The organism is Bradyrhizobium sp. th-b2 (assembly GCF_000426785.1).
In the GTDB taxonomy this organism is placed as follows: domain Bacteria; phylum Pseudomonadota; class Alphaproteobacteria; order Rhizobiales; family Xanthobacteraceae; genus Bradyrhizobium; species Bradyrhizobium septentrionale.
In genome coordinates this window covers 113,087-170,094 of sequence record NZ_AUGA01000019.1, presented here as the reverse complement: position 1 = coordinate 170,094, position 57,008 = coordinate 113,087, and the positions used below count along the sequence as shown (strand labels likewise).

At 63.6% G+C, this 57,008-nt stretch carries 52 protein-coding genes and 1 pseudogene (1 of these 53 cut by a window edge); 30 read left to right on the top strand and 23 right to left on the bottom strand.

Annotated elements, in window-relative coordinates:
- Positions 1–797: 797 nt before the first annotated feature.
- The 11 genes from K359_RS0123340 (at position 798) to ccoS (ending at position 10,689) form a co-directional block, all read left to right on the top strand.
- Positions 798–1,547 carry a CBS domain-containing protein gene (locus tag K359_RS0123340; protein ID WP_029081504.1) on the top strand — a complete coding sequence of 250 codons (750 nt, stop codon included), beginning with the start codon at positions 798–800 and terminating at the stop codon, positions 1,545–1,547.
- Positions 1,548–1,674: 127 nt separating this feature from the next.
- Positions 1,675–2,196, top strand: a complete 522-nt coding sequence (locus K359_RS64545) for a hypothetical protein (RefSeq protein ID WP_245284700.1) — start codon at positions 1,675–1,677, stop codon at positions 2,194–2,196.
- Positions 2,197–2,311: 115 nt separating this feature from the next.
- On the top strand, positions 2,312–2,809 hold the full coding sequence (locus K359_RS61450) for a hypothetical protein (protein ID WP_156928632.1): 498 nt from the start codon (positions 2,312–2,314) through the stop codon (positions 2,807–2,809).
- 26 nt (positions 2,810–2,835) lie between these two features.
- A complete protein-coding gene (gene ccoN / locus K359_RS0123320) occupies positions 2,836–4,458 on the top strand; it encodes a cytochrome-c oxidase, cbb3-type subunit I (RefSeq protein WP_029081501.1) in 1,623 nt (540 codons plus the stop codon).
- An 8-nt stretch (positions 4,459–4,466) separates the two neighbouring features.
- Complete coding sequence (ccoO, locus tag K359_RS0123315) at positions 4,467–5,201, top strand: cytochrome-c oxidase, cbb3-type subunit II (RefSeq protein WP_029081500.1); 735 nt, start codon at positions 4,467–4,469, stop codon at positions 5,199–5,201.
- A gap of 10 nt (positions 5,202–5,211) precedes the next feature.
- Positions 5,212–5,376 (top strand): cbb3-type cytochrome c oxidase subunit 3, encoded by a 165-nt coding sequence (locus K359_RS0123310; RefSeq protein WP_029081499.1) that lies wholly within the window; start codon positions 5,212–5,214, stop codon positions 5,374–5,376.
- A gap of 6 nt (positions 5,377–5,382) precedes the next feature.
- Complete coding sequence (ccoP, locus tag K359_RS0123305) at positions 5,383–6,255, top strand: cytochrome-c oxidase, cbb3-type subunit III (protein WP_029081498.1); 873 nt, start codon at positions 5,383–5,385, stop codon at positions 6,253–6,255.
- Between the two features lie 94 nt (positions 6,256–6,349).
- Positions 6,350–7,807, top strand: a complete 1,458-nt coding sequence (ccoG, locus tag K359_RS0123300) for a cytochrome c oxidase accessory protein CcoG (protein ID WP_029081497.1) — start codon at positions 6,350–6,352, stop codon at positions 7,805–7,807.
- Positions 7,808–7,823: 16 nt separating this feature from the next.
- Positions 7,824–8,324, top strand: a complete 501-nt coding sequence (locus K359_RS0123295; RefSeq protein ID WP_029081496.1) for a FixH family protein — start codon at positions 7,824–7,826, stop codon at positions 8,322–8,324.
- Between the two features lie 11 nt (positions 8,325–8,335).
- On the top strand, positions 8,336–10,522 hold the full coding sequence (locus K359_RS0123290; protein ID WP_029081495.1) for a heavy metal translocating P-type ATPase: 2,187 nt from the start codon (positions 8,336–8,338) through the stop codon (positions 10,520–10,522).
- On the top strand, positions 10,522–10,689 hold the full coding sequence (ccoS, locus tag K359_RS0123285) for a cbb3-type cytochrome oxidase assembly protein CcoS (RefSeq protein WP_029081494.1): 168 nt from the start codon (positions 10,522–10,524) through the stop codon (positions 10,687–10,689). Before K359_RS0123290 ends, ccoS begins: the two co-directional genes overlap by 1 nt.
- A gap of 159 nt (positions 10,690–10,848) precedes the next feature.
- Here ccoS and K359_RS64540 read toward each other — a convergent pair whose 3' ends face one another.
- Together K359_RS64540 and K359_RS64535 are read right to left on the bottom strand one after the other, a co-directional pair.
- Entirely contained in the window at positions 10,849–11,337 is a 489-nt protein-coding gene (locus K359_RS64540; RefSeq protein WP_245284699.1) for a hypothetical protein, read from the bottom strand.
- A gap of 1,169 nt (positions 11,338–12,506) precedes the next feature.
- Positions 12,507–12,692 (bottom strand): helix-turn-helix domain-containing protein, encoded by a 186-nt coding sequence (locus tag K359_RS64535; protein ID WP_165128273.1) that lies wholly within the window; start codon positions 12,690–12,692, stop codon positions 12,507–12,509.
- Between K359_RS64535 and K359_RS65835 the strand changes: the two genes are divergently transcribed.
- Both K359_RS65835 and K359_RS0123270 read left to right on the top strand, forming a co-directional pair.
- A complete protein-coding gene (locus tag K359_RS65835) occupies positions 12,625–12,852 on the top strand; it encodes a BA14K family protein (RefSeq protein ID WP_256375169.1) in 228 nt (75 codons plus the stop codon). The genes K359_RS64535 and K359_RS65835 overlap by 68 nt on opposite strands.
- Before the next feature lie 290 nt (positions 12,853–13,142).
- On the top strand, positions 13,143–15,404 hold the full coding sequence (locus K359_RS0123270; protein WP_029081492.1) for a calcium-binding protein: 2,262 nt from the start codon (positions 13,143–13,145) through the stop codon (positions 15,402–15,404).
- A 26-nt stretch (positions 15,405–15,430) separates the two neighbouring features.
- Here the strand turns inward: K359_RS0123270 and K359_RS0123265 are convergent, their stop codons facing one another.
- Positions 15,431–16,870: a short-chain fatty acyl-CoA regulator family protein gene (locus K359_RS0123265; protein ID WP_029081491.1), complete on the bottom strand. Its 1,440-nt coding sequence runs from the start codon at positions 16,868–16,870 to the stop codon at positions 15,431–15,433.
- 140 nt (positions 16,871–17,010) lie between these two features.
- Between K359_RS0123265 and K359_RS0123260 the strand changes: the two genes are divergently transcribed.
- Together K359_RS0123260 and K359_RS0123255 are read left to right on the top strand one after the other, a co-directional pair.
- Entirely contained in the window at positions 17,011–18,648 is a 1,638-nt protein-coding gene (locus tag K359_RS0123260; protein ID WP_029081490.1) for an isocitrate lyase, read from the top strand.
- A 224-nt stretch (positions 18,649–18,872) separates the two neighbouring features.
- Positions 18,873–19,400 carry a DUF4269 domain-containing protein gene (locus tag K359_RS0123255; protein ID WP_029081489.1) on the top strand — a complete coding sequence of 176 codons (528 nt, stop codon included), beginning with the start codon at positions 18,873–18,875 and terminating at the stop codon, positions 19,398–19,400.
- Positions 19,401–19,407: 7 nt separating this feature from the next.
- On the opposite strand, the gene K359_RS0123250 is transcribed toward K359_RS0123255, so the two are convergent.
- From K359_RS0123250 to K359_RS0123225, 6 genes are all read right to left on the bottom strand, one after another.
- The gene (locus K359_RS0123250) at positions 19,408–20,646 is read right to left on the bottom strand and encodes a PepSY domain-containing protein (RefSeq protein ID WP_029081488.1); all 1,239 of its coding nucleotides are present in this window, start codon (positions 20,644–20,646) and stop codon (positions 19,408–19,410) included.
- Positions 20,646–22,973: a TonB-dependent siderophore receptor gene (locus K359_RS0123245; RefSeq protein ID WP_029081487.1), complete on the bottom strand. Its 2,328-nt coding sequence runs from the start codon at positions 22,971–22,973 to the stop codon at positions 20,646–20,648. Before K359_RS0123245 ends, K359_RS0123250 begins: the two co-directional genes overlap by 1 nt.
- Positions 22,974–23,250: 277 nt before the next feature.
- Entirely contained in the window at positions 23,251–23,484 is a 234-nt protein-coding gene (locus K359_RS61445; RefSeq protein ID WP_029081486.1) for a hypothetical protein, read from the bottom strand.
- A gap of 211 nt (positions 23,485–23,695) precedes the next feature.
- Entirely contained in the window at positions 23,696–24,622 is a 927-nt protein-coding gene (locus K359_RS52740; RefSeq protein WP_051346313.1) for an acyl-CoA thioesterase II, read from the bottom strand.
- 12 nt (positions 24,623–24,634) lie between these two features.
- A complete protein-coding gene (locus K359_RS57375) occupies positions 24,635–25,750 on the bottom strand; it encodes a hypothetical protein (RefSeq protein WP_051346311.1) in 1,116 nt (371 codons plus the stop codon).
- 55 nt (positions 25,751–25,805) lie between these two features.
- Positions 25,806–27,029, bottom strand: coding sequence for an ABC transporter substrate-binding protein (locus K359_RS0123225; protein WP_029081485.1), 1,224 nt, complete (start codon positions 27,027–27,029; stop codon positions 25,806–25,808).
- 200 nt (positions 27,030–27,229) lie between these two features.
- On the opposite strand from K359_RS0123225, the gene K359_RS0123220 reads away from it, so the two are divergent.
- From K359_RS0123220 to K359_RS0123180, 9 genes are all read left to right on the top strand, one after another.
- Positions 27,230–28,783 (top strand): long-chain fatty acid--CoA ligase, encoded by a 1,554-nt coding sequence (locus tag K359_RS0123220; protein ID WP_029081484.1) that lies wholly within the window; start codon positions 27,230–27,232, stop codon positions 28,781–28,783.
- Positions 28,753–29,853, top strand: a complete 1,101-nt coding sequence (locus tag K359_RS0123215) for a phosphotransferase family protein (protein ID WP_165128279.1) — start codon at positions 28,753–28,755, stop codon at positions 29,851–29,853. The genes K359_RS0123220 and K359_RS0123215 overlap by 31 nt, the downstream gene beginning before the upstream one ends.
- Positions 29,850–30,359: a hypothetical protein gene (locus K359_RS0123210; RefSeq protein ID WP_029081482.1), complete on the top strand. Its 510-nt coding sequence runs from the start codon at positions 29,850–29,852 to the stop codon at positions 30,357–30,359. The genes K359_RS0123215 and K359_RS0123210 overlap by 4 nt, the downstream gene beginning before the upstream one ends.
- A gap of 183 nt (positions 30,360–30,542) precedes the next feature.
- Complete coding sequence (locus tag K359_RS0123205; protein WP_029081481.1) at positions 30,543–31,802, top strand: Rieske 2Fe-2S domain-containing protein; 1,260 nt, start codon at positions 30,543–30,545, stop codon at positions 31,800–31,802.
- Positions 31,802–32,299: an aromatic-ring-hydroxylating dioxygenase subunit beta gene (locus K359_RS0123200; RefSeq protein ID WP_035976930.1), complete on the top strand. Its 498-nt coding sequence runs from the start codon at positions 31,802–31,804 to the stop codon at positions 32,297–32,299. Before K359_RS0123205 ends, K359_RS0123200 begins: the two co-directional genes overlap by 1 nt.
- Positions 32,300–32,403: 104 nt before the next feature.
- On the top strand, positions 32,404–33,198 hold the full coding sequence (locus tag K359_RS0123195; RefSeq protein ID WP_029081479.1) for an enoyl-CoA hydratase/isomerase family protein: 795 nt from the start codon (positions 32,404–32,406) through the stop codon (positions 33,196–33,198).
- A gap of 1 nt (position 33,199) precedes the next feature.
- Entirely contained in the window at positions 33,200–33,952 is a 753-nt protein-coding gene (locus tag K359_RS0123190) for an SDR family NAD(P)-dependent oxidoreductase (protein ID WP_051346309.1), read from the top strand.
- A 1-nt stretch (position 33,953) separates the two neighbouring features.
- Entirely contained in the window at positions 33,954–34,889 is a 936-nt protein-coding gene (locus K359_RS0123185; RefSeq protein WP_029081477.1) for an alpha/beta hydrolase, read from the top strand.
- A complete protein-coding gene (locus K359_RS0123180; RefSeq protein WP_084518480.1) occupies positions 34,886–36,079 on the top strand; it encodes an acyl-CoA dehydrogenase family protein in 1,194 nt (397 codons plus the stop codon). The genes K359_RS0123185 and K359_RS0123180 overlap by 4 nt, the downstream gene beginning before the upstream one ends.
- 79 nt (positions 36,080–36,158) lie before the next feature.
- On the opposite strand, the gene K359_RS52730 is transcribed toward K359_RS0123180, so the two are convergent.
- The 10 genes from K359_RS52730 to K359_RS0123130 form a co-directional block, all read right to left on the bottom strand.
- Positions 36,159–36,977, bottom strand: coding sequence for a Crp/Fnr family transcriptional regulator (locus K359_RS52730; RefSeq protein ID WP_035976929.1), 819 nt, complete (start codon positions 36,975–36,977; stop codon positions 36,159–36,161).
- A 35-nt stretch (positions 36,978–37,012) separates the two neighbouring features.
- Positions 37,013–37,447 carry a hypothetical protein gene (locus tag K359_RS0123170; protein WP_029081475.1) on the bottom strand — a complete coding sequence of 145 codons (435 nt, stop codon included), beginning with the start codon at positions 37,445–37,447 and terminating at the stop codon, positions 37,013–37,015.
- Between the two features lie 310 nt (positions 37,448–37,757).
- Positions 37,758–38,501, bottom strand: a complete 744-nt coding sequence (locus K359_RS0123165; protein WP_029081474.1) for an NAD(P)H-dependent oxidoreductase — start codon at positions 38,499–38,501, stop codon at positions 37,758–37,760.
- 6 nt (positions 38,502–38,507) lie between these two features.
- Positions 38,508–39,668, bottom strand: a complete 1,161-nt coding sequence (locus K359_RS0123160) for an ABC transporter substrate-binding protein (protein ID WP_029081473.1) — start codon at positions 39,666–39,668, stop codon at positions 38,508–38,510.
- 33 nt (positions 39,669–39,701) lie between these two features.
- Positions 39,702–40,748, bottom strand: coding sequence for a branched-chain amino acid ABC transporter permease (locus K359_RS0123155; RefSeq protein WP_029081472.1), 1,047 nt, complete (start codon positions 40,746–40,748; stop codon positions 39,702–39,704).
- Positions 40,748–41,620, bottom strand: a complete 873-nt coding sequence (locus K359_RS0123150; protein WP_029081471.1) for a branched-chain amino acid ABC transporter permease — start codon at positions 41,618–41,620, stop codon at positions 40,748–40,750. Before K359_RS0123150 ends, K359_RS0123155 begins: the two co-directional genes overlap by 1 nt.
- Complete coding sequence (locus tag K359_RS0123145) at positions 41,621–43,555, bottom strand: long-chain fatty acid--CoA ligase (protein WP_029081470.1); 1,935 nt, start codon at positions 43,553–43,555, stop codon at positions 41,621–41,623. It lies immediately after the preceding gene.
- Complete coding sequence (locus K359_RS0123140) at positions 43,555–44,346, bottom strand: ABC transporter ATP-binding protein (RefSeq protein WP_029081469.1); 792 nt, start codon at positions 44,344–44,346, stop codon at positions 43,555–43,557. The genes K359_RS0123145 and K359_RS0123140 overlap by 1 nt, the downstream gene beginning before the upstream one ends.
- A complete protein-coding gene (locus tag K359_RS0123135; protein ID WP_029081468.1) occupies positions 44,343–45,197 on the bottom strand; it encodes an ABC transporter ATP-binding protein in 855 nt (284 codons plus the stop codon). The genes K359_RS0123140 and K359_RS0123135 overlap by 4 nt, the downstream gene beginning before the upstream one ends.
- A 5-nt stretch (positions 45,198–45,202) precedes the next feature.
- Positions 45,203–46,513: an NAD(P)/FAD-dependent oxidoreductase gene (locus K359_RS0123130; protein WP_245284698.1), complete on the bottom strand. Its 1,311-nt coding sequence runs from the start codon at positions 46,511–46,513 to the stop codon at positions 45,203–45,205.
- A 250-nt stretch (positions 46,514–46,763) separates the two neighbouring features.
- On the opposite strand from K359_RS0123130, the gene K359_RS0123125 reads away from it, so the two are divergent.
- From K359_RS0123125 to K359_RS64530, 4 genes and pseudogenes are all read left to right on the top strand, one after another.
- Positions 46,764–47,396, top strand: a complete 633-nt coding sequence (locus tag K359_RS0123125; protein WP_029081466.1) for a TetR/AcrR family transcriptional regulator — start codon at positions 46,764–46,766, stop codon at positions 47,394–47,396.
- Between the two features lie 162 nt (positions 47,397–47,558).
- The gene (locus K359_RS0123120) at positions 47,559–48,047 is read left to right on the top strand and encodes a DUF417 family protein (protein ID WP_029081465.1); all 489 of its coding nucleotides are present in this window, start codon (positions 47,559–47,561) and stop codon (positions 48,045–48,047) included.
- Positions 48,048–48,671: 624 nt separating this feature from the next.
- Positions 48,672–49,715 (top strand): annotated as a pseudogene (locus K359_RS52725) (serine hydrolase).
- A 131-nt stretch (positions 49,716–49,846) separates the two neighbouring features.
- Complete coding sequence (locus tag K359_RS64530) at positions 49,847–50,161, top strand: hypothetical protein (RefSeq protein ID WP_029081464.1); 315 nt, start codon at positions 49,847–49,849, stop codon at positions 50,159–50,161.
- An 80-nt stretch (positions 50,162–50,241) separates the two neighbouring features.
- Here the strand turns inward: K359_RS64530 and glgA are convergent, their stop codons facing one another.
- Both glgA and glgC read right to left on the bottom strand, forming a co-directional pair.
- Positions 50,242–51,708, bottom strand: a complete 1,467-nt coding sequence (glgA, locus tag K359_RS0123105; protein WP_029081463.1) for a glycogen synthase GlgA — start codon at positions 51,706–51,708, stop codon at positions 50,242–50,244.
- A complete protein-coding gene (gene glgC, locus K359_RS0123100) occupies positions 51,705–52,967 on the bottom strand; it encodes a glucose-1-phosphate adenylyltransferase (RefSeq protein ID WP_029081462.1) in 1,263 nt (420 codons plus the stop codon). The genes glgA and glgC overlap by 4 nt, the downstream gene beginning before the upstream one ends.
- Before the next feature lie 271 nt (positions 52,968–53,238).
- Between glgC and K359_RS0123095 the strand changes: the two genes are divergently transcribed.
- A complete protein-coding gene (locus K359_RS0123095; protein WP_029081461.1) occupies positions 53,239–54,471 on the top strand; it encodes a rhodanese-like domain-containing protein in 1,233 nt (410 codons plus the stop codon).
- Between the two features lie 157 nt (positions 54,472–54,628).
- Here K359_RS0123095 and K359_RS0123090 read toward each other — a convergent pair whose 3' ends face one another.
- Entirely contained in the window at positions 54,629–55,633 is a 1,005-nt protein-coding gene (locus tag K359_RS0123090) for a hypothetical protein (RefSeq protein ID WP_245284697.1), read from the bottom strand.
- A 193-nt stretch (positions 55,634–55,826) separates the two neighbouring features.
- Here K359_RS0123090 and K359_RS61440 point away from each other — a divergent pair, with 193 nt between their 5' ends.
- Entirely contained in the window at positions 55,827–56,030 is a 204-nt protein-coding gene (locus K359_RS61440) for a hypothetical protein (protein WP_156928630.1), read from the top strand.
- 155 nt (positions 56,031–56,185) lie between these two features.
- Here K359_RS61440 and K359_RS0123080 read toward each other — a convergent pair whose 3' ends face one another.
- On the bottom strand, positions 56,186–57,008 hold the 3' portion of the coding sequence (locus K359_RS0123080; protein ID WP_029081459.1) for a serine hydrolase. The gene runs 410 nt beyond the window's last position; 823 of the gene's 1,233 nt are visible here — the last part of the coding sequence; the start codon falls outside the window, past its right edge; the stop codon is at positions 56,186–56,188.

Sequence of the window (57,008 nt, the reverse complement as noted above, 5' to 3'; positions counted from 1 at the left end):
GCCCAACGAACGCGCGGTCTCGATCGCGTACGTCGCGTCTTCTGCGCTTCGCGCAGCTCTGGATGGCGTCGGCAATGGAACGGGAATCGCTAAGATCTGTCATGTTCAACATCCTTCGTTGAGGGAAGTTGCTATTTCCCCATGTCGGCGCGGGCGTGTTGATATGTGTCAACCGGACCGCTACTGGCCTCCTCCGGAGCACGATCTGCTCAAGCCGGCCTGGGACCGATGACTTTCCCTGTCCTCAGGTTGAAGAAATGGATGCCGTCGCACGCGGCGCAGGAGATTGAGTGCAGATCGTCAGCCGCTGGCTCGGACGTGTCGTCGGGAAGCAGGCCTTGAACCCGATCGCCGGTAGTTGGACACGAAAAGATAATGGGGCGCCAAGCCCTTCTGTCTGCCATTTGCACGATCCTGACGGACGGACAATCTGAAGCGGCGGCACTCGCTCCGCATTGATGAAGGTCAAATTTCGGACAGGCGGGTTAGGATAGGTGAGAGCGCTCTAGAACGGCCGCCGGGACGAAGCGTTTGGAGCGTCTTTGACCTGGCCAGCTGCTCTTGTGGGGGGGCGCCTTGCCTGGAAGGTCATCCGGGCAAAAGTCACGATAATGATCGCGAGTACTCCGATTGAAGCAAGCAGGTTCTGCAGCATGATCTTCTTCTCCTGACAACGTGACATGTATGTCCGATCAAGTCGCTACGCCTTGATCCCCGTCAAACGAGGCCGTTGAGGGAGATCAACACAGACAAGCCGATTTGATGCGAACGTGTCTGGCGAGAAAGGGAAACTGGCAATGCGCGCACATCAGATCATGGCAAGACATGTCATCACCGTCGGAACCGAGACGTCCATTATGGACGCCGCCAAACTGATGATGGATCACCATGTCAGCGGCCTCCCGGTGGTCGATGCGGCCGGACGATTGGTTGGCATCCTGTCGGAAGGTGACTTTCTGCGGCGGAGCGAGATCGGGACGCAACGCCGGCGCGCCCGCTGGCTTCAGTTCCTTCTCGGCTCCGGCCATGCGGCCACGGACTTTGCCCATGAACGCGGGCGTAAGGTCGGAGAGATCATGTCCTATGATCCGGTCACCGTCACGGAAGAAACGCCTCTGCCGGATTTAGTCGAGCTCATGGAGAAGAAGGGAGTCAAGCGGCTGCCGGTGATGCGCGACGGGCGTCTCGTCGGCATCGTCACACGCGCCGATCTGCTACGGGCAGTTGCGTCTATCGCTCACCAGATTCCGGACCCCACGGCGGATGACAAGCATATCCACGACCGCATCGTGCGGGCGCTCGTCGCCGCAAACTGGTGTCCGCTTGGTCTGCAGGTTTCGGTGCGCAATGGCGTGGTGCACCTCCGAGGGATCATCATGGACGAGCAGGCGAGGCAAGCGGCTATCGTTGCCGTGGAAAATACCTCCGGCGTCAGGGAATTGCACGATCATCTGTGCTATGTCGACACCTATTCCGGCTTCTACATCCAATCCGCGGAAGACGAACGAGCGGCTGCCGCCAAAATTGCGCAGGAGACGGCAGGGTGATCGCTCGCCTCGCAATCCTGCTGATCCCGTTGATCGTGACCGCTGTGGTCAGCGCAGATGTCCTGGGATTCGCGGCAACGCTGCTTACGATCTGCGCGATCGTTGGCTTCGCGATCGCCGCCTCCGGATGGACCGTCAGCAGCAAGACGACGTCAATACCGGCAGTCCGGCCGTCATCCTCAGACTGGAAATCTCACCACGAATAGTACCTCGTCCGATCGCAGTTGCGGATCATGCGAGCCGCACGTCGCGAAAAGCGTGCCGCTCGTGGTCCTCGTGGTCGCTCAAAGCTCTGCTCGGTTTCTATATCCTCCGCAATACGACGGCTGCACCTCAGAGCATTCAATTGCGACAGATCAATACGGGCCTCTTGCATCAATGGCAACGTGGACATCAAGGAATCAACCCACGTGAGGGTGCTATGCCATCATTTGACGTTCGTTTCATCAAGACCGTTTGCGACGACACCGGCCATGAACATCGCGCCTGTCAGGCCACATTCAAGGTCGATGCCGCTTCGCTGTCCGTGGCCGCACAGCTCGCGCAAGCCGACTTCTGCAGACAGAAGGGCATTCGCGATTGGACGATCTTTGCCGATTCGATGGAGCTTCGAATGCCGTCGTCTTTGCCGTCCGCATGGGGTAGCTAGTGGCCTTGAGTGGCGATCACATTTGATCGCCGCGACATTGCGCATTTGACGAAGATCAAATCGGCAATCGCGACCGTCCGCTAGAGGTTACGGAAAGCAAAAAGGGGTGTGGGCGATGACCGATCGATCAGCTGGCAATAACTCGCCGCAATTCGAGAACCTTCTCGCCCGCCTCCGAGCATTTCTTGCTCGCCGGCACGAATTCGATCTGATGACTCCTCGGGAGGTCGATGAGATCGCCCACGAGCTCAATCTTTCCACATCGGACCTTCGAACGCTGGCTCGCGGCCGGGGTTCGCCTGAATTGCTGAGTAAGCGTCTCAAACATGCAGGTTTGTCGGCAGAGGCGCTCGCTACGTCTCACAGTGATGTGCTGCGTGATCTGCGGCGGGTGTGTGGCCTGTGCCAAGAGAAGAAGCGCTGCACTACCGACCTCGCGCGGGATAAGCGAGCCAGTCCGGCCCGGTACTGTCCGAACGAATTGACACTCACCGCGCTGAGCCGCGGTGCCAGGGGCGCGCGACCTGGCGCAGGAATTGATGCCGATCAAGCGGCTGTCAGCGAGATCGTGGTTTCCATGACGTCATCGCATCCAGGGAAAGCTTCCACATGACAAGTCCATCCTCCGTTTCAAAGTCGATGACGATGGGCGAAGCCGGCCTGGCGTCCGCGCTCGCGGTATTTGCCTTCGTTTGCTTTCTCGGCGCAGCGATGGGGCACGATCCCGCATTCAGTTTTCACGCGGCGCTTGCTTGCGCGGCCAGCCTGATCTCCGTGGTCGTGATCGGCAATCGCTATCTGGACCGCCCGGCTGCATTGCCTCCGGCGGAGATCGGTGGGCGCCCCAATTACAATCTCGGCCCGATCAAGTTCGCTTCGGCGATGGCAATGTTCTGGGGTATTGCGGGCTTCACCGTGGGTCTGATCATCGCCATGCAGCTGGCCTGGCCCGCGCTCAACTTCGATCTGCCCTGGACGACATTCGGCCGTCTGCGGCCGCTGCATACGTCTGCGGTAATTTTTGCATTCGGCGGCAATGTCCTGATCGCGACCTCGTTCTATGTCGTGCAGAAGACCTGCCGCACGCGCCTTGCGGGCGACCTCGCGCCCTGGTTCGTCGTGGTCGGCTACAACTTCTTCATTCTGATCGCCGGCACCGGCTATCTGTTGGGCGTCACCCAGTCGAAGGAATACGCCGAACCGGAGTGGTATGCCGACTTCTGGCTGACGATTGTCTGGGTGACGTATCTGCTCGTGTTCCTGATGACGCTGGTGAAGCGCAAGGAGCCGCACATCTTCGTCGCCAACTGGTTCTATCTGGCGTTCATCGTCACGATCGCGGTGCTCCATCTCGGCAATAACGCCGCGCTTCCGGTCTCCTTCCTCGGCTCGAAGTCCTACGTTGCCTGGGGCGGTGTGCAGGATGCTATGTTCCAGTGGTGGTATGGCCACAACGCTGTCGGCTTCTTCCTGACTGCCGGCTTCCTAGCGATCATGTACTACTTCATTCCGAAGCGGGCGGAGCGTCCGGTCTATTCTTACCGGCTTTCGATCATCCATTTCTGGGCGCTGATCTTCCTCTACATCTGGGCTGGCCCGCATCACTTGCACTACACGGCGCTGCCGGACTGGGCGCAAACCCTTGGTATGACATTCTCGATCATGCTCTGGATGCCTTCCTGGGGAGGCATGATCAACGGCCTGATGACGCTGTCGGGAGCCTGGGACAAGCTGCGCACCGATCCCGTGCTGCGCATGATGGTGGTGTCGGTCGCCTTCTACGGCATGTCGACCTTCGAAGGCCCGATGATGTCGATCAAGGTGGTCAATTCGCTGAGCCACTACACTGACTGGACCATCGGTCACGTGCATTCCGGAGCGCTGGGATGGGTCGGCTTCGTCTCCTTCGGCGCGCTTTACTGCCTCGTCCCGTGGCTCTGGAATCGCCAGCTCTATAGCCTGAAGCTCGTCAACTGGCACTTCTGGATATCGACTATCGGCATTGTGCTCTACATTTCCGCAATGTGGGTGTCGGGGATCCTGCAAGGCTTGATGTGGCGTGCCTACACTTCGCTCGGCTTCTTCGAATACTCCTTCATCGAGTCGGTCGAGGCCATGCATCCCTTCTACATCATCCGCGCGGCTGGCGGCGCGCTGTTTCTGGTCGGCGCCCTGATCATGGCCTTCAATCTCTGGATGACGGTCAATGCTGGCCGAGCCAGCGAAACCGAGGGCGCCGGTGCTCTCCAGCCTGCCGAATAGGTTGAGATATGTCTCTCTGGAATCGACACAAGATCGTTGAGAAGAACTCGATCATCCTGATCGCCGGCATTCTCGTGGTCATTGCCATCGGCGGACTGGTCGAGATCACGCCGCTGTTCTACCTGAAGAGCACGATCGAGGCGGTCGACGGCGTGCGGCCTTATACGCCGCTCGAGCTCGCCGGCCGCAACATCTATGTCCGCGAGGGCTGTTACCTCTGCCACTCGCAGATGATCCGGCCGCTGCGCGACGAGGTTGAGCGCTACGGCCACTATTCGCTGGCCGCCGAGAGCATGTACGACCACCCGTTCCAGTGGGGTTCCAAGCGCACCGGACCGGACCTAGCGCGCGTCGGCGGCAAGTACTCCGACGACTGGCACGTCACGCACCTGATCAATCCACGCTCAATCGTCCCGCAATCGGTGATGCCCGGATACCCGGCGCTCGCCAGGACGGAGCTCGATCCGTCCGACGCCATGGCTCATCTGCGGACCAACCGCGCGGTCGGCGTGCCCTATACCGACGAGCAGATCGCCAACGCGGCCGCCGATCTGAAAGCACAGGTCGACCCCGACAGCCCCGGCTCCGACGCGCTCCAGAAGCGCTATCCGAAGGCGGTGGTCCGTAACTTCGACAGCAAGGCCGGTAATCCGACCGAGCTCGACGCGCTGATCGCCTACCTGCAGATGCTCGGCACGCTCGTCGACTTCAAGCTCTACAACGAAAAAGCCAATCTGCGCTGAGGGCACGAGCATGAAAGCGATCATTCAAGTCGAGAATTTCGCGTCGAGCCTGGTCGGCTCACTCTGGACGCCCATCTTCGTCGGAATATTCGTTGCCATCGTGGTCTACGCGCTGTGGCCCCGCAACAAATCTCTCTTCGATGCTGCAGCCCGAATGCCGCTGCGGGAGGACTGACCGATCATGAGCGACCACAACGAAATCGACCGCGTTTCCGGCCGCAGCACGACTGGTCACGAGTGGGACGGCATCAAGGAGCTGAATACGCCGCTGCCGCGGTGGTGGGTCCTGACATTCTACGCAACGATTATCTGGGCGATCGGTTACTGGGTCGTCTACCCGGCCTGGCCGCTGGTCTCCGGCTACACCACCGGTCTGTTCCAGTATTCCACCCGCGCCGGTGTCGCGACCGACCTTGCGGATATCGAGAAGCTGCGCGGCGAGAAGATGGCGGTGCTCGGCAACGCGTTGCTTTCCGACATCGAGAAAGATCCGGCCCTGCTGGCGCTAGCTCGTGCTCGTGGCAAGACCGTATTCGCCGACAATTGCGCGCCGTGCCACGGCAGCGGCGGCGCGGGTGCAAAGGGCTATCCGAACCTGAACGACGACGACTGGCTGTGGGGCGGTTCGCTTGACCAGATCATGCAGACAATCCAGTTCGGTGCACGTTCCGGACACGCAAAGACTCACGAAGGGCAGATGCTGGCATTCGGCCGCGACGGCGTCCTCAAGAAGGACGAGATCGTGACCGTCGCCAACTATGTGCGCTCGCTTTCCGGCCTTTCCACCGCGCCGAGGTTCGACGCCGTCGCAGGGAAGAAGCTGTTCACCGAAAACTGCGCCAGCTGCCATGGCGACAACGCCAAGGGCAACCCTGAGCTCGGCGCGCCGAACCTGACCGACCAGATCTGGCTTTATGGCTCCGACGAGGAGACGCTGGTCGAGACCATCACCAATGGCCGCGCCGGCGTCATGCCGGCCTGGGTCGGCCGCCTCGACCCGGTCACAGTCAAGGCGTTGGCGGTCTATGTGCACTCGCTCGGCGGCGGCAAGTAGCCGCCACCGCGAGGGGACCGGGATCATTGACCGAGGTCAAACCCGGACATGTTGCGGGGATGTAGGTTTCAACCGAGCCTCACTTGAGCAACCCATGAACAAGCCCGTGTCGCCTGATGAACTCATAACCGACGAAGACGGGCCGCTCTACGCGCCCCGCAAGAAGGTATATCCGCAGAGCGTCTCAGGCCGATTCCGCTCGATCAAATGGCGGTTGATGGCCGTCTGTCTCGGCGTCTACTATCTGCTGCCGTTCGTGCGCTGGCATCGGGGCCTCGGCGCGCCCGACCAGGCGGTCCTGATCGATTTTCCAAACCGACGCTTCTATTTCTTCTTCATCGAGCTGTGGCCGCAAGAAATCTACTATTTCACTGGCCTTTTGGTGCTGGCGGCGCTCGCCTTGTTCCTGATGAACGCGCTGGGTGGGCGGATCTGGTGCGGCTATCTCTGCCCGCAGACGGTCTGGACGGATCTGTTCTATGCGGTCGAGCGGCTAGTCGAAGGTGATCGCCGCGCGCAAATGAAGGCCGACGCTGGCCCAATGACCGTAAAGCGAGCCGGTCGCCGTGCGTTGAAGCACGCGATCTGGCTCATGATCGCGTGGTGGACTGGTGGCGCCTGGGTGCTCTACTTCGCCGATGCGCCGACGCTGGTGCGCGACCTTGCGACTTTTCAGGCCCCAGTGATCGCCTATGTCTGGATCGCGATGCTGACCGCGTCGACCTATCTGCTGGCCGGCTATATGCGCGAGCAGGTCTGCGTCTATATGTGCCCGTGGCCGCGGATACAGGCCGCGCTGACCGACGAGTGGGCCCTCATCGTCACATACAAATACGATCGCGGCGAACCGCGTTGCTCGGTCAAGAAGGCGTTCGACATTCGGTCGCTCGGCGAGAAGGCCGGCGATTGCATCGATTGCAACCAGTGCGTTGCCGTGTGCCCGACTGGGATCGACATTCGCGATGGCGCGCAGCTTGGCTGCATCCAGTGCGGCCTGTGCATTGATGCCTGTGATGCTGTCATGACCAAGATCAGTCGCAAGACGGGTCTGATCGGATACGACAACGATATCAACGTTCAGCGCCGCGTTGCCGGCAAGCAGGAGATTTTCAAGCCTGTTCGCGCCCGTACCGTTGTCTACGCCAGCCTGATCACCGTCGTCTGTGCTGTGATGCTTTACGCGTTGATGTCGCGAACCCTGCTCGACGTCAACGTGCTGCACGACCGCAATCCGATTGCGGTGCGTCTTAGTGACGGCGCGATCCGCAATGGATACACACTGCGTTTCCTCAACAAGCGCGGCTTTGATCGCGTGATCGCGATCGATGTCGAAGGGCCAGCCAACGCGAAGCTGCACGTCATCGGTGCGGACTCCGTGACGCCAGACCGGCCGATGATCGTCCTTGGCCGCGACACCACCACCGAGCTTCGCGTGCTGGTGACGGCGGCGTTCGATGAAAAGGCGGAAAAGTCGGTGCCGGTCACGTTCCGCGTCACTGATATCGGTCTCGGAGAGGTCGCCTCCGCGACCGACCACTTCGTCCTTCCCTAACCACGGACATCCCGCCATGCCAGCCTCTCGTCCAGCCGCGCGACCCGTCACCGGACGTTTCGTCTTGGTCACGACGATCGCATTCTTCGCCGTCGTCATCAGCGTGAATATGGTCATGATGCGCCTTGCCATTTCGACTCTTCCGGGCACAGAGGTCGACAGCGCCTACAGTGCCAGTCTCGCTTATCAACGCGAGATCGATTCGGCCAGGCAGCAGAACGAGCGCGACTGGCGGGTCCAGGCCCATATCGATCGGCGGCCTGACGGCAGCGCTGCAATTGCACTCGAGGCGCGCGACCACGCCGGCGCGCCGCTCACGGGGATGAGTTTCCTCGCCCGGCTCGAACGGCCGATCGATCGTCGCGCCGACCGGGCAATCGAGATTGGCGAGGCCGGGGGTGGGAGCTATAGCGGCCGCGCCGAAGGCGTCGCGGCAGGGCAGTGGGACCTCGTAATCGAGGCCGACGCCGATGGCCGGCGCATGTTCCTGTCGAAGAACCGAATCCTGCTGAACTGAAGGTGCATCCTATGCAGGCGGATATCGATTTCTCTCACTATCTGAAGAGCGCGGGCACCGGGCTCATCCATCTCGATCTCGCAGTCGAGGGCATCAATTGCGCGGGCTGCATGGCCAAGATCGAGCGCAATCTGTCAGCCATACCGGACGTCACCTCGGCCCGCGTGAACTTGACGGACAGTCGCCTTGCGCTGGAATGGAAGGCGGGTGCTCTTGAACCGGCGCTGTTCGTAAGTCGGCTCGCGGAGCTCGGCTACAAGGCCTATCCCTTCGAGCGCGATGATGCCGAAACCCTGGAGGCTCGACGTGCGCAAGGCCTGTTGCGCCGGCTGGGCGTCGCGGCCTTTGCCGCCATGAACGTCATGATGCTGTCGGTCCCGGTATGGTCCGGCAACGTCTCCGACATGCTGCCGGAGCAGCGTGATTTCTTCCACTGGCTGTCGGCGCTGATCGTGCTGCCGGCCGCAGCCTATTCGGCGCAGCCTTTCTTCTCGTCGGCGTTGTCAGCCCTGCGAGCGCGCGGCGTCAACATGGACGTTCCGATCAGTATCGGCATCATCCTGGCGCTTGCAACCTCGGTTATCGAGACCGTAAACCACGCCGAACATGCCTATTTCGATGCCGCGATCATGCTGATCGCTTTCCTGCTCGCTGGCCGCTACCTCGACCAGAACATGCGGCGGCGTACCCGTGCCTTTGCCGGCAACCTGTACGCCCTCAAGGCGGAGACCGCGACGAAGTTCATCAGTCCGACCGAGATCAGAACGGTCCCGGTAGCTGCGATCCGGCCCGGCGACATCGTGCTGCTGCGGCCCGGCGAGCGCTGTTCGGTCGATGGCGAAGTGATCGAGGGCCGCTCGGAGGTCGACCAGAGCCTGATCACGGGCGAAACCTTGCCGGCGATGGTGACGCCTGGCAGCGCTATATTCGCGGGCACACTGATCCGTTCCGGAACATTGCGCGTCCGTGTGTCGGCCGCCTCGGGTGGTACGCTGCTGGATGAGATATCTCAGCTGCTCGATCGCGCGCTCCAGGCGCGCTCGCGCTATCTTCGACTTGCGGAGCGTGCATCAAGGCTCTATGCCCCGGTGGTGCACGCGACCGCGTTGACCACGATGCTGGGCTGGCTGGCATATGGCGCGAGCTTTCATGATTCGATCGTGACAGCGATTGCAGTCCTGATCATCACCTGTCCCTGCGCATTGGGGCTTGCCATTCCTGCCGTGCAGACGATTGCATCCGGTGCGCTGTTTGGCTCTGGCGTGCTGCTCAACGCTGGCGACGCGATCGAGCGTATCGCCGAGATCGACCGGGTGATCTTCGACAAGACGGGCACGTTGACGCTACCCGAGCTTGATGTCGTCAATCTCGCGGAAATCCCGGACGATGTCGTGAAGCTGGCAGGCCGTTTGGCACTCTCGAGCCGTCATCCGGTCGCTGCCGCGGTCGCGCGCAAGGCGGGTGCGGCCGCACCCCTGCCGGACATCCAGGAAGAACCAGGCCAGGGCGTCCACGGTTTTCACGAAGGTCGTCCGATCCGGCTGGGCCGGCCGTCATTCTGCGGCGCGAACGACCTCGCCAACGAGCTTCTGTGCCGCGATCCCGAGGCGTCCGTCGTCGCATTCAGGTCTGGCGAGTGCAGATATGCCTTCGCGGTTCGGCAGCGGTTGCGGCCGGACGCGGCTGAGGTGGTGGCAGCGCTGGCGCGCCTGGGCATCGTCGTCGAGATCGTGTCTGGGGATCGCGAACCTGCGGTCCGGCTGGCAGCCGAGGTGCTCGGCGTGCACGAATGGCGCGCCGAGGTGTCTCCGGTCGACAAGATCGACCGGATCGACGAACTGGTGCGCCAGGGCTGCAAGGTACTGATGGTCGGCGACGGCCTGAACGATGCGCCAGCGCTGGCTGCCGCGCACGCCTCGATGTCGCCCGTTACGGCGACCCACATGAGCCAGGCTGTCGCCGATGCGGTCTTTCTCGGCGAACGTCTCGCGCCAGTGCTGACAGCTGTCAAGGTGTCCCGCAAGGCGCTGCGGTTGATGCGCCAAAATCTCTGGCTCGCCGTGATCTACAACGTGCTGGCCGTGCCGATCGCGATCGTCGGTCTGGTCACGCCACTGATTGCCGCGGCGGCGATGTCGGGCTCCTCGGTGATCGTGATGCTGAACGCGCTGAGGGCACGAACGACGGAGACGGTCTGATGGAAATTCTGGTCTTTCTGGTGCCGCTGGCTCTCGCACTTGGCTTTACCGGCCTGCTCGGCTTCCTCTGGTCACTCAAAAGCGGCCAGTACGACGATCTCGACGGTGCAGCCTGGCGCGCCATCGCCGACGATGAGCCCGCGAACGGTCAAGGCCGATCCAAATAATGAAAAATATACAAATGAAACCCCCGCGGCGATGGTCATTGCCGTTGAGGCTAGGTAGCGCCAGCACCAATGTCCAGTCCGGCCGCCGCGATTGCGGCACCCGAGACCGCAGGAGCAGGACCGAGACCAGCCGGTTGATAGCACCAAACCGCGCCATCGTCAGCAGCAGCACATCGGTGGCACGTCGGGCCGCAAATAGCGCCAATGTGTCAGCAACGCCGTGACGGGTTGCATCGTGATGGCGTCGAGCCATCCGTGGGCGAGCCTGACGCAGGGGAAGCCTAGCGGATGTTGCTGGTCATCGATCACGGCGAACTCGACCGCGCAGCCGAACGGCGCTGACGCGATGGGTGAACCGGCGAAACCATGAGGTGAATGCTCGGCGCATGCGATGCGGATCGTTCGGTTAGCGATGGCCTGATCGTCCCACATTGTGAAATCGGCACATTGATGTCGCTCAAACTTGCGGCCGCCATCGCATACCATTGGCTGGTAGCCGGGACCGTGGGTTCCACTTGCTGAACTGAACAGCAGCCTGTCCATCAGGTTGACTGACACTCTCTCCGCCATATCAACCTCATGCAACGAGTTTGGAATCTCCCGTCCAATCAATCGCGAAATAGCGGGTTTCGCGATGTAGCGGACCACTGACTCGAACCCCCGATGGCGCGCAGTGCGGTTGTCGCGGGATGGCCCGGTACGCTCTTCGCGAGACACCCATTCTGACGATGCCATCACCTAGCTCGGATGGTTACCCCCAGGTCGAGCTAAAGCGCCCCATGAGGGTAGCGCTCCTTGAGCGTGTGTGCGCCTCCGTCGACGCTGCGGTGGCCGATGCTCTGAAGAGGTCGAAAGCTCCATTCGTCGATTTGCGGCTCTGGCGGCTCGGCTCTTACAGAGTCAGGCTGCCCTTGATCCAAGAGGTTAGATTAGTGGAAAGATGGTCTCGCCATTTGGAAAGGTCAGCTAAGTTATTGAACTTGCTAGAGGTGAATTCGGCCGTTTTTCCAAACGGGCGTTGAAATCGTTGGACAATCAATCTCATTTTGATTCCGCAATTCTGAGTCTAGTCCGTCCCGCCTCGGCGAGTTCGGAAGTGCCGAGTTTGTTGCGAAAACACCAACGTTCGGGCCGAGCTTGGGGCCCGTTTGGAAAGGCGCTGTGGATCTGCTTCTGCCGCCCGGTGGGTGAGGTCACTCCGAACCCAGCAAGGCACTTGCCAGGCTTCCGAAGTCTCAATGTCGACGAGCTCCGTTCACTTTGCGATACGCCGCAACAAAATCGCAATGAATTGGGTGAAACGACCGTGAACAAAACGGGACGGAAGAGGCTGCCACAACAAGAAAAATCAACAACTTAGAAAAATGTTCACTGCGTTCGGGACGCAGGGGTCGCAGGTTCGAATCCTGCCACTCCGACCATTCTTCCAAGCACTTATAGTTTCTGTGTTTTTCGCGTGCAACGAAATGCGCGATGATTTGGGGCGCGGCAGCCATGTCCGCCGATTTCCGAACCCAAGTCCTGGAGGTCGGCCAGTCGCAAGACAGAGCCGCTACGATCTTGCGCCGCTCGGAACCAGACGCGGCGCAATTGGGTAGCGCAAGGGAAACGGCCCCTGGCGCGACGTTGCGCGGGACATCGCCAAGCACCACACGTCCTCCCTTGGACCTTGAGCTGATTTTCGGCCGGCATCAAAGCACGAATACCTCGCGGCGAGTAGTGCTCAACTTCAAGCGTTTGTCCCCGCCCGGCGAGCAAGTCCATTTCTAGCGTCGGCCGCACCGCCACCGGAACTGCCGTGCGCAACCGAAGCGCTTCTAGCCGCAGAACCCGCGCGCCCGCCGGACCGTATCGGACGGATACTGGCCGAACGCGGACCGGTACGACGCTGCAAAGCGGCCCATGTGGGTAAAGCCCCACTTCAGTGCGACCTCGCTGATCGGAAGCAGGTTCTCCGGTCGCGACAGCTCATCATGGATCGCTTCAAGCCGAACTGGCCTCATCGGCGGCGTCATCGCGGCCGGTGCAGCCAACGCCGCCGCGCAGCAGGAAGCCGCTGCGGCCCAGCAGCACGCGCCTTCTTGCGCGCAACGCTATCGCTCGTACGATCCGGCGTCGAACACGTTCGCGGCAAAGGACGGCCGGCGGTATCTCTGCCAGTAAGTGTTTCGGATATAGCCGCGGCTGTATCCGCTGTGGGGCTGCGGTGTGACAACCGCAGCCCTTTTGATTGCCAGGGTGATTGCCAAGGCTCGCGCGCACTTTACGTTGGTCGATCGGCCCTTGCCATGGGCGTCAATCCCCGTCGGACAAGTCACGAAACCAACCAGACACTGACGGTCACGCCGAGTTCGCCTGCGGGGTCGCCCTAGATGTAAAGATCGTAATGAATCGAACCGCTCGCCCACGGAGGCCAACACACCTGCATTGGCAACCGGTCCGAGCATACGATCATGACAAACTACAATTACTACAAGATCGATATTCCCGGCGGGTACGGCAGCAACGGCTTTGTCTATATCAGCATCGATGGTGTCGATGCCTCGGGGCTTGCGGTCGGTAACGTCGGCGATATGGACGGCGATTGGCACGGCATTACCGCCGCCCATAACGGTTCGGTCACCCTCTACGATCCCCCGGCATCGAGCAACCAGACTGATGTTGTCGGTGTCACGTCGTCCGGCGAGCTTTATGGCGATTTCACCGACTGGTCGAACATACAACACGGCTTTATCGAGAGTGGCGGCGTCACGACGACTATCGACCTTCCCTTTGCCGCCACCACCGTTATCTCGGGCATCACCGCAGCTGGCGAGCTATTCGGCAGCTATGTCGGCACGTTCACCGGCGTTCACGGATTCCTCGACGACAACGGCTCGTTCGAGACGATCGACGATCCCCTGGCAACGTCAACGTCGGTATTCGGCGTCAATGCATCAGGCGTCATCGTCGGAACGATCACGGATGCCAGCGGGACGCATGCCTTCTTCAACAACAACGGCACCTTCACCGCGCTCTATCCGCCCGGATCCTATTCGAGCAGCGCAGTCGGCGTCACCGCCTCCGGCGAGGTGGTGGGCACCTATGAGACCAGCTCCAACGCCCAATACGGGTTCGTCTACAATAACGGTGCTTACACAACGATAGCCGGCCCCGGCTCGACCTATACTTCCATTTCTTATGTCGGCGACAACGGCGAGATCGCCGGCTATTACGCCGAAGCCAGCGGCCATCTGGATGGTTTCCTGGATCAGGGCGGGGTCTTCACGACCGTCGATGTCCCGGGCGCCACCGACACCGAAATCCTCGGGGTCAACGCCGCCGGCGAGATCTATGGCGACTACAATGATTCCACCGGTCAGCACGGCTTCGTCGGCATTCCAGGACCGCAAGTCGTTGCCTCCAATGTGACCGCGACCCACGGCGAGACGTTTGCGATGTCGAGCCTGTTGAGCGCCAGCGATCCGACCGGCGCGGGGATCACGGAATATGTGGTGTACGACACCGGCAGCGGCGGCGCGCAGATTCTCGTGAACGGAATTGCGCAGCCGAGCCAGACCGATCTCTATCTGACGCCGGCGCAACTCGCGCAGACCACGTACCGATCCGGCTCCGGCCCCGATGTGATCTGGGTCGAGGCTTCTAATGGCTCGGAGTGGAGCCCTTGGACGATCTTTCAGGTCTCGGCTCCGGTCGATACCGGGCCGGTGGTGACGGTCTCGAACCTGGCCTGGACGTCCGGCGAGACCTTCGCCGCAACATCGCTGTTCTCCTACAGCGACCCGTTCGGCAGCCCGGCCACCGAGTATGAGGTATGGAACGCGGCGACCAATGACGGGGAGTTCGAGCTCAATGGCACACCACTGCCTGCGAACCAGGACAACATCGTCACGCCGGCGCAGCTTTCGCAACTGAGCTATGTCGCGGACTCATCCAGCGACATCGTGTGGGTGCGCGCCAATGACGGCACCGTCTGGGGGCCGTGGACGCAGGCCGGCGGCAACGCCAACGACGTCTTCTACGCAGGATCGGCCAGCGACCTCGTCGAGGCCGGCAACGGCAACGACACCTTCTATGGCGGCTCCGGCAATTCGACGATGTATGGCGGCACGGGCAACGACGTCTATGTCGGCGGCAGCGGCGAGAGCCTCGAGGTCGGCCGCGGGACCGCAACATCGCTGGACTATTTCTATCTTTCCAGCGCCGCGGGTTCGGAGGCCTTCGGCGGGCCTGCCGGCGAAGACGTCTTCGTCGCGGGCCCGAACGGCTCGGTGATGATCGGCGAAGGCGCCACCAACTTCATGTACGGCGCCGCGGGCGGCAACAACTACTTCTACGGCGGTTCCGGCGATAGCGAGTTCTTCGGCGGCAGCGGCGTCGACGTCATGATCGGCGACTCCGGCCGGGACTATTTCGATGGCGGCACCGGCGTGAATTACTACTTCGGCGGCGCCGGCGGTGGTCCGGGCAGCGGCATCGGCGTCGACACGTTCAACATCAGCCAGGGCGGCATCGACGTCGTGCAGGACTGGACCGAAGGCAAGGACACCGTGCAGTTGAACGGCTCGGGCTTTCACTCCTTCTCCGACGTCCTGTCGCATTCGTACCAGAACGGCGCCTATTTCGTGGTTCAGGTCGATGCCGACACGGCGGTGTGGCTGAACGGAGCGACCGCCGCGACCGTGACGGCAAGCGATTTCAGGATCGGGAGCTAAAGCGTTTTCGAGCGATGTGGGTATCGTCAATCCGCCGAGAACCCGAACGGGACGCTCGAGGTCCTGAAATCGTCGGGAAGAATCTCGCGTCCGATCGGCGGCGCCGATCGCGCCGCGCATCTTGGGCGATGGCAGACACGGCAGGCGACGCCGATCGGCGTGGGCTCATCCGCGTTCGGCCCCTGTCCGTCGCGGGTGTAGATCAGCTGGCCCGCATATTCGGCCGCGCAGCCGATCGCGATGGCGCGCTCGACGCGGATCGCGCCGAACGCCCCGCCGCCGGCGGTCACCGTGCGGGCGATCGAGAAGAACCGCTGTCCGTCGGGCAATTCCAGCCATTGCGTGACAATCTGGCGTGGCGTCTTGAAGATGCCGTGGACCGACCACAGCGGACACGCGCCGCCGTGCTTCGCGAACGGGAAGCCCGCGCCATCGAGCAGCTTGGAAATGTTGCCGGCCGGATCGACGCGGATCAGGAAGAACGGAACCTTCTCGAGCCCCGGCCGCTGCAAGGTCGTGGCGCGGTGCGCGGTCTGCTCGAAGCTGGTGCCGAATTGACGCGCCAGCGCCTCCAGATCGTAGCGGCGCGTTTCGACCGCCTTCGCAAACACCGAGTAGGGCATGATGAGGGCGGCGGCAGCGTAGGCTCCAAGCGCGCGGCGGGCCAGCAGCTCGGCACTCTTGGAGGTAAACTTGCCGGCTTCCACCGCGGCGCTGATCTCGTCTTCCAGTTCGAGATAGGCCAATTGCTTGGCCAGCTGAAAATTGAGGCCGGCGGTATCGAGCGAGTCCTCGATCAGCAATTGCCGGCGATGAAGGTCCAGCCGCCTGACCGAGCCGAGCATGACATTGGGCGGCAGATAGCGGACCTGGAGGTTATGGCGCTGGCGAAGCCGTTCGATAAATCCGGCAGGTCCGGCCGGTTCATGGACGAGGCGCTCGGCTGCGTCGTCGAGGCTGGCGAAATTGTTGCGGCGTGCAGCGAGAAAGCGCCTGACCTCCGCGACCGGATCGTTGGCGTCAAAATTCTCCTGACCCGGAAATGACGCGGCGCCTGCCAGGTCTGGCGCGCTGCGTTCCGCGAGCGCCAGCTGCTCTTCGCGATAAGCGGTATAGAGACGCAGGAACGCTTCCGTCATTCCGGGATAACTGACCGCGAGGTCGCTCACTTCGAGCGTGGGGATGTCGATGTCGGCAAACATCGGTTCCTTCAGGACGGACTGCATGCGCGCGGTGTGGTCGGCGCCGCCGTCGCCGGCGAGATCGGCCAGATCGATCTTGTAGGTGCGGGCCAGGCGAAGCAGCATGTCCGCCGTCACCGGCCGCTGATTGCGCTCCAAAAGCGCGACATAGGGGGCGGAGATTTCGAGATCGGCCGCCATGTCGGCCTGGGTCAGCCCCAGGTCGCGCCGGAGCCGACGCAGTCGTGGTCCCATGAAGACGGAACGGGCGCTCGACGTTGCCATCGCCTAATCCATTGTAAGATTCTTACAACAATACATTAGTTTCTTGTAAGTTATGACAAGTTTTCCGCGCCAGGTCTAGCTCCCGGTGAGGCGAGGCTTACAAAGAGACCAGTTATTTCGTCACCGAAGGGATCACGGACATGAACTTCCAACCGCGCGGGATCAGCGATCGGGCCATCCAGGGTCCGGCTTCGTATCAGAGCGAGATTGAGGCGGCCGAAGCGCTGCTCAAGGACAAGGACACCTGGAACGGCGTGACCGCCGAAGCCGTGGCGCGCATGCGCTTGCAGAACCGCTTCAAGACTGGTCTGGACGTCGCCCGCTACACGGCTGCGCTGATGCGCGCCGACATGGCCGCCTATGACGCCGACAGCACCAAGTACACCCAATCGCTCGGCTGCTGGCACGGCTTCATCGCCCAACAGAAGCTGATCTCGGTCAAGAAGCACTTCGGCAATACCGATCGCCGCTATCTGTACCTCTCCGGCTGGATGATCGCGGCGCTGCGCTCCGAGTTCGGCCCGCTGCCCGATCAGTCGATGCACGAGAAGACCTCGGTGCCGGCCCTGATCGAGGAGCTCTACACCTTCCTGCGCCAGGCGGATTCCCGCGAGCTGAACGACATCTTCCGCGCGCTCGATGCGGCCCGCAAGGAAGGCGACAAGGCGAAGGAAAAGGCGCTGATCGAGAAGATCGACAACTTCCAGACCCACGTCGTGCCTGTGATCGCCGACATCGACGCCGGCTTCGGCAATGCCGAGGCGACCTATCTGCTCGCCAAGAAGATGATCGAGGCGGGTGCCTGCGCCCTGCAGATCGAGAACCAGGTCTCCGACGAGAAGCAGTGCGGCCACCAGGACGGCAAGGTGACCGTGCCGCACGAGGTGTTCATCGCGAAGATCCGCGCTTGCCGCCATGCGTTCCTCGAGCTCGGCGTCGAGGATGGCGTCATCGTGACCCGCACCGACTCGCTCGGTGCCGGCCTGACGCAGCAGATCGCCGTGAGCCACAAGCCCGGCGACCTCGGCGACCAGTACAACAGCTTCCTTGATTGCGAGGAAGTGACAGCGGCCAATGCGCGCAATGGCGACGTCATCATCAACCAGAACGGCAAGATGATGCGTCCGAAGCGGCTGCCCAGCAACCTCTACCAGTTCCGTCCCGGCACAGGTGCGGATCGCTGCGTGCTCGACAGCATCACCTCGCTGCAGAACGGCGCCGATCTGCTCTGGATCGAGACCGAGAAGCCGCATATCGAGCAGATCGCCAGCATGGTCGATCGCATTCGCAAGGTCATTCCGAACGCGAAGCTGGCCTACAACAACTCGCCGTCCTTCAACTGGACCCTCAACTTCCGTTGGCAGGTCTACGACGCCATGAAGGAAGCCGGCAAGGATGTCAGCAAGTACAATCGCGCCGAACTGATGAAGGCGGAATACGACGGCACGCCGCTGGGGATCGAAGCGGACGAGCGTATCCGGACCTTCCAGGCCGATTCAGCCAAGCGCGCCGGCATCTTCCACCATCTGATCACGTTGCCGACCTATCACACGGCTGCGCTGTCGACCGACAATCTCGCGCGGGAGTATTTCGGTGAGCAGGGCATGCTTGGGTACGTGAAGAACGTGCAGCGTGCGGAAATCCGTCAGGGCATCGCCTGCGCGAAGCATCAGAACATGGCGGGCTCCGACATCGGCGACGATCACAAGGAGTACTTCGCCGGTGAGGCTGCCCTCAAGGCGGGCGGCGCCCACAACACGATGAACCAGTTCGGCTAATCGATCGAACGGATCATTCAAAATATCGGCTGGACGGGCTGGCTTGCGAGCAGCCTCCCTATCCGCCGGCGGCGGGGCGATTTTCGACCACGGTCACGCGGTCGAGATCGCCCCGTAACGTTTTACAAAGGCGTTTCCCGCCAGGCTTCCGCCCTTGGCGGAGCTCCCGCATTCCACGCGAGCGTGGTATCTGCATTGCCGCGATCTCGAGGGCATGCCACGCGATGAACGTCGGGCACTACGCATCCGCCGTCACCAACTCTGCCGTGATGGAACTGCTCAGGCCGTTCGATCCGCGCATCGTCGGAACGCTGCCGCTCGGCCTTGCCGTGCCGGGCAGCGACATCGATATCGTCTGCCATGCGCCCGATCCGAACGCTTTCGCGGAAATCGTCTGGACCCATTATCAATTGGCCGATGATTTCGTCCTCTACCGATGGACCTCGGTACCGCGGCCGGCGATTGCCCGCTTTGTGTGGGATGGCTGGCCGTTCGAAGTATTCGGTGATCAGCGTCCGGTGGAGCAGCAGCAGGGCTGGATCCATTTCGAGGTCGAGCGGCGGCTGCTTGCGCTCGATGATGGACGGCTGCGGCGCGCCGTCGGCAGGCTGAGGGCAGGTGGCCTCAAGACCGAGCCTGCCTTTGCCGCCGTGCTCGGGATATCCGGCGATCCCTATCGCGGATTGCTCGAACTCGCCTCCGAAACGGACGCCGAGTTGCGCGCCCGGCTCGCGGCGTGCGGTCTCGGCTGATCGCGGTTCATTCGCCCGGAACGAGGTGACCGACCGGCTGCCGCGCGAGGCGGCGGTGCCTGCGCCGCGACAGATAAAGCAGAAGGCCCGTCACGGTGAATAGCGGCATCATGGCGGCGGCCAGCATGAAGGCGAGCCTGCCGGGCCACCCCAGGATGGCGCCACGGTGGATGTCGAGCACGCCGGCGAGGACGCGCTCGCCGAACGTCTTGTCGGCGTAACGATCCGACGAGATCACGCGTCCGGTGACGGCATCGATGCGGAATTCGTCACGCACGCTCTCGAGCGACGAATCCCGCAGCCATGACCGTACGCGCACCGCCGTGCCCGTACCGGCCGGCATTGTCAGGAGGGCCTTTGCGTATTGACCACCTTCCTGCTCCAGGACTGCCGTCCAAACCCGGTCGAAGGCAAGCGGCTTGGCCTCGCCGTTCGGATCGGAGGCCCGCTTGTCATTCCCTGGGTTTGCCCTGGTATCCGCCTTGCCGTCGGCTGCGGCGGCGCGCGACGGCTTGGGCTGCATCGCAGCCGTCGTCGTTGCGGGTCGCGCCAGCAGCCAGTTGGCGCCGGCCTTGTACCATTCGAACGAGTACCACAGGCCGGTCAGCGTCATCACCAGATAGACCGGCAGCACCCAGGTGCCGATCACGGCGTGCAGCGAGCGATGCAGGCCGCGCCCACGCAGTGCGAGGTTTGGCTTCAGCCACATCTTCACGCTGCGCGCGCGATGCGGCCAGCGCAGCACGAGGCCTGATATCAGCATCACGATCAGGCAGATCGCGGCTGACCCGGTGATCTTGCGGCCGATGCCATTGCCGTCGCCGGGCAGCAGCAGCCAGCGATGCAGCTTGCGGACGGTGGCGAAGAAGTCCTCGCCGCGCGGCGACCCGAGCAAATGTCCGTCATAGGGGTCGACATAGACCGAGGACGGCCGTGAGCCGCCTTCGCTGCGCGCGAAGCGGACGCGTACGGCCGCTGACGGGTCGCTCGACATCGTCACGGCGGAAGCCCGGCCGAAGTCGCCGGCCGTCTGCAGCCGTGCGACCAGCTCATCCGGCGTCAGCCGCCGCGTCGTGCTGGCGTCCACGCGCATGATGTGGCTGTTCAGGCTGGCCTGGATCTCGTCCTCAAAAGCCATCGTCGCCCCGGTGATGCCGACCACGGCCCAAATCAGCGCCAGCACAAGGCCGACCACGGAATGGACCTGCAACAGCGCGGCCTTGATCGGGCGTCGGGCATCACTCATCAGAACTTCACCGTCGCCGAGAGCGAGAAGCGCCGTGCATCGCCCATCGCTACGGCCAGATTGCTGACGGCGGAGGGATAGTAGACGGTGTCGAACAGGTTCTTGACGTTGAACTGGTAGATCACCGGGAACGTGTCGACCTTGGTCTCGTAGGTCGCAAAGATGTCCGCCACCGTGTAGGCCGGCAGCACGAAACTGTTGGCGGCATCGCCGGGCCGGTCGCCGACATAACGCGCGCCGCCGCCGAGACGAAGCCGGCCGGGCAGCGCCGTGCCGAAATCATAGACGAGGTAGAGCGAGGCGGTGTTGAGCGCAACGTTCTGCAGCGCCTTACCGGCGAGTGTCGGATCTTCGGTCACGCGCGCATCGGTGTAGCCGTAGCTGCCGATCATGCTCCAGTTGTCGGTGAGCCGGCCGGTGACGTCGAGCTCGACGCCGCGCGAGCGGACCTTGCCGGCCGTGCGGTACTCGAAGATGCCAATCGCGGGATTGAGCTGCGAGACTAGCACGTTCTTCTTGTCGATGTCGTAGAGCGCGAGCGTGCCGGAGATCCGCTTGTTGTAGTCGAACTTGACGCCGGTCTCCCACTGGGTGCCCTCTTCGGGGGCGATGTTGGAGCCGATCACGCCGCCGCCGGTGAGCGGCGCGATGGTCGAGGTCGGCTTCAGCGATTGGGTATAGCTCGCGTAGAGCGAGACTTCGTCGGTGAGCTTGAGGATCGCGCCGCCGAGCGGCAGTGCCTTGTCCTGCGAGACATTGGTGTTGGTGATGAAGGGGCGGCCCTTGCCTGCGAGCTGCTCGTAATCCATGTAACGCACGCCGCCGACCAGCGCGAAGCGTTCGGTCACGTGCAACGTGTCCTGGAAGAACAGCGACCACTGCCCGAGCTTGTCGGTTTGCGCGCTGTCGGCGGCGGACACCGTCGTGCCCGGCGTGATCAGGCCGTAGACCGGATTGTAGAAGTTGAAGCTCGGCGTCGCCTGCCGGATCAGATTGTCGCGGTAGATCGTGCGATACTGGCCATCGCCGCCGAACAATATCTCGTTGCGGAAATTGCCGAGCCAGACATTGCCCTGCAAATAGGAGGTGCCGTAGCTCGAATTGCTGAGCGAGCCCTGCGTGCCGTCATTACTGCGGGTCTTGACGCCGGTCGTGGCATTGACACCGGTGATGCGGAGCTGGTTGGCGCTGAATGTCTCGGTGTTGTAGCTGTAGGCGGCGGACAGCTTCCAGTCCTGGTTCAGGCGGTGCTCGACCGAGGCCTGCATCAGGTCGGAGGTTCCCCACATGTTGTTGAAGGGCTCGTCGAGCCGGCGCGTCGCGGGGATTGCCAGCGGGGCATTGTTGACGAACGCCGTGCCGCGGTCGAACGGCGTGATGAACTCACGGTGCTCGTAATTGAGCTGCACCGTGGTGTTCTCGCCGTACCAGGCCAGCGACGGCGCGACCAGCATCTCGCGGTGGCGCCCGAAATTGCGCCAATAGTCCTCGCTCACGCCATAGCCGATGAAGCGATAGGCGAGGCCGCCATTGCCGATCGGGCCGGTGATGTCGGTGGTGCCGTCAGCGCCGGTCTTCGAGTTGGCATAGGTCGAGCCGAGCAGGGTCACCGAGCCGTGCTGATAGAGCTCGGGGCGCTTGCTGATCGTGTTGACGATGCCGCCGGGATCCATGATGCCGTAAAGCAGCGACGCCGGGCCCTTCAGCACCTCAACGCTCTCGACCGACGCATTGAGGCTGCGGCCCTGCACCAGCGGCATGCCGTTGCGCATGATCGAGCCGTCGCGGTTGTCGCCGAAGCCGCGGCGCATCACCGCGTCCTGGGTGCCGGCCAGCGTGTTGGCCTGGGTGACGCCGCTGACATTGGCGAGCGCGTCATCGAGGTTGCGCGGCAGCTGATCCTTCAGCACCTGCTCCGGCACGACGTTGACGGTTTGCGAGGTGTCGAGCGGCGAGGCGCCGCTGCGGAGCGTGGTCGCGCTCGGCATCGCGCGATAGTGCAGCTTGGCTTCGTTGAGCACTGCGGCCGCAGCCGCGGCGCGCTCCGACGGCGTCGGTGGCGCCGGCCGGGCATTCCGCATGCGCTGCCGTGCCGCGGCGGCCGCCTGTGTCCGCTGCGCCGATCTCGCCGAACTGGCTGCAGGCTTACGCTTCAGCGTCGGCTGGTCGACCGTGACAGGCGGCAACGGGACGCTCGATTGTGCGTTTGCCGGCGTCACCGCGGCGGAGATATCGGTGAGCAGGAATGCTGCACCGATCAACAGATGGGTGCGGCCCTTGTCGGCGGCATTTCGACGGTCGCCGACAACGCGGCCATCAGCATTCACAGGCACTCTGGTACTTCCGATTCACGCAAGCATGTTCACGCCGCGCCTCTAGCAGCCGCCGCGCGCGAAAAGAACCGGAGCAGACTTGAATCTCTCTAACTGGATTGGATTTGAATCGTTCTAAGAAATGGCAAGGCTCGCGTGTCTGCGCGAGCCTTGCACCTCATGGATCGATTGTTGCGTCATTGCGTCAAGCGCTACGCGATTATGACAGGAGGCTCCGACCCGCCGTCGCTTCAGCCTCAACCGTTTCGCCAGCCGCGCCTCGCGCGAAGTCTCACGACATCGCGAGGCTGACGGGCGCCGAGCCGACCACTCCCGTGCTCACGCCGTCGCGCGCCATCGATTCGATTGCGCTCCAGTTCTCGCGAAAGATCCGCGCGGCCTCGTTGGCGCTTTCCGCCTGGATTGTCAGGCTGCACGCGCGTCTCGCGCCGTTGCTCGCAAGCTGGAAGTAGAGGACATATCCAGACGATTCCGCGCTCCATGCGCCCGACGGTGCCTGCTGCATGTCAGTTTTCCCCGATAGTGTTTTTGTTGCGCCACCTGCAAGCAGGATTTGACAGAGATGCGGCACAGTCGTGATTCAAGACGCGCAATCTGCGCGACCGCGCATTTTGTTTGCGTGTGTTGCCGAGATTCAACAGACGATGGAACCGATGACACGCGGTGGCTGCAACCCCGCCGCGATCGCGGCGCGCGCTCAACTGTCCCGGCGTGACCTACGCATCGCCATCCGGATGCACCATCAAAGTTTCCTGGATCGAGGTCGCGAGCATCGATCCATCGCGGTCGTGGACGCGGGCGATCGACAATCCACGGCCACCATCGGCGCAGGGGCTCTCGGTTTCGACATGCATCCAGGCGTCGGGTGAAAATGCCCGATGAAACCAGATGCAATGGTTGAGGCTCGACAGATAGAGCGGCGCGCGTGACTGCAAATCGCGGAGATGGCCGCCGACGCTGGAGAAGTTGAGCCACCAGTCCGAGAGATAGGCGAACACCGCGGCCTGGGCGCGGGAACCTGCCGTGAGTCGCTGCCTGCATTTGATCCAGAAGCGCAGGCGTGGTCCTGCGGTCGCGGCCGAGAGCTGCCGTTCGATCTCGGGGATCCGGAAATCCATGCTGGGCTTGACGTGCGGGGAGTAGGGACCGAGCGGCCGCAGCTGCGCCATCAGCGCGTCGGGGATCATGGTCAGATCGGGCAGGTTTTCCGGATCCTCCGATGGCGCGAACGGCGCCGCGTGCCGCGGACCCGGCTGCGGCGCGCAGAACGTGGCCTGCGCGCTCAGCACGGTGCGTCCGTCGCCCTGGGTGCCGACGATATGGCGCGAGGAGAATCGCTTGCCGTCCTGCAGCACTTCGGCATCAAAGGTGATGCGCCTGCCAGGATCGGCGCCGCGGAGGAACAACAGCTGCAGCATCGCGGCCGGACGGTCTTCGGGCGCGCTGAGGGTCGCGGCCATCATCGCCTGGCCGAGGATCTGGCCGCCATAGGAACGGCCGTTGAGATTGCCGTCGCCGAACCGGCTGCGATAGCGCAGCGGCGCGACAGTCTCGAGCGAGACCAGCGCCTCGGCCGCCTTGTCGTCCCACGGATCGCACGCGGCTTCGTGATCCTCCGCGACGCGGATGCCTTGTCCGTCCATCTTGCCCGTCCATCACATGGCCGGGAATTTCTGCGGTCCCGGATAGAGCGGATAGCCGGCCGCCACGCCGTATTCGCTGATGCCAAATCCGATCTCGTTGCCGCTTTCGAGCCGGACGACATGGTCCGACAGCGTGCGCGCGACGGCGCGGGTTGCGGCATCGTCGAGATTCCAGACGTCGTGCGCGGCATGGTTCTCGCCGCGGTCGTCGCCATGGCTCCAGCCCTGCAGGCCGCCATACATGCCGGCCTTGAGATAAAATCGCGTCGGCAGTCCGTGCATCCTGACGCGGCGCGGCTCGCCGCGATCGAAGGCGAAGTTGAAATCGGATACCGCGATGGTCTGGCCGAGCGGATCGTCAGCCCACTCGATCCTGTGCTCGACCGAGGTGACCTCGCGATGCGACACCGATCCGTCGGCCTCGCGGCGGAACTCGGTGCCCGAGAGGTAATGCGGCTTGCCTGGTGTGCGCTCCTTGATGAAGATCGACAGCGCGGACTGCTCGAACTGGAACATCGACCAGGTCCAGAAGAAGTTGCGGTGGGTCGCCACCGGCGGCCTGGTCTCGTCGGTGCGCATCTCGGAGCGCAGCCCCCAGGAGCGGTCGCGCTGTCCCCACCACAGCTCGGGTTCGATGTTGATGCGCTTGCCATCGACCACGATCCAGCCGCGCCAGCGGCCGAACTGCGAGACGCGTGCGAGATCCTCCTCGACGACGCCGTTGCGCTCCCGAAAATTCTGCTTCTCCTGCGCCGCCGGAAAGCTCGCCTTGAATTCGAGCGTGAAGCTGATCCCGGACGGATTGTCGGCGAGTGAGACCCGGTGCAGGCCCATGCCCTCGACGATCTCGATTTTCAGCCCGCCGACCTCCGTCTCCAGCGGGCGCGTCCCGAGCCGGCGCGAGGCGCGGAAATTGTGCTGGCGGCGGCCGACGGTGATGCCGGCAAAGCCGTCCATCACGTTGCGGTTCGGGTAGTAGCCGAGCCCGATATCGATCAGCAGCTCGGAGCCGTCGATCGGATGCGCGGTGTACCAGTAGCGCTCGGTGAACCTGGCATCACCGCCGCCTGCCTTGGCAAACGGCTCGGGCGTCTGGTGGCCGATGAGATCGTCCTGGGCTGTCAGCATTGTTCTTGTCCTTGGTGTTTGAGCCGGTTCGGTCAGTCGGATGCGCGGCGCGGGGTCAGTCCTTGGCCGCGCCCGCGCCCACGATGTCGCCGAACAGCACCCAGGTCTTGCCGTCGAAGCGGGCAAAGCGGCGTTCGGTGATTGCCGCGTAATCCTGCGGCGTGGTCTGGATGGTGATGCCCGGCAGCAGCATCGGCAGCTCGATGCCGCTCAGATTGGTGGCCTGCTTCAACACATTCTCCCGCGTGAGATTGTCGCCGCAGCGCTGCAGGATGATCGCGCCGAGTTGCGCCGTGGTGTAGCCGGTCACCGCGATCACGTCGTTCGGGTCCATGCCCGGCATGTATTTCGCGGCGAAGGCGAGATAGTCGACCATGCCCTTGTCGCTGGCCCAGGCCGGATCGTTCGGCGTCTTGTAGGAGGTCGTGGTCAGGATGCCGGTCGAGGCCTCGATCCCTGCCGGCACCAGCACGCCGGCGATCGAATTCGCGGTCGAGCCGAGAAAGATCAGCGGCTTCCAGCCGAGCTCGTGGATCTTGCGGATCGCCATCGAGGCGAACTTGTTCTGCGCGGCGATCAAGATGGTATCGGCGCCGGAGGCCTTCAGATTGACGATCTGGGAGTCGATCGTCGGCTCGGTCGACTGATACATCGCTTCCTTGACGATCATGGTGTCAGCTTTGGCGCCGAGCCCTTCCTTGAGGCCAAGCACAAAGTCCTTGCCGATGTCGTCGGCCTGCAAGAGCACGCCGATTTTTGCGTCCGGCTTCTCGCGCAGCACATAGCGCGCGATGATCCGGGATTCGTTGACGTAGGTCGGCGAGTAGGGTGTCGTCCACGGAAACTGCTTCGGATCGTTCCAGCGGGTGCCGCCGCTCTGCACCAGCAGATGCGGGACGCCGTTGCTGTTGAGGTATTTCTGGATCGCGGCGTTGGTCGGCGTGCCGAACGGCGCCATGATCGCGAGCACCTTGTCGTTCTCGACCAGCGCGCGCGTCACCTCGACGGTCTTGGGCGGGCTATAGGCGTCGTCGCGCGTCACGAAGTTGATATGGCGGCCGTTGATGCCGCCCTTCTCGTTCAGCATTGCGAAATAGGCGAGCATGGTTTTCGGGAAGCTCGCATAGATCGACGCCGGGCCGCTGTAGGGCGCATTGGCGCCGAGCATGATCTCGGTGTCGCTGACCCCCGGACCATAGGCCTTCTGGGCTTCAGCCGTTCCGAGCGCACCGGTGAGCGCGAACGCCCACACCGCAAGCGTGACCACTGGCTTTCGCATCTTCCCCTCCCATGACGCCCTCTTTTGCGGGGCTGGTTGATCCGGCGATGGAAGCCTTCAAAGGCTTTACCCCTCGCGCTGGCTGTGTAATAATAGACCGTCTGTCCGGATTATCAACTTAAATCTCCGGGCGGCATATCGGCTTCACGTGCGACGGAAACATCCGCGCGTGCGCGGCCGCATGACGGTGTGGAGGAAACATGAAGCTGACGCAGGCGCTGATCTCGGCGGTGCAGTTGCGCAAGGATGCGCCGGGCACCATCCATGCCGGACGGTCGCGGAGCTGGAAGGAGATCGGCCGGCGCGTCGCCTGTGCCGCGGGCGGACTGCGGCGGCTCGGCATCGAGGCCGGCGACCGCGTCGCGATCCTCGCGCACAACAGCGATCTCTATATCGAGGCGCTCTATGCCATCGCCTGGGCCGGCGCGGTCGCGGTGCCACTCAACACGCGCTGGGCGGTCGCCGAGAATGCCTATGCGATCGACGATTCCACGCCGAAACTGCTGCTGGTCGACAAGGCCTTCGCCGAAATCGCGTCTGGGCTGCGAGGTGCAAAATCACTCACCGCGATGGTCTATCTCGACGAGGGGCAGGTGCCCGACGGCATGCAAAGCTATGACGAGCTCGTCGCGCACGCGCCGATCGAGGATGCCTCCGGCGCCTACAACGATCTCGCAGGGATCTTCTACACCGGCGGCACCACGGGTTTTCCCAAGGGCGTGATGCTGTCGCACGCCAACATCATCTATGAATCGCTGGTCTGGATCTATGCCCTCCGCTTCCGCGAAGACACCAGATATCTGCACTCGGCCGGCATGTTCCATCTCGCCGGGACCTCGCCGATGATCGCGCTGACCTTGGTCGGCGGCACCCATGTGACGATCCCCAAGTTCGAGCCCGAGCTGGCGATGAAGACCATCGCCGAGCACAAGGTGGACTACTGCCTGTTCGTGCCGACCATGCTCAACATGATGCTCAATCATCCGTCGTTCGGCAGCTATGATCTGAGCAGCGTTAGGGATTGCGAGTATGGCGCCTCGCCGATGCCCGATGCGCTGCTGGTCAAGCTGATGCGCGTGCTGCCGAGCTGGCGCTTTCACCAGGGCTACGGCATGACCGAGAGCGCGGCGCTGGCGACGATCCTGCCATGGGAATATCATGCCCTGGAAGGCTCGCTGGCGGCAAAGCGCAAATCCGCCGGCCGGGCGGCACCGGGTGTTGAAATCCGCATCGTCGATGCCGCGGGCAACGAGGTGCCGCGCGGCACGGTCGGCGAGATCGCGATCCGCGGCGCCGGCGTGATGCTCGGCTACTGGCGCAAGCCCGAGGAAAGCGCGCGCGTGCTGCGCAACGGCTGGCTGCACACCGGCGACGGCGCCTGGATGGACGAGGACGGTTTTGTCTATATCGTCGACCGCCTGAAGGACATGATCGTCTCCGGCGGCGAGAACGTCTATTCCGGTGAGGTGGAGAACGCCATCTTCCAGCATGAGCATGTCAGGGAATGCGCCGTGATCGCGGTGCCCGATCCGCAATGGGGCGAGGCGGTGCACGCCATCGTGGTGCCGAAGGACGGCGCGCGGCTCGATCCGGAGACCGTGATCGCGCATTGCCGCACCCTGATCGCGGGCTACAAATGCCCGCGCTCGGTCGACATCCGTCTCGAGCCATTGCCATTGACCGGCTCCGGCAAGATCATGAAGTCGGCGCTGCGCGAGGAGAAGTGGCAGGGTTATACGAGGTCGGTGAATTGATGCAGGAGGCTGCAAAACGTTCCGACGATGTGCCGGGTGCCGGACCGGAGCATGTTCGCCCGGTCGTGGTGAATGACGACGCGGTGCGGTCGGCGCTTGCGCAGCATCTGTCGCGGATATCCGGACAGCAGACGGAGATCACGAGCTTCGGGCGCAAATCGTCGGGCTTCTCCTGGATCACCTACGCTTTCGTGGCCCGTTCCTCTGCTGAAGGAGACCGCAAGCTGATCCTGCGCGTCGGTCCGCCGAACGGGTTGTTCGCACCTTACTCGGTGCTGCCGCAGGTCACTGCGCTGCAGTCGCTGGCCGGCACCGGCGTTCCGGTTCCGGCGCTGGTCTCATTCGAGCAGGATGGCGCCGAGATCGGCTTTCCATTCTTCATCTGCACGCATGTCGAGGGAGACGTTCCCGCGCCCTGGGCGGCAAGCGAACTCGATCCGGACCACAAGCGCACGATCGCCCGGCAGTTCGTCGAAATCCTCGCCTCGCTGCACCGGATCGACGCAAGCACAACGCCATTCGCATCGCTGCAGCAAGGCGAGGAACGCGCGGAATTGCGTGCGATCGCCGGCTGGCGTGCCTCGCTCGCGCGTCCGACGGCGCGCTATTATCCGCTGCTCGATTGGGGCGGACGCTGGCTGCAAGAAAACTGTCCGCAGCCGCCGCGCCGCACCATCGTGCATGGCGACTACCGGATCGGGAATTTCATCGAGGATAATGGACGGATCACCGCCATTCTCGATTGGGAGCTGACCCATCTCGGCGATCCCCATGAGGATCTGGCCTGGGCGATGATGCCGACCTTCAACGCCAGGAGCCGGAAGCTCTATGGTGTGCTCGAGCGCGCCGAGGTGATCGATCTCTATCAGCGCGCCTCCGGCATTCCGGTTTCGGAGAAGAGCCTGGCATTCTACGAGGCCTATGCGCTGTATCAGGCGGCAACGATCCAGATGTGTGCGGTGCGCGCCTTCGAGGTCGATCGCTTCAACGACATGCGGCTTGCGGTGATGGCAAGCCAGATGCCCTCGATCGTGCGCGCCTTCGAGCGGGCGCTGGAGGCCGCGGCATGAGCGCATCTTTCGAGCGGCTGATCGACGGCATCATCGACGCCCTGCAAAGCCATGTGGTGCCGAACAGCAACGACGATTTTGTCCGCGGGCAGGTGTTCTCCGCGATCTATGCCCTGAACGGCATCAAGCTCGCGGCCGACTGGAAGGCCGGGCCGCTGCTCGGGCAGGTGCGGCTACAGGACGATACTTTCGCGGCGGTCGCGCGATTGGCCGATGGCATGACGCATCCGGAGATTCCGGCGACGCCCCGCATCCAGGGCGAGATGTCCGACCCTGCCGCGATCGAGGCGTTGCGCGACGATGGCGACCGGCGGCTCGGGCAGCTTCTGCTCTGGGCCAGCGGTGAGGACGCGCGTGCGGCGGACCGCGACATCGCGACAGGAATCGAACGCTTGCTGCGGCGGGCGATCTGCGACCAGCTCAAGATCGAGCTCGCGACGACGCCGAAGTCGATGCTGCAGCAGATCGCCGGCGGCGAACGCGAAGGTGGCGCGGCGCAGGGCTGACGCGGTCAGGCCGCCGACGACCGGGAATTGCATCTTGGCGCACTGCCCCGGATACGTAGCGTTCGGAAAGAAGCTTGCCGGCCCGTGGCGACCGTGTTATTCATTGACCGAACGGTCGTTCGGATTATTATTGGCGGCCGGTGAAGGTATCCGCGGCAAGCGGCCGGCGAGGGAGACGGAGCGATGAACATGATGACCGGCGTCCCGCCGTGGGAACGGCTGATCCGGCCCGACCGGGTCCATGGATCGCTCTACACCGATCCCGAGATCTTCGAGGCCGAGCTCAAGAGCATCTGGTACCGGACCTGGGTCTATGTCGGCCACGAGAGCGAGGTTCCTGATGCCAACGACTACGTCGTCAAGTCGATCGGCCCGCAATCCGTGATCATGACGCGCGACGAGCAGGGCAAGGTCAATCTGCTGCTGAATCGCTGCTCGCATCGCGGCAACCAGGTTTGTTCCTTTGAGCGCGGCAATGCGCGCTCGTTTACCTGTCCGTTCCATTCCTGGACCTTCGCCAATGACGGCCGCCTGGTCGGCTATGCCTTCCCGGATGGTTACGAGGGGCAGGACAAGTCGCAGCTCGCGCTCGGGCGGGTGACGCGTGTCGAATCCTATCGCGGCTTTGTGTTCGGCTCGTTCGCGGCCGATGGGCCGACTTTGAAGGAACATCTCGGCGGCGCCGCCGAGACCATCGATCGCCTGGTGCGCACCTCGCCCGAGGGCGAGGTCGAAATCACGGCGGGCTTCCTCAAGCATCGCGTCAAGGCGAACTGGAAGTTCATCCTGGAGAACGAGTGCGACGGCTATCACCCGGCCTTCGTGCACACCTCGATCTTCGGCGTCGCCGACAGCATGATCGGCAAGCTCTATGGCGGCGCCTCGACCGCGCTGACGCGCGACTATGGCAATGGCCACACCGAGATCGACCTGCGACCCGAGTTCCGCAAGCGTGACGCGCCGATGAGCTGGTTCGGCACCAGCGAGGAGCGGTTGCCCGACTACACCGCGCGCATGAAGGCCGCCTACGGCGACACCGCGGCGCGCGAGATCATGATCGACGGCACGCCGCATGTGATGATCTTCCCGAACCTGTTCATCGCGGAGATCCAGATGTTCGTGATCCAGCCGCTCGGCGTCGACGACAGCGTGCAGCATGTCACCGCGCTGCAATTCAAGGGCGCGCCCGATCTGAACCGAAGGCTGCGCCAGCAGACCATGGGCTCGGTCGGCCCGGCCGGGTTCCTGCTCGCGGATGACTCTGAGATGTACGAGCGCTGTCACCGCGGCGTGCTGGCGCGCAACCCCGAATGGATCTTCCTCGGCCGCGGCGAGAAGCGCCAGCGGCAGGACGAGCTCGGCTTCACGGTCGGCCACGTCACCGACGAGGTGCCGTCGCGCGGCATCTGGACCCACTATCGCAAGCTGATGGAGCCTGCCTGATGCTGTCGCGCGAGAGCAGCGCCACGTTGATGAGCGCCATCACCGCCTTCCTCTATCGCGAGGCGCGGCTGCAGGACGAGCATCAATACGAGGCCTGGGAAAAGCTCTGGACCGACGACGGCGTCTATTGGGTGCCGGCCAACGGCGCCGACATCGATCCCGAGCGGCAGATGTCGATCATCTACGACAACCGCTCGCGGATCGCGCTGCGGGTCCGCCAGCTGATGACCGGCAAGCATTTCACCCAGACGCCGCAGTCGAACCTGCGCCGGCTTACTTCCAACATCGAATTGATGGACGAACAGCCGGACGACGGTGACATCGCCGTCGCCAGCAACAGTCTCATTTTCGAATCGAGCCTGCGCGACGACACACTATGGGCGGCGCGCAATGAATATAGGCTGCGCCATGTCGATGGCGAATTGCGGATGGCCGCCAAGAAGGTCATCCTCGTCAACAACGACAAGGCGATCTACACGCTCTCGTTCCTGGTCTAAAGCGCGATGACTTCATCGCGCTTTAGATCATTGCTTCTGCGCATGATCTGTCCGGAAAACCGCTTCACACTTTTCCGGATCATGCTTTAGGGGAAGGTCTCGCCATGATCGACAACGGCCCCGTTCTGCTCGACATCACCGACGGCATCGCGCGATTGCGGCTCAACCGTCCTGATGCGGCCAACGGCATGAGCGCCGAGCTGTTGAGCGCGCTGTGCGACGCCATCATGGTCTGCCACGGCCATCCGGATCTTCGCGTGGTGCTGCTGAGCGGCGAGGGGACGAATTTCTGCGCCGGCGGCGATGTCCGCGCCTTTGCCTCCAAGGGCGAGAAGCTGCCGGACTATATCCGGCAGGCCACGGCATACCTGCAGAACGCAGTGACCGGATTGCTGCGGCTGGAGGCGCCCGTCATCGCCTCGGTGCAGGGCTTTGCCGCGGGTGGTGGCGGCTTTGGCCTGGTCTGCGCTTCCGACATCGTGGTCGCGGCGGAATCGGCGAAATTCCTGGCGGGCGCCACGCGGGTGGCGATGGCGCCGGATGCTGGCGTCTCCGTGACGCTGTCGCGGCTGGTCGGCTTGCGGCGGGCGATGTCGATCCTGTTGACCAATCCTGTCATCTCGGCGGCGGAAGCGCTGCAGATGGGCATCGTCACCAAGGTCGTGCCCGATGCCGAGCTTGCCGACGCATCGCTTGCGCTGGCACGCGAGCTCGCGGCCGGCGCGCCGAAGGCGCTGGCGGCGACCAAGCGGCTGGTCTGGGCCGGCACCGGCACCAGCGTCGAGCAGTGCCTGTCGGAAGAGGCGCGCACGGTTGCCGAGCTTTCCGGGATGGCCGATGCCCGCGAAGGGCTCGCCGCCGTGATCGAACGGCGCAAGCCTGTCTTCACGGGGCGCTGAGGTGGCCGGCACCCTGTCATTCGGACGTCTCGATGGCCGCCGCGCCTTCGTCTCCGGCGGCGCGCGTGGCATTGGCGCTGCGATTGTCCGCAGCTTTGCCGGGGCCGGCGCCAAGGTCGTGATCGCCGATCTCGACGTCGCTGCGGCCTCGGAGCTCGCGCGTGAGACCGGCGCTGACGTTGCAGGACTTGACGTCAGCGATGCCACGGCGGTGCAGGCCGTGATGGCTCAGGACGGTCCGTTCGACATTGTCGTCAACAACGCTGGCGTCGATCAGCACGCCTTCTTCACGGATACCACGGCAGAGGATTGGGCGCGGCTGATTGCGGTCAATCTCACCTCGGTGCTGGCATGCACCCACGCCGCGTTGCCGGCGATGCAGGCGGCCCGGTTCGGCCGTATCATCAACGTCACCTCGGAGGCGGCGCGGCTCGGCTCGAAGGGCGGCGCGGTCTATTCGGCGGCCAAGGGCGGCGTGATTTCTTTCACCCGGAGCATCGCGCGGGAGAATGCGCGCTTTCGCATCACGGCGAACGCGATCGCGCCGGGGCCGATCCGCACGCCGATGCTGGAGCAGGCCGTCGCAAAAGGCGGCGACAGGATTTTGCAGGCGATGACAGGCGCGACGCTGCTCGGCCGGCTCGGCGAGCCGGAGGAGGTCGCCGCCGCCGCGCTGTTCCTGGCTTCCGACCAGGCCGCCTATATCACCGGCGAGACGCTCGGCGTTTCCGGCGGCATGGGCATCGGCGGCTGAGATGAGCAGCGCGGGCGACGATATCGCAGTCACGCCGGTTGATCGCGCGATCGAGCGCCTGCGTGCGATCTATCGCAACTGGACCCGCGAGACGTCAGTGGCGCAGATGCGCAGCGATTGGGACGCGGCCTTCGCCGGCTGCTCGGTGCCGGTGACTTGCCGGCAGGTCTCCGCCGACGGTGTCGATGGCGAATGGATCGTGCCGCCGGATGCGCCGCGCGACAAGGCGGTGCTCTATTTTCACGGCGGCGGCTTCCGGATCGGCTCGGTCGCCTCGCATCGCGATCTCGCCGCGCGGATCGCCGATGCATCCGGCTGCCGTGTGCTTACCATCAACTATCGTCTTGCGCCCGAGCATCACTTTCCCGCCGCGCTAGATGATGCGCTGATGGCCTATCAATATCTGCGCGATCAGGGGTTGCGTCCGGCGGAGATTGCCTTCGCCGGGGACTCCGCCGGCGGCAATCTCGTGCTCTCCGTGATGCTGGCGGCACGCGACCGAGGTTTGCCGCTCCCCGTCGCCGGCGCGCTGATGTCGCCCTGGACCGATCTCACTGCTGCCGGCACGAGCTATCAGAGCAGGGCCGAGGCCGACCCGATCCACCAGCGCGCGATGATCCTGGCGCTGGCCAAGAACTATCTCGGCAAGCACGGTGATCCCCGTGATCCGCTGGCCTCGCCGCTTTACGCCGATCTCGCCGGCCTGCCGCCGCTGCTCGTGCAAGTCGGCGACCGCGAGACCGTGCGTGATGATGCAACGGAACTGGCCGCAAAAGCGAAGGCCGCCGGCGTCGACGTCGAGCTGCAGGTCTGGGACGGCTTGATCCACGTCTTCCAGATGTTCCCGGAGATTCCGCAGGCGGGAGAGGCGATCGCATCCCTCGCGAATTTTCTGCGCAAGCATCTTCACATCGGCCATCAGAGGGCGCCACAATGAACGTCATGACCTCGGACCCGCGCCAGCTCACCGAAGCCGAGTTCCATTTCGCCGAGCAGCCCAATCTGCCCGAGGAGCTGCGCATGCTGCGCGAGCAGGTGCGTCGGTTTGTCGAGAAGGAAGTGGTGCCGCATGCCGAGGCGTGGGAGCGCGACGGCAAGATCCCGCGCGAGATCTATCGCCGGATGGGCGCGCTCGGCTTTCTCGGCATGCGCCACGCCGCCGAATATGGCGGCACCGACATGGGGCCGCTTGCCTCGATGGTGTTCGCCGAGGAGCTGGGCCGCTCGAGCTTTGGCGGCTTCACCTCCTCGATCCTGGTGCACACCGACATGTCGGCGGTGCACATCAGTTTGCGCGGCACGCCGGAGCAGAAGCAGAAATATTTGCCGGCGATCATCCGCGGCGAGACCGTCTGCTCGATCGCGGTGACCGAACCGGATGCGGGCTCCGACGTCGCAGGCCTGAAGACGCGGGCGCGGCGCGATGGCGATAGTTGGGTGATCAACGGCGCCAAGATGTTCATCACCAACGCGGTCTATGGCGACATCCTGATCGTCGCCGCGCGGACCGACCCGCATGCCAAGGGCAGCCGCGGCATCTCACTGTTCATCGTCGAGCGCAACACGCCGGGCATTACGGCGACCAAGCTCGACAAGCACGGCTGGCTCTGCTCGGACACCGCCGAGATCGCGTTCCAGGACGTGCGCGTGCCGGCGGAGAACCTGCTCGGCGATGAGAACAAGGGCTTCTATGGCATCATGGAGACCTTCCAGAACGAGCGCATCTGCATTGGCGGCATCTGCGCCGGCGAGTCTGCCAAGGCGATCGAGCTGACGGCGAACTATGTGAAGACGCGGCAGGCATTCGGCGGTCCGCTCTGGAATCAGCAGGGGGTGCGATTGAAGCTCGCCCAGCTCGCCGCCAAGGCAGCGGCGGCGCGGGCGCTGGCCTATCAGGCCGCCGAGCTCGCCGCGGCCGGACAGGAGTGTCTGCGCGAAGTGTCGATGGTCAAGGCGCTGTCGCCGGAGGTGCTGCACGAGGTCGTGCATGGCTGCCTGCAACTGCACGGCGGCTCAGGCTTCATGCGCGGCACCCCGATCGAGCGGATGGTGCGCGACGCCCGCGTGCTGACCATCGGCGGCGGCGCCACCGAGGTGATGCTGGAAGAGGTCGCGAAGCGGATGTGAAGGGCGCGCGCAAGCGTACCTCAAATGCGCGCACGGCCGTGTGACGCGCTCTCCTTGCGAAGCGTGGATAGCACGAGTCTCAAGGCACATCGCTGGCAGCCGTTACCTGCGGTCCGGCATTTTGTTGTACTACGGCTTTTTCGAGCCGCTCGATATTTTCCAGCAGTCGCCGGCTGGTCAGGATGAGGAAATAATAGCCGAATTGCGGATTTTGAAAGTAAAGTTCCAGCAGCCTGTCATAGGTGATGGTGAGAACTTGTCCGTCGTCTATGCATTCGACCGTCCCGGTCCGTCGGTTATTGGGCGTAAGGAAGCCAAGTTCTCCCATGAGACGTCCCGGCGGCAGCTCGACGTTGATCTCCTTGACCAGAAACCTCCCCGTGACGGTGAGGAACATTTCGGTCGCCGCATCCCCCTTCTTGAATAATCTGTCGCCTCGCCGGTATTTGCGTTCGGTCATGAACGGTTTGAGCCATTCCATCGACATGTCACCCTGCGCCGCGTCACGTGCCTTCTTGACGAGCCTGAGCATTTGACGGAGGCGAACGGCATTGATCGGCACCATCAGCAGATACAGGAGAAAAGTGCCGACGTTTCCGGAGAGCGCGCCGAAGGTCGCGAAGAATGAACAGCCTGCCATATTCGCGATGCGCAGCGGCACCATCGTCTGCATCAGCAAGGTAGCGACAAAGAAGATGGCGCCGACCAGTGCAAACATATTGGCAAGCGTTATGTTGGCCAGCACAATTTCGAGCAGCCGATTGAATAGCGCATCATAGGTGATGTTGTTGGGATCGAGACCCAGTTGAACCAAGATCTTTGCGACCCTGAGATTGTCCGCGGCCGTATCGAGCAGGCGGTTCAGGATTGTCGAAAGATCTGCGCTGTTGAGCTCCATTGGATCATCTCTTTGCGAAGCTGATGTTAGATTTCTCAAGTCGCCAGAAACGTGTAGGCGGCGATCAGGGCCACCATGGCTGCGAAAATCAGCAGGGCCGGTACGGATATCCGGGCGGCTGGCCTTTCGGAAGCGCCGGCGGCCAGCCGAGCCGCCGGAGGCCTACGCGGTCTCTGGGACTGCACGGTGTCGTTATCCCCGGATTTGGCGGGGGCATCCAGTTCTGGCGCCGCGCCACAGCCCCCCATCTCGCCATAATAACTGGCGTAGACTTCTTGAAGTGCCACTACTTTCGACTCGGCCTCGCTCATCCGCTCGAGCCTGGCTCGATAGCTGAGCAAGAACCCCTGCGCATTTGGCGGCAAGTCATCGAAACTGCCGAGCTTGGCCATCATAAGCCAGGTGGCAAAATCCACCTCGGCTTTGGAGCGGGCTTTTCGAGCGATCCGGGTGCCCGAGCGTGAGGCCATGACTATCTGACCGATTTGCAATGCAAAATCAAAATCGCGGGCATTGAGGGCGTTCGTTGGTCCGTCTGGGTGTGCGGGTTATCCAAGCGGACGTCAAGCACCTCGCGTCGACTTGCTTCCTGCCTGAGCTCAGGTCAACGCTCCCGACGCCTAATACTTTCCTATAATATTCCCGTAACACCCGTCTCGAAAGCACATATGTGACGCACCGTCAGCCAGCGGGCCCTCTCTTGATGGCTGCAATATGCTGCTGTTGGGTGGAAAGAGGAGGTCGCAGCGCTTTTGCGCGTCGCAGAATCGGGATACGCGCTTAGCTGGCAGGCTTGCCCTGACCGACCGCCTTCGCCATCACGCCCGGCTTGAGGCGCCAATTCGGGCCAAAGTCCTGCAGCGGATGGAAGAACAGCGGCTCGGTGGCCTCGAGCTGCCGCAGCCGCGCGGCGTAGTCATCGAGATAGCGGTGCCGCGTCGCCTCGTCGACGAAGTTCACCGAATACGACACAAAGGGCGGCAGCACCTTGCAGCCGGCATAGGCCAGGGTGCCGTTCTGGATCGGCCATAGCACCACATCGAGTGCGCCGACCAGTCCGTCGGGCGCGCACATGCCGGGATAGGCGGCGGTCGAGGTCACGACCATGGCGCGGCGGCCGGCCAGGCCGCCGGTGTCGTAGCGGCGGCCCGCGCCATAGATCGCGCCGTTGACGAACACGCGGTCGATCCAGCCCTTCATGATGGCGGGGACGGAGAACCACCAGAGCGGAAACTGCAGGATCAGGAGGTCGCACCACAGCAGCTTCTCGATCTCGGCCGTGATGTCGCCGCTGAGTGACTCCTGTTGCAGGTTGTATTTCTGCTCGCGGTCATATTGCAGCCGGTCGGGAAACCGCCGTTCACCAAAATCGTCGGCGGTTGCCACCGGGTTGAACCGCATGGCGTAAAGATCGGAGATCCTGACCGTGTGCCCGAGCGCGGTCAGTTCGGAGACTGACCGCGCCAGCAGCGCGGCGTTGAAGGACTGCGCTTCCTGATGGGCAAAGACGATCAGGACCTTCATCGCGGCCTAGTCCACCGGCTTGAAGCTGAGCGTCGCCGCGTCGGCCTGCATGATCTGCAGCTTCTGGTTGGAGAAGCGGATGCCGGGGCCAAAGCTGATCGGCGCCATCACGCCGGTCTCGACATTCTTGGTCTTCTCCAGCTCGGAGATGGTGCAGGCCCAGGTCAGCTGCTTGCCGCAGCGCTCGATCGCGGCGATCAGGACTTTCGCGGCGGCATAGCCGGTCATGGTGTAACGGTTGATGCCCTTGAACTCGGCTTCCGACACCAGCGGCTTGGCCTTCTCCAGGAACGCCTTGCCGGCGGTGCCCGCGAACGGCTCGACATAGTCGACCGCGTAGATGCCGTCGCCCGCCGGGCCCATCAGCTTCAGCACCGGTTCGATGCGGCCGGGCCAGAAGATGCCGGTCACCGGCTTGATGCTGAGCTTCTCCAGCTCCTTCATCATCGCGATGTTCTCGGCGATGATGCCGCCGGCCAGAAACACCTCGGCACCGGAATCCTTCAGCTGCAGCATGTCGGACGAGAAGTCCTGCTGACCCTTCTTGTAATTGCCGCTGTAGACTACGTTCAGCTTCTTGGCCTTGACCACGGAATCGAAGCCGTCCCGCACGGTGATGCCGTAATCGTCGTCCTGGGTGATCAGGCCCCATTTCTTGCCGGCATTCTTGTCGGCGAGGAAGTTGACGAGGTGGACGATGCCTTCCTCGTAGGACTGGCCGACCACGAACACGTTCTTGCGCGGCGGCTCCCATAAGAATTTCACCGGCGCGACGTCGATCACGGTCGGGATGCCGGATTTCTCCAGCACCGGCATCACCGCGATCGACTGGCCCGAGCCTGAGATGCCGATCATCGCGAACACCTTGTCGACATCGATCACCTTCTTGACGCCCTGGATGGTGCGCGCGGTGACGTAGCCGTCGTCCTCCAGCACATATTTGATCTTGCGGCCGTTGATGCCGCCGGCGGCGTTGGCCTCGGCGATCGCGATCTTGTGGCCGATCGAGGCGGCGACACCGAGCAGCGCCGGCGGGCCGGTCAAGGGCTCGACGTCGCCGATCAGGATCTCGGTGTCGGTGATGCCGGGGTCCGCGGCGCGGGCCGGGCCGATGGCAAGACACGCCGTGGAAAGCAGCAGCGCAGCCGCCGCCAGATGTTTGATCATTGTCTCCTCCTCAGGTGTTGCGTCTTTTTTTGATTAGTAGCGCAGCGGCCAGTGCACCCAGGTCCGCCTGATGTCGTGCCAGGCGCCGACCAGCCCGCGGGGCTGGAAGCGCAGGAACAGGATGATGACGAGGCCGTAGAGCATGCTCTTCAGCTCCTGCGCGCCGGTCGTGAAGCTCGCGTCCAACTGTGCGCTGAACAGGCTAAAGACGAGCCTTGTCGCCTCCGGCAGCAGCACGATCAGGATGGTGCCGAGCACCGCGCCGAGCGCGGAGCCGAGCCCGCCGACGATCAGGATCGCCAGCGCCTCGATCGAGAGCAGGAACGGAAAGCCCTCGACGCTGACGAAGGAGAGATAAATGCCGTAGAGCGCGCCGGCGATGCCGGTGATGAAGGCCGAGGTGACGAAGGCGAACAGCTTGTAGGCATGCAGATTGATGCCCATGACGCGGGCCGCGGTGTCGTTGTCGCGGATCGCGACGAAGGCGCGGCCGACCCGGCTGCGGCGGATGTTGAGGGTCGCGAGCAGAGTCAGAACGGCGATGCCGAGGCAGAGATAGGTAAAGGCCGCATCGCTGTCGAAGCTGATGCCGAAGATTTCCGGCCGCTGCACCTGGATGCCGCGGGCGCCGTTGGTGAGCCAGCGCATCTCCAGGATCACGGTGTTGATGATGAAGGAGAAGGCGAGCGTGGTGATCGCGAGATAGAGCCCCTTGAGCCGCAGCGACGGCGCGCCGACGATCAGGCTGGCCAGCGCCGGCACCACGCCAGCCCCGAGGAAGCCGACCAGCGGCGGCATGTGGTACCTCGAGACCAGCACCGCATAGGCATAGGCGCCGGTGACCAGGAACCCGACATGGCCGAGCGAGATCAGGCCGGTATAGCCGGTCAGGATGTTGAGGCCGAGCGCGCCGGTCACTGTGATCAGGATGATCATCAGGAACGACAGCGCGTAGGAGTTCAGCAGATGAGGGGCCGCGATCAACGCTAGCAGCAGCACCGCCGACCACAGCCAGACCGGCGGGGAATCGATCAGCGCGACCAGTTCGCCATAGCTCTGCTTGTAGTCGCCGGTGCGCATCACACCCTCTCGATGTCCCGTTCGCCGAAGATGCCGAACGGGCGGACCATCAGTACAACGATGATCATGGCAAAGCCCGCGACCTCCTTCATGCCGGAGCCGACATAACCGCCGGCGAGGTTTTCGGTGATCCCGATCAGCAGGCCGCCGAGGCCGGAGCCGAGCACGGCGTCGAGGCCGCCGAGGATGGTGGCCGGAAACGCCTTCAGCCCGAGCTGGAACATCGCCGGCGAGAGGTCATAGGACAGCGCGAAGAACACGCCGCCGATCCCGGCGATCACTGAGGACGCGGCCCAGGCCAGCGCATGCACGCGGGTCGCGCTGATGCCCATCAACAGCGCGGTGCGGTCGTCGGCCGCGACCGCACGCATCGCGACGCCGACCTTGCTGTAGCGGAAGAACGCCCAGATCGCGGCCAGCAGCAAAAGTAGCGTCGCGATGACGGCAAGCTGGCCGGTGCGCACGCCGATGCCGCCGAGATGCACGATGCCGCGGCCCATGCCGATATCGAGCCCGTGCGGATAGGCGTCCCAGATGAAGTTGATTGCCGAGCGCAGGATCACCGCGAGCCCGATCGTCACCATCACGGTCGCGAATACCGGCTCGCCCAGCATCGGCCGCATCACGAAGCGCTCGATGATGAGGCCGAGCAGGATCGCGGCGAAGATTGCTCCCAATGCGACGACGAACACATTGCCGCTGACCGTGGTCGAGATGGTCCAGGCGATATAGGCTGTGATCATGGTCATCTCGCCCTGCGCGAAATTGACCAGCCCGGTCGACTTGTAGATCACCGCAAAGCCCATCGCGATCAGGCCGTAGATCGCACCGATCGCGAGCCCCGAGATCAGGAGCTGGATGAGATACTGCATTCAGCCCTCCGCCCGGTAGATGATGGCGAGCTCCCGCGCGAACTTCTTTTCGATCATGGCGCGGCGCACCTTCTGCGTGGCGGTCAATTCGCCGTCGTCGTGGTCGAGTTCTTTCTCGAGGATGGCGAAGCGCCTGATGTTCTCGACCCGGGCGAAGCGCTTGTTGGTCTCGCCAACGATACGCTCGACCAGTTCGTTGACCTCCGGAAGCTGCGACAGCGACTTGTAGTTGGTGTAGGCCAGCGCCCGGTCGCGGGCCCAGCGGCCGACATTGTCGTAGTCGACCTGGACGATGGCGCCGAGATACTTCTTGGCTTCGCCGACCACGATCGCTTCCTTGATGAATTCGGAATCCTTCAGCGCGTTCTCGATCTCGGACGGCGTGATGTTCTTGCCGCCGGCGGTGATGATGATCGCCTTCTTGCGGTCGACCACGGCGATCTCGCCATTGTCGAGGACGTCAATGATGTCACCGGTGCGTAGCCAGCCGCCCGTCTCCAGCGAAGCCGTCGAGGCCTTCTCGTCGAGGAAGTAGCCCTTGAAGACGCCGGGGTTGCGCAACAGGATCTCGCCGTCGCTGTCGAGTTTCCATTCGGTCTGCGGCAGCGGCACGCCGCAGCCGCCGATCCGGTGATGGCTTGCGGTCTGGATGAAGGCGACGCCGCCGCTTTCGGTCAGGCCATAGCCCTGTGACACCGGCCGGCCGATGATGTCGAAGAAGCGCAGCGTCTCCGGCGAGATCGAGGCGCCGGCGCAGAGCCGATGACGACTGGTCGCGAAGCCGAGATGGCGCTGTAGATTGCGGAACATCAGGAGATAGAGCAGGCCGTAGGCGGCGCGATCGAGCCAGTTGTCCTTCCCGGCCTGCCGGCGATCCGACAGCGTGCGACCCCAGGCGAGGCAGGCCTTGGTAAAGCCCTGCCGCAGCCGGCCGCTCTCGCCGAGCCGGAACAGGAAGCCCTGCTGCAGTTTCTCGTAGATGCGGGGCACGCCGACGAAGAAGGTCGGCGCGATTTCGCGGATGTTGATCGCGACCGTGTCGATCGATTCGGCGAACGAGACGGTGCCGCCGAGCACCAGATGCGTCACCGTGCCGTAGCAGCGCTCGGCGACGTGGCACAGCGGCAGGTAGCTCACCGCCTCGAACGGCTTGTCGGCGATGCCGACGGCTTTGGCATAGGCATAGGCGGCGTAGACCAGATTGCGGTGGGTCAGCATCGCGCCCTTGGGCGGGCCGGTCGTGCCCGAGGTGTAGACGAGGATGCAGACATCGTCGGGCGCGCTTTGGCTGATCAAACGATCGAGCGTGGCGTCTGCCTCCGGGTTTACCTCGGCGTAGGCTTTGCCGCGCTCGCAGAGTGCAGCGAACGACATCAGTTCCGATTGCCGGTAATGCCGCAGGCCCTTCATGTCGATGCAGACAATGGCCTCGAGATCCGGCAGGCCGCCATTGTTGGCCATCGCGCCGAGCACCTTGTCGGTCTGTTCCTGATCGCCGGTGACGACGATCCGGGCGCCCGAATGCTTGACGATGTATTGCAGTTCGACCCAGGGATTGGTCGGATAGATGCCGACCGCGACGGCGCCGATCATCTGGATGCCGAGATCGGCGTAAAACCATTCCGGTGTGTTTTCTCCGGCGATGGCAACGCGGTCGCCGGGCTTGATGCCGAGCGAGAGCAGGCCGAGTGCGACCGCGCGCGCGGTCTCGTAATAGTGCCGCCAGGAATAGGGAGTCCAGATGCCGTAGTCCTTCTCGCGCAGCGCCAGCGCCTCGCCATGCATGGCGGCGCGCTGCCGCAGCAATTGCGGGATGGTGATGGAAGCATTCTCAAGCACGGCCTGGAACGTATCGGCGTTCGTTGCCGGCGGGTTGCGCGGCGTGCTCGCCTGCAGCGGCGGGTGAGCGGTGCGGAGGCTGTCCATCGTCGACATCACGCGCCCACCTTCATCGCCTCAGTACGCTGGCCGCCAAGATAGGCCTCCGCGACGGCGGGATCGCGCCTGACCTCGTCGGGCGTGCCTTCGGCGATCTTGCGGCCGAAATTCAGCACATGGACACGGTCGGAGATGTCCATCACGATGCGCATCTCATGCTCGATCATCACGACGGTGATGCCGAGCTCGTCGCGGATGTCGAGCACGAAGCGCGCGATGTCCTCGGTCTCCTCCTGGTTCATGCCGGAGACCATCTCGTCGAGCAGCAGCAGTTTCGGCTCGCAGGCGAGCGCGCGGGCAAGCTCGACGCGCTTCTGCTGGCCGTAGGACAGCGTGCCGACCACCGCGTCCCTGATATGCTCGATCTCGAGGAATTCGATGATGTGCTCGACCCGCTGCCGCGCCGCGATCTCCTCCTTGCGGGTGCGGCCGAAGAACACCACGGCATCGAGCACGGTCGAGCGCAGATGGGTGTGGCGGCCGGTCAGGATGTTCTCGACCACAGTGCCGTGCTTGAACAGCGCCAGATTCTGGAAGGTGCGGCCGATGCCGACGGCCGCGAATTTCCAGGGAGAAATGGTCGCAAGGTCAATGCCGTCGAAGGTGATACGGCCGTCGCTCGGCCGCAGCACGCCCGAGATCATGTTGAACAGCGTGGTCTTGCCGGCGCCGTTCGGGCCGATCACGCTGCAAATCTCGCCCGAGCTGACTTGAAGGCTGACATCGGTGACCGCCTGCAGGCCACCGAAGCGTTTTGACAGGTTCTCGATCGCAAGCAGCACGGTCACGACAGCCACCGCTTGCGGCGCTTGTAGTGCTTGACGTCGCGCAGGCTCTTGCGGCCGGCGGAGGAGACGCCGAGGTAGAACTCCTGGACGTCCTCGTTGGCGCTGAGCTTTTTTGCCGTACCGTCGAGCACGACGCGGCCGGTCTCCAGGATGTAGCCGTAGTCGGCAATATCGAGCGCCCGCTGCGCGTTCTGCTCGACCAGCAACACCGTCATCTTCAGCTCGTCGCGCAGCCGAACGATCACCTCATAGATGCGGTCGATGATCAAGGGCGCGAGGCCGAGCGACGGCTCGTCGAGCGCCAGCAGCACGGGATCGGTCATCAAGGCGCGGCCGATTGCGAGCATCTGCTGCTCGCCGCCGGACATGTAGCCCGCGATCTGGTCGCGCCGCTCATGCAGCCGCGGGAACAGCGCAAACACCTTGTCGCGCCGCTCGCGTGCCTCGGCGCCGGTCCTGGTATAGCCGCCCATCTGCAGGTTCTCGTCGATGGTCAGCGCCGCGAACACGCGGCGGCCCTCCGGCACCTGCACGATGCCGCGGCGGACCAGCTCGTCCGGCGCAAGATGATGCACCTCGTCGCCCCGGAAGCGGATGCTGCCGTTCTCGATCACGCCTTCCTCGGTGTAGAGGATGCCGGACATCGCCTTCAGCAGCGTCGACTTGCCGGCGCCGTTGGAGCCGAGCAGGGCGACGATGTTGCCCTCGGGCACCGCGATCGAGACGTCGCGGATCGCCTCGATCGCGTTGTCGTAGACGATGCGGATGTTGCGGAATTCGAGCAGGCCGTCCCGCGCCGGCGCAGTGAGCGGCGCTGCTTGCGGCGTCGGATGCGGGATGGTCGTCGGCATCTTGCTCAGACCCGGGCGGCCGCGAGATGCGGCCGTGCGGCGAGGATCGCATCGGTGACGATCTTGGCGGTCTCGGCGCAAGCCTGGGTGCCGCCATTGCCATATTGCTTCACCGCGTCGCCGACGCACCACAGGCCTTCGATGCCGGTCTCGCGCGGCAGGTCGTAACCGGCGCAGCTGCGTTGCGCCGGCCAGTCGTCGCGCATCACGCGGATCGACAGGATTTTCGCCTGGTCGAAATTCGCGAACTGCTCGCGAAGATCCTCGAGCGCCAGCGCGACCTCGGCATCGGAATCGAAATCGCCGAGCGCCGGCACCGGCACGGCATAGGCGACATAGAGGTGCCAGCCGGGTGGCGCCAGTTCCGGACAGGTCGCGGAAAGGTTCGCCATGTTGCAGAGCCGGCGCGTCTTGCCGAAGGTGACGATGCCGGGATGGTTGATCAGCGGCTCGCGGCTCGCGACATTGATGACGATGTTGGCAGCCGGGCGAAGGTCGTTCTTCACCTTGGCGATATAATCCGCTGGGAACGCCTCCTTGCCGGCCAGTGAGACGGTGGCCTTCGGGCCGGCGTTGCTGATGACGAGATCGGTGTCGATCCGTACCTTCTCGCCGTTCCTGAGCACAGTGACGCCATCGACCTTGCCATTGGATGTGTGGATCGACGTCGCGGGCGTGCCGAGCCAGATGTCGCCATTGCGCCTGATGGCGGTGCCGAGGCTGTTCCAGACGCCGATCGTGCCTTGCGGGCAGAAGCCGAACTTCTTGAAGGCGCCCTTGCTGGTGAAATAGGTCAGGAAGGCGCGGGCCGGCAGCTCGGCCGCGTTGCAGGCGAAGATCGCCGCGCAGAGGTTGCGGAACAGCGCGTGCACCGTGGCGTTGCTGGTGTAGCCCTTCAGCCAGTCCTCGGTCGATTGCCGTCCGTCGGGCAGATTGCCGGAGCGGGCATCGGCGAATTTCTCCAGGATGCGCGAAGCCTGTTTGGTCAGTTGACCGAGCAGTAGCGACCAGCCGCCGCGGCCGACGTCGATCACCTTGCCGTCGATGAAGAACGAACTCGCGGGCTCCGGCGCGCGGATGTCGAGCGGCGCGCCGACGGTGTGGAAGGTTTCCTCGAACACGCCGCCGAACTCGATCGCGATCGCGCCGATATTGACCTTGAAGCCGTCGATCTCCTCGGTCGAGGCCCGTCCGCCGAGCCGGTCTTTGTCGTCGACGACGAGCGTATGCAGCCCGCCATGGGCGAGCCGCGCCGCGGCGCACAGCCCGCCGGCACCGGCACCGATCACGACAGCATCGACCTTCTGAGAATCCACGCGCAACCTCCCTCGATGCCGCCGGGTTGGTCCCGGCGTGCGCAATCTGCTTGCTTGATGACGGGCACGATAATATAATCCGACCGGTCGTTCAAATTATTTTTTGACGCAGGTCGCCGATGCCGCGAGCGATGGAAGAGTTCTGGTGGATGGCGCCCGCAAGGGGGAGGAGCGCGCGGGGCGGCGGTAGTATAGAGAGACGGCGGCCGCCCGATTCCGGCGGTGCCGATGGTGCACGAGAGAGACTGTAATGGCGCGGACGCGCTCGGAAAATTACGACGAGATCCAGCAGCGCATCCTCACCACCGCCTGCGGCCTGTTCGCGCGGCAGGGCTATATGCGTGCCTCGATCGCGGACCTTGCCGATGCCTGCAAGCTGTCGCGCGGCGCGCTGTACCATTATTTCGACTCGAAGGAAGCGATCCTGTTCGCGATCCTCGATGCGCATATCCGCGAGATGATCGCCGATGTCGAGGCCGCGATGGCCGACAAGACCGCGACGCTGGAGCAGTTCCGCGCCGCGATCCAGGCCATCGTGGCGCTCAACGCGCGCTCGAGCGACGAGCAGCGCGTGATCCTCAACGACCTCTCGTTCCTCGGCGAGACCGAGCAAGATGCGATCAAGGCGCTGGAGCGCCAGCTAGTCGATACGGTCTCGGATCTTCTGGTCAAGCTCGACAAGGAAGGCAAGATCGTCAAGCGGACCAAGAAGATCTACAGCATGATGCTGTTCGGCATCCTGAACTTCAGCCACACCTGGTACGACCCGAAGGGCGGGATCGATCCTGGGGAATTCGCCGACATGGTGGTGGATCTGTTCCTGTACGGTTTCACCATGCCGGTGCCGGCGAAAGACGCGCGGCCGCTGCGGCAGCGCGCCTGAGTTTGTCGCGGCTGGCGACGATCTTCATCACCTCATCTGCACATCATTGTGAAGGCGCGACCCTATCCCAAGCGTAACGCGCGCACGCCGCGCTGCGTAGTCAGCCACGAACGCCGCAACAGCGGCCGATGATGGCATCGCACCGAGGGAAGAAACATCCGCATGAATTTGTCGTTCAACATCGCCGAGCAAGGCGAGGGGTCTTATCGTCCGCTCGCGATCCTGCGCTGGGTCATGGTTGTGATCTTCGTGTCGTTCGGCATGCAGAAGTTCACGCTGCAATCCGCCCAGGGCATCGTGCAGTTCATCAGCAACAGCCCGTTCATTTCGTGGCTATCGGTGTTTGGCCTCCGGGGCGAGGCCTATGTGCTTGGCGTGGCCGAATTCGGCATCGCCGTGCTGCTTGCCGCCGGTGCGTTCAACCCGCTCCTGTCCGCGATCGGTTCGCTGATGGGCGTCATCACCTTCGCCATCACGTGGTCGTTCTTCTTCACGACGCCCGGGGTGGTCAAATGGAGCCTGTCGACCGACCCGATGGCCTGGAACCTGGCCGGCGAGTTCCTGTTCAAGGACATTGTGCTGCTCTGCGTCTGCCTCGTGCTGCTGTTGGCGTCGTTGCCGCGGTCGATCGTCCGATCGCGCGCCGCATAGTCTCGCACCGCGCGATCAATGGTTAAGCCATGCTTAATCAGGCAGCGCGCGCATCCGGCATCTGGAACCGGACAATTCGCCGCAGGCCGCCATGTCTTGTCACTCGAATCCAATAGGCCTATGCAACCGTTGATTGACGAACTTAAGAAACGGTTCCCGGTTGGGAGCGGAATGTGACGAAGTCAGACATATCGACGGTCGGCCCGGCACGTGCTGGTTCCATCTTCCTGTCCAAGCACGCTCCCGACATTTTCAAACGTCCCTCGTTTTTTTTCGATTGCAGTTCCCGCACCGTGGCTGGAGTGGGAGGGCGGTCGCGAGCGCGGTTCCCGGCACTGATCGCCGGGACTGCAATCGGGCCGCCCCTTCCCCGCCCGCCGGGGCAGGGCACAACACGCGCAATCGTGAATTCGGACGCACAGGTTCCATCGCTTAAGATCGCGATGTCGCCATCTCTCGATGGCTGAACAGGTCCGCCCGCGGGTCGAACCGCAACATCGTCCCGATTTTGTTCTTCATGAGACGTCTTCGTTCCTTATGAGACCATCGCTCTCCGTCCGGATCGCGGCCGTCCTGTTTGCCGTCGCTGCTGGCTTGCTTGCGGTGGCACGCGCGGATTCGGACATGGATGCGCAGATCAGGGATATCGTCACGACCGAGCTTGCGCCGACCGCGACCGCGACCGATCCGGGCGGCCTCGCCGCGGCGGTCTATGCCGGCGGCCAGATCACCTTCTTCAACTACGGTTTCGCTGACGCGGCGGCGAGGCGGCCGGTCACCCCCGACACGCTGTTCAACCTCGCCTCGCTGCGCAAGCTGTTCGAGGCGACGCTGGTCGCGCTCGGCACCAAGCGCGGCGAATTGCGGCTGGACGATCCGGTTGCGAAGTATCTGCCCGAGCTCAACGGCGACTACATCAGCCGCGTCACGATCGGCGAACTCGTCGCTCACACGTCTGGCCTGCTGCTGCCGACCGACCACCCGCCATGGCCGAATGAAACTTTCAGCCGCGATTAGTTCATCGCGATGCTCAATGCATGGACGCCACCGGCAGGGGAGCAGCCCGGCGAGCAGCGGATCTACAGCCATGCCGGCTATGTGCTGCTGCAGCTGGTTCTGGAGCAGCGCTATCGCATGCCGATCGCGACGTTGATCGAGAGCCGCATCCTCAAGCCGCTCGGCATGACATCGACCTTCGTTCCGGATCGCAGCCAAGACAGCCGCGCGTCGATGGCGCTCGCGATCATGCAGCGCATGGTGCAGGGTTACGCCCATAACGGCACGCCGATCGGTCCGCCGGGCAACCAGCAGAGCTATTACGACTTTCCGGGCACCGGCCAGATGTTCTCCTCCGCGCGCGATCTCGGCATCCTGCTGCGCGCCTGTCTCGACAACGCGGTGATCGATCCCGAACTGCGCGCGGCATTGCAGATGACCGAGCGCGAGAGCTTTCGCGTCGATGCGAAGTTCGGGCAGGCGATGGCGTGGGAGCATGTGCGGCTCGATGACGTCACCGTCATCGACAAGCCGGGCGGGCTCAACAATGCCTCGGCCTATGTCGGCCTGGTGCCCGCGCGCCGGCTCGGCATCGTGCTGCTCGCCAATCGCGGCGACTATCCGCACGAGATCGCGCGCTACAAAATCCTTTCGGCACTCGCGCGATTGTAATCGCGTTGCGTAGCAATCCGGTGACACGGCTCGCGCAGCCGCGGCAGAGGATGCATGCGAAATTGTGATGGCGCGGCATCCTGATCGGCTGTATAAGCCAGTAGCTTCTTCTCCATTTTGAAGAGGCTGATATGACCGAACTGCATCCTGATCTGCACAATTGGCTTTCGCAGCAGCCGCACGGCCTGCGAACCTTCAGGACCTTCCAGCAAAAACTTGAAACCTTGAGCAAGGACGACCCGGAGCAACGCGGCGTTTGCCGGCTGCTGAGCGGTCTCGTCGGCAATTACGTCGAAACCTTCGACGAGGAACCGCTGCCGGTGGCGGTCGCCGACCGCGCCTATGGCCGGCTGCTCGACCTCGTCGCAAGCCTTGATCTCAAGGGAAATTCCGACCGGCGGCTGGCCGACATCAACCGCATCGCGGCGTGCGATCTGCTGAACTGATCGGGCCTTGTCTTGAGCATGATCTCCGCGCAAACGCTCCGCGTTTGTCGCGAGGGAAAACCGCTTCACACTTTTCCGGATCATGTTCTAGCGCCGCGCCGCGCCGCGGCGAGCTCGCGATAGAGCGCAGCATAGCGGCCAGCACGATTGTGCCAGGAGACGTCGGTGGCCATGCCGGCCTGCTGCAGCCGGCGCCAGGTCACCTTGTCGTTGAACAAGAGGTTTGCCTTGCGCAAGCCGCGCGCGAGCGCGTCCGAGGTGAGGGGCGCGAACTTGACGCCGGTCGCCGCTTCGCCGGTGACCGTGGCTTCGTCGAAGTCGAGCACTGTGTCGGCGAGGCCGCCGACATTGGCGACAACAGGCACGGCGCCGTAGCGCAGCGCGCACAGCTGGGTAAGGCCGCATGGCTCGAAGCGCGACGGCACCGCGAGCGCATCGGCGCCGGCCTGGATCAGATGCGCCAGCGTCTCGTCATAGCCGATCACGACTCCGATCCGCCCGGGATTGTCCTGCGCCAGCGCCGCGTAGCGATCCTGCAGATCGCGATCGCCGCTGCCGAGCAGCGCGAGCTGGATGCCTTCACCGAGCAGTGTCGGGATGTTCTCGAGCAGCAGGTCGAGGCCCTTCTGCCAGGACAACCGGCTGATGACGCCGAGCAGCATCGCATCCGGCGCCGGATCAAGGCCGAACCGCTGCTGCAGCGCCGCCTTGTTGGCCGCGCGCGCTGCCGGCTGCCCGGCGCTGTAACGCGCAACGATGGCCGGATCGGTGGCCGGATTCCACACCGTGATGTCGATGCCGTTGAGGATGCCGCTCAGCACGTCGGCGCGTTCGCGCAACAGGCCGCCGAGCCCCATGCCGCCTTCGTCGCTCTGGATCTCCTGCGCGTAGGTCGGCGACACCGTGGTGATGCGGTCGGCGAATTGCAGGCCAGCCTTCAGCAGGCTGATGGTGCCGTAATATTCGACGCCGTGCAGCGCATAGGCCTCGCCCGGCAGGCCGAACGTCGTCAGCATGTCCGGCGAGAACTGTCCCTGATAGGCGAGGTTGTGCACGGTCATCACCGTGCCCGGCCGCGGTCGTCCGCCATAGTGCAGATAGGCCGGCGCGAGGCCCGCCTGCCAGTCATGGGCATGCACGATGTCGGGCACGAAGGTCTCGATTGCTCCCTGGCCGATCTCGGCCGCCATGCGCGACAGCGCCGCAAAGCGGATACCGTTGTCGGGCCAGTCGCGTCCGTCGGGACCGACATAGGGATTGCCCGGGCGGGCATAGAGATGCGGCGCGTCGAGCGCGAGGAGATCGAGGCCGTCATGCATACCACCGAGCACGCGGACCGGCCCGCCATAAAATTCCGGCCAGTGCAGCAGCGTCTCTGCCGAGGCCAGCGCTTTCAGCATATCGGGATAGCCAGGCACCAGCGTCCGCGTTGTGACGCCGTGCTCGTTGAGCGCCGCCGGCAGCGCGCCGACCACGTCGGCGAGGCCGCCGGTCTTAACGATCGGGTAGACTTCCGAGGCGACCGCGAGGACGCGGATGGGTGTCATGTCCCGAGCCTGTCGATCATCGACTGGGTGATCAAGGTGACGCCCTGTTCGGTGGTGCGGAAGCGCTTGCCGTCGAACTCGGGATCCTCGCCGACCACGAGCCCCTCCGGAATCCGCACCCCGCGATCGATCACGACGTTCTTCAGCTGTGCGCCACGGCCGACATTCACATAGGGCATGATCACCGCGTTCTCGATATTGGCGTAGGAATTGACGTGGACGCCGGTGAACAGCAGCGAGCGGCGCAGCGCCGCGCCGGAGATGATGCAGGCGCCCGAGACCAGCGAGGTCACTGCCTGGCCGCGCCGTCCGTCCTCGTCATGGACGAATTTCGCTGGCGGCGTGATCTCGGCATAGGTCCAGATCGGCCATGCGCGATCGTAGAGGTCAAGCTCCGGCACCACGTCGGTGAGATCGATGTTGGCGGCCCAATAGGCGTCGACGGTGCCGGCGTCCCGCCAATAGGCGCGAGGATCGTCGCCGGAGCGGACGCAGGAATCGTTGTACTGATGCGCGATCGCGCGGCCGTGTTTCACGATGTAGGGGATGATGTCCTTGCCGAAATCGTGCGACGAGTTCGGGTCGGCGGCATCGCGGCGCAATTCGTCGAACAGGAATTCCGAATTGAACACATAGATGCCCATGCTGGCGAGCGACTTGTCTGGTTTGCCCGGCATCGGCGGCGGATCGGCCGGCTTCTCCAGGAAGGACTGGATCAGGCCGTTCTCGTCGATGTGCATGATACCGAAGCCGCTGGATTCCGCCCGCGGCATTTCCAGGCAGCCGACGGTGACGTCGGCGCCGCTCTCGACATGCTGCTTCAGCATGATCTCATAGTCCATCTTGTAGACGTGGTCGCCGGCCAGCACCAGGATGTACTTGGTGCCGTGCGCCTCGATGATGTCGATGTTCTGATAGACCGCATCCGCTGTGCCGACATACCACATCGTCTCCGAGACGCGCTGGCTTGCGGGCAGGATATCGAAGCTCTCGTTTCGTTCCGGGCGGAAGAAGTTCCAGCCGCCTTGCAGATGCCGGATCAGGCTGTGCGCCTTGTACTGGGTCGCCACCGCGATGCGGCGGATGCCGGAATTCACCGCATTGGAAAGCGCGAAATCGATGATGCGGGACTTGCCGCCGAAATAGACCGCCGGCTTGGCACGGCGGTCAGTGAGCTCCAGCAATCTGCTGCCGCGTCCGCCGGCCAGCACGAAGGCGAGGGCGTGACGCGACAATGGTTCATTTCCGACGGATCTCATGGTCATCCTCCCAGAACTTCAGGCCGCCAAGGCTTCAGACTGTCAAGGCTTCAGGCGCGGCCCCGCTGCCTTCTCTTGTCCGGAAGGCCTGCCAACGGGGCCGATGGGGAACGTAGCAAGGCGCCCCGGTTGAGCAAAGCGGGATGGCCGGTTTTCGTTCCGTGGATTTCAGCTCCCGGGCAGCGGGGTTGCGACTTGGTTAAGCCTATTGACGACGCGTGAATTCGGCCTAGAGCAGGCCTGCCGATTTTCCTGCCCAGGCCAGCATTCCATGACCCTTGCTTCCGTCACGCCCCAGACCATCCGCACAACATTGCTGCTGCGCCAGGAGATCGCGCTGCTCGACGTCAGGCATGAGGCGCAGTTCGCCACCGGCCATCCGCTGTTCGCCGCCAACATGGCGGCCGGCCGGATCGCGCTCGAAGCCGAGCTGCGATTGCCGCGCAAGGATGTGCCGATCATTCTCTACGATGACGGCGAGGGGCTGGTCGCCACCGCGGCCGACCGGTTGCGGGCGCTCGGCTACAGCAACGTCGCTGCGCTCGCGGGTGGCCTCGAGGCCTGGAAGGCGGCCGGCTACGAGATGTTCGAGGACGTCAATTCCTACGCCAAGGCGTTCGGCGAGCTGGTCGAGTCGCGCAGGCATACGCCCTCGCTGAGTGCCGACGAGGTCGCCGCGCTGATATCTGACAAGGCCAACATCGCGATCCTCGACGTCCGCCGCTTCGACGAATATGCCACCATGAACATCCCGGGCTCGGTCAGCGTGCCCGGTGCCGAGCTGGTGCTGCGCGCCGGTGGCGCGGCGCCCGATCCCGACACCACCATCATCGTCAACTGCGCCGGCCGCACCCGCTCGATCATCGGGACGCAGTCGTTGATCAATGCCGGGCTGCCCAACAAGGTGCGGGCGCTGCGCAACGGAACGATCGGCTGGACGCTCTCCAGGTACGATCTCGAGCACGGCGCCGGCACGCGCGGCGATATCGGGCCGTTCGAGGGTGCCGCCGACAACGCGCGTGACGTTGCCTACCGCGCCGGTGTCCGCCACATCGGCATGAGTGAACTTGCCGCGTTGGAGCAGGACGCACAGCGCACGCTTTATCGCTTCGACGTGCGCGACGCCGAGGAATACGCGGCGGGTCACCTGGCCGGCTTCCGCCATTATGCCGGCGGCCAGCTGGTGCAGGAGATCGATATGGCGGCTCCCGTGCGCGGCGCGCGCATCGTGCTGAGCGACGACAGGAGCATCCGCGCAGACATGACGGCGTCCTGGCTCGCGCAGATGGGCTGGGAGGTTTACGCGCACGAAGGCGGCTATGACGGCCCGCTGGAAAAGGGACCGCCGCGCGTCGTGCCAAGGCCCGATCCTGCGCACCGCTACCGTCGTCCCTATGAAGGCACCGACGTCGCGGAGCAGGCGATGCAGGCCTATCTCGATTGGGAATACGGCCTGGTCGAGCAGCTGCGCCGCGACGGCACGCACGGGTTTTATGTGATCTAGCGCATGGTGTGAGAGAGTTTCCGTCATGCCCGGGCTTGGCCCGGGCATCTAGGTCTTGGCTTCCGCACAAGAAAGACGTGGATGGCCGGGCGCAGGCGAGCGGAAGCGACGCCGTTCTTCGAACGGCTATGCCCGGCCATGACGAGTCTTGTGGCCACTACGGCAGCGCGACCGGCGTCAGCGTGAACGGGCCGGGGTCCTTCCCCTTGTTGTCGCCGATGATGTAGGACAGCTTGCCTTCGGCGATCCAGCCAGTGCCGCCGATCGCGGTCACCGAAACTGGCTCGGCGAGGCCGTCCTTGATGGTGTCGATCTCGGCCTGGTCGCCCTTGACAGTGACCTTGTCGAGCTTGCCGTTGCCTTCGATCAGCAGCAGGCCGCCGCCATGGGCACGCAGCGCGTCGGCATGGTCGAGCGGCCGCGACGGCTTCAGCTCGGTCACCGCGCCGGCCTTGCCGTCCTTCATCTCGATCTTGAACAGCTTTGCCGGAATGAAGGTCGTGACATAGAGGTTGCCGTCGGCGCCGATCGCGATGCCGTCGAGCCCGACGCCGTCCTTGGCCGGCGCGAGCTGCGGGTCGGTGGCGAAGGTCGCGAGCGCCGTGCCGCTCGGCTTCAGGCTGTAGACGATCGGCGTGAAGGAATCGCTGACATAGGCGGTGCCGTCGGCGCCGACCACGATGTCGTTGCAAAGCGATTTCGGATCGCTTAGGGCAAAGCTGCCCTTCGGCGCACCGCTCTTGAGATCGAAGGTTTTTAGCCAGGCGCCCTTGGTCTCGCTGGGACCTGCGACACCGAAGCCAGAGATGTCGTTGGAGCAGACATAGAGCGTTCCACTTTTCTCGTCGGCGAGCACGCCGAGCGTCGAGCGGCTGTCGCCGGCACCGGGCTTGACCAGCTGCTCGGCCTTGCCGCCCGCGATCTTCGTCACACCGCCCTGATTGAAGCTGCCGACGTAAAGCGTGCCGTCGGAGGTCGAGGTCACGCTCTCCGGGAAACTCTTGTCGGGCACGCCGACCGGAGCCGTTTCGGCGCGGGCTGCGCCGGCCGCGCCGAGGGCGAGGATGATGGCCGTCGCGCTGAGCAGCGATGCGCGGCGGATATTGAGCGAGTCTCCCTTCGCGCGCGGGCATGCCGCTTCGCCATTGTTCTTTATCATCATCGCGTTTCCTCAATGAGCCTGGTTGGACCAGGCAGGAGTTCTTTAGGCGATCGTCTCCGGTCGATGCTTATTGGTTGCAGGGTTCCCGACCGGATTTGTTCACCCGCCTGCCTTGTCGCTTTCGATATATACGATAGTATATAGCGCAAGGGAAGCTGCGGAGAGGGAAGCCGCGATGGCGGGAGGGCGCGTCATGGAACGAGAGTTCGCAGCGCAGCACCGGTGCTTGTGTTGCGACGGCGTCATCGACGGTCTCGCCGACGATGCGGTGATCGGATTCGATGCACGGATCGGCCTGTTCACCGATGAGTGTGCGTTCGTCTGCGACGAATGCACCGCGAGCCTGATCGCGGCCGCAGCAGGGCGCAGGCAGGAGGAGGTTCGGCGGAAGTCGTAAGGCGAGATAATTCCATCCCGTCATTGCGAGCCACCGGGTCGCGCGAACGCGCGCCCGATGACGGGCTCCACGAAGCAATCCATCTATCCGCGAGCGTGTGGATAGATGGATTGCTTCGTCGTTTCACACCTCGCAATGACCGAGGAACCGCGTACTCAGTCCGCAGCGAACGCGTCGTAGACCAGTTTCCGGAACGCCGGTGTGATGCGCTGGCGTTCGTTCTGGGTCTGCTCGAGCATGATGTAGATCATGTCGAGTTTCGGATCGACGCCGAAATAGGTGCCGCTGCCGCTGTCCCATTTCAATTCGCCGATCGAGCCCGGCGGCGGCGGCTTGGCAATGCCGGGATCGGTGCGCACTGCGATGCCGTAGCCATAGCCGAAGCCGTCGCCGGGGAAATACCAGTAATCGCGGCCGACGCCGGAGCCCGGCCCGATATGGTCCGTCGTCATGGTCTTGAAGGCTGTGGGGCTCAGATAGCGCCTGCCGTCGAGCTCACCGCCGTTGAGCAGCATTTGAGCGAAACGTGCATAGTCGAGAATGGTCGAGACCAGGCCGCCGCCGCCGGACTCCCACTCCGGGTGCGCGCGCCGATCGCGCTCGCCGTCGATCAGGATCGTATCCGTCGGCAGCGGCTCGGCGAGCCGCGTCCGTTCGGTCTCCGCATCGAGCACGTATCTGGTGTCGTTCATCTTCATTGGATCGAAGATGCGCTCCTTCTCGAATTGATAGTGCGTCTTGCCCGAGACGATCTCGATGACGCGGCCGAGCACGTCGGTGGAATGGCCATAGCGCCACAGCGTGCCAGGCTGCCGCGACAGCGGCAGCTTGGCCAGCCGCGCGGCGAACTCCTTGTTGTCGAATTGCCCGTCGAACAGATGTCCTTCGTGGTAGATTTTCTGGATCCAGTCGGCGCCGATATATTCGTAGGTGATGCCCGAAGTGTGCCGCATCAGATCCTCGATGGTGACCGGGCGG

Excerpts from the sequence above, each read along its gene's own strand:
- K359_RS0123340 (WP_029081504.1), top strand. The coding sequence starts at position 798 with ATGCGCGCACATCAGATCATGGCAAGACATGTCATCACCGTCGGAACC.
- K359_RS64545 (WP_245284700.1), top strand. The coding sequence starts at position 1,675 with ATGGACCGTCAGCAGCAAGACGACGTCAATACCGGCAGTCCGGCCGTC.
- K359_RS61450 (WP_156928632.1), top strand. The coding sequence starts at position 2,312 with ATGACCGATCGATCAGCTGGCAATAACTCGCCGCAATTCGAGAACCTT.
- ccoN (WP_029081501.1), top strand. The coding sequence starts at position 2,836 with ATGACGATGGGCGAAGCCGGCCTGGCGTCCGCGCTCGCGGTATTTGCC.
- ccoO (WP_029081500.1), top strand. The coding sequence starts at position 4,467 with ATGTCTCTCTGGAATCGACACAAGATCGTTGAGAAGAACTCGATCATC.
- K359_RS0123310 (WP_029081499.1), top strand. The coding sequence starts at position 5,212 with ATGAAAGCGATCATTCAAGTCGAGAATTTCGCGTCGAGCCTGGTCGGC.
- ccoP (WP_029081498.1), top strand. The coding sequence starts at position 5,383 with ATGAGCGACCACAACGAAATCGACCGCGTTTCCGGCCGCAGCACGACT.
- ccoG (WP_029081497.1), top strand. The coding sequence starts at position 6,350 with ATGAACAAGCCCGTGTCGCCTGATGAACTCATAACCGACGAAGACGGG.
- K359_RS0123295 (WP_029081496.1), top strand. The coding sequence starts at position 7,824 with ATGCCAGCCTCTCGTCCAGCCGCGCGACCCGTCACCGGACGTTTCGTC.
- K359_RS0123290 (WP_029081495.1), top strand. The coding sequence starts at position 8,336 with ATGCAGGCGGATATCGATTTCTCTCACTATCTGAAGAGCGCGGGCACC.
- ccoS (WP_029081494.1), top strand. The coding sequence starts at position 10,522 with ATGGAAATTCTGGTCTTTCTGGTGCCGCTGGCTCTCGCACTTGGCTTT.
- K359_RS64535 (WP_165128273.1), bottom strand. The coding sequence starts at position 12,692 with ATGAGGCCAGTTCGGCTTGAAGCGATCCATGATGAGCTGTCGCGACCG.
- K359_RS0123270 (WP_029081492.1), top strand. The coding sequence starts at position 13,143 with ATGACAAACTACAATTACTACAAGATCGATATTCCCGGCGGGTACGGC.
- K359_RS0123265 (WP_029081491.1), bottom strand. The coding sequence starts at position 16,870 with ATGGCAACGTCGAGCGCCCGTTCCGTCTTCATGGGACCACGACTGCGT.
- K359_RS0123260 (WP_029081490.1), top strand. The coding sequence starts at position 17,011 with ATGAACTTCCAACCGCGCGGGATCAGCGATCGGGCCATCCAGGGTCCG.
- K359_RS0123255 (WP_029081489.1), top strand. The coding sequence starts at position 18,873 with ATGAACGTCGGGCACTACGCATCCGCCGTCACCAACTCTGCCGTGATG.
- K359_RS0123250 (WP_029081488.1), bottom strand. The coding sequence starts at position 20,646 with ATGAGTGATGCCCGACGCCCGATCAAGGCCGCGCTGTTGCAGGTCCAT.
- K359_RS61445 (WP_029081486.1), bottom strand. The coding sequence starts at position 23,484 with ATGCAGCAGGCACCGTCGGGCGCATGGAGCGCGGAATCGTCTGGATAT.
- K359_RS52740 (WP_051346313.1), bottom strand. The coding sequence starts at position 24,622 with ATGGACGGACAAGGCATCCGCGTCGCGGAGGATCACGAAGCCGCGTGC.
- K359_RS57375 (WP_051346311.1), bottom strand. The coding sequence starts at position 25,750 with ATGCTGACAGCCCAGGACGATCTCATCGGCCACCAGACGCCCGAGCCG.
- K359_RS0123225 (WP_029081485.1), bottom strand. The coding sequence starts at position 27,029 with ATGCGAAAGCCAGTGGTCACGCTTGCGGTGTGGGCGTTCGCGCTCACC.
- K359_RS0123220 (WP_029081484.1), top strand. The coding sequence starts at position 27,230 with ATGAAGCTGACGCAGGCGCTGATCTCGGCGGTGCAGTTGCGCAAGGAT.
- K359_RS0123210 (WP_029081482.1), top strand. The coding sequence starts at position 29,850 with ATGAGCGCATCTTTCGAGCGGCTGATCGACGGCATCATCGACGCCCTG.
- K359_RS0123205 (WP_029081481.1), top strand. The coding sequence starts at position 30,543 with ATGAACATGATGACCGGCGTCCCGCCGTGGGAACGGCTGATCCGGCCC.
- K359_RS0123200 (WP_035976930.1), top strand. The coding sequence starts at position 31,802 with ATGCTGTCGCGCGAGAGCAGCGCCACGTTGATGAGCGCCATCACCGCC.
- K359_RS0123195 (WP_029081479.1), top strand. The coding sequence starts at position 32,404 with ATGATCGACAACGGCCCCGTTCTGCTCGACATCACCGACGGCATCGCG.
- K359_RS0123185 (WP_029081477.1), top strand. The coding sequence starts at position 33,954 with ATGAGCAGCGCGGGCGACGATATCGCAGTCACGCCGGTTGATCGCGCG.
- K359_RS0123180 (WP_084518480.1), top strand. The coding sequence starts at position 34,886 with ATGAACGTCATGACCTCGGACCCGCGCCAGCTCACCGAAGCCGAGTTC.
- K359_RS52730 (WP_035976929.1), bottom strand. The coding sequence starts at position 36,977 with ATGGAGCTCAACAGCGCAGATCTTTCGACAATCCTGAACCGCCTGCTC.
- K359_RS0123170 (WP_029081475.1), bottom strand. The coding sequence starts at position 37,447 with ATGGCCTCACGCTCGGGCACCCGGATCGCTCGAAAAGCCCGCTCCAAA.
- K359_RS0123165 (WP_029081474.1), bottom strand. The coding sequence starts at position 38,501 with ATGAAGGTCCTGATCGTCTTTGCCCATCAGGAAGCGCAGTCCTTCAAC.
- K359_RS0123160 (WP_029081473.1), bottom strand. The coding sequence starts at position 39,668 with ATGATCAAACATCTGGCGGCGGCTGCGCTGCTGCTTTCCACGGCGTGT.
- K359_RS0123155 (WP_029081472.1), bottom strand. The coding sequence starts at position 40,748 with ATGCGCACCGGCGACTACAAGCAGAGCTATGGCGAACTGGTCGCGCTG.
- K359_RS0123150 (WP_029081471.1), bottom strand. The coding sequence starts at position 41,620 with ATGCAGTATCTCATCCAGCTCCTGATCTCGGGGCTCGCGATCGGTGCG.
- K359_RS0123145 (WP_029081470.1), bottom strand. The coding sequence starts at position 43,555 with ATGTCGACGATGGACAGCCTCCGCACCGCTCACCCGCCGCTGCAGGCG.
- K359_RS0123135 (WP_029081468.1), bottom strand. The coding sequence starts at position 45,197 with ATGCCGACGACCATCCCGCATCCGACGCCGCAAGCAGCGCCGCTCACT.
- K359_RS0123125 (WP_029081466.1), top strand. The coding sequence starts at position 46,764 with ATGGCGCGGACGCGCTCGGAAAATTACGACGAGATCCAGCAGCGCATC.
- K359_RS0123120 (WP_029081465.1), top strand. The coding sequence starts at position 47,559 with ATGAATTTGTCGTTCAACATCGCCGAGCAAGGCGAGGGGTCTTATCGT.
- K359_RS64530 (WP_029081464.1), top strand. The coding sequence starts at position 49,847 with ATGACCGAACTGCATCCTGATCTGCACAATTGGCTTTCGCAGCAGCCG.
- glgA (WP_029081463.1), bottom strand. The coding sequence starts at position 51,708 with ATGACACCCATCCGCGTCCTCGCGGTCGCCTCGGAAGTCTACCCGATC.
- glgC (WP_029081462.1), bottom strand. The coding sequence starts at position 52,967 with ATGAGATCCGTCGGAAATGAACCATTGTCGCGTCACGCCCTCGCCTTC.
- K359_RS0123095 (WP_029081461.1), top strand. The coding sequence starts at position 53,239 with ATGACCCTTGCTTCCGTCACGCCCCAGACCATCCGCACAACATTGCTG.
- K359_RS0123090 (WP_245284697.1), bottom strand. The coding sequence starts at position 55,633 with ATGATGATAAAGAACAATGGCGAAGCGGCATGCCCGCGCGCGAAGGGA.
- K359_RS61440 (WP_156928630.1), top strand. The coding sequence starts at position 55,827 with ATGGAACGAGAGTTCGCAGCGCAGCACCGGTGCTTGTGTTGCGACGGC.